We start from the raw sequence: 57,155 nt of genomic DNA, 5'->3' as shown, positions 1-57,155 counted from the left end.
GGACTGGTGGGCGATGATGCCCGGCAGGGTGAAGCGCGCGGCGGTCCAGGCGTTCACCGGCGGCAGGGTCCGGTCGACGACGGCGCGGACGAAGTCGTCGGCGAGGAACTGGTGGCTGCCCTCGTGCCCGGTCGGCACACCGTCGTACTCGGCGGGCAGACGGTCGGTGTCGTGCACCTCGGCGTAGCCGGAGACGAACGCGTCGCGCAGGGACGGGTCGACGTCGGCCAGGCGCGGGTCGTCGAGGGACATCGTCGCCTGGGTGTCGATCTTGTCGCTGATGTCGTGCGAGTCCTGCTTGTCCTGCCAGACGCTGGTCTTCGCGAGCTGCTCGAAGCTGGCCTCGGTGCCGAAGTAGCGGAAGCGCGACTCCCGGATGTGCGACGGGTAGCCGACGCGACGCATCTCGTTGATGCGCATGACCCCGCCGTTGTCGAGCTCGAACAGGGCGGTGGCGTTCGAGAAGTCGTTGTCGAACTGGCTGACGTCCTTGTCGAAGACGCCGTCGCCGCGGTCGTCCTTGACGCCGATGCAGCTGACGCTGACCGCGTGCCCGGGGATCGCACCGAGGACCCCGCCGACCGAGTGCGTCGGGTAGAGCATGGGCGGGTAGCTGGCGGTGCGCTTCCACTCGTCGCCACCGCTGTACTGGTACGCGGCGTAGAAGCCGAGGTCCATGTCGTGCACGTAGTCGCCCTCGGCGTAGAACACCCGGCCGAAGGCGCCGGCGGCGACCTGCTTGCGGGCGAACACCGTCGCGGGGTTGTAGTAGCTCGTCTCGCCCATCATGTAGGTCAGGCCGGTCTCGCGGACCGCCTGGATGATGTCGCGGATCTCGTCGACGGAGATCGCCATCGGCACGGCGGAGTACACGTGCTTGCCGGCGCGCAGGGCCTTGACCACGAGCGGACCGTGGGTCCAGCGCTGCGTGAAGATCGCGACGGCGTCGACGTCCGAGGCGAGGACGGCGTCGAAGTCGGGGAACGTGCCGTCGAGGTGCTGGGTCTCGACGAGTTCCGACGCGCGCTCGCCGACGAGGTCCGTGACGTAGACCCGGTCCACGTCGGGGTGGAGCTTGAACAGCTTGGCGAACTGGGGGGCGAACTGGCCCGCGCCGACCATTCCGACAGAGATCATCAGTGACCTTTCCAGGGGTGTGGGATGCGTCGCCGAGCGGGTCGCTCCGATGCGATCGAGCGCCATCCTGACACACGCTGTCTACACGTGACAACCCCTGTCGACGTCCCGGAAAGAGCCTCTTGCCAGCAGTGGTCCCCACGTGTAGATTCCCGGCTCACGGACTGCTGCACGTCAGTCCACCGCAGACGAAGGAGTCGCGATGGCAACCGAGAGCCCTGTGTCGTCACCCTTGACGACCGCCAGCACGAGACGGAGGAGTCGGTCCGCCGACCTCGCCCGTGCCCGCACCACCGCACCACGGCGCCGCCCCAGGAACGACCTGTGGCTCGCGCTCGTCTTCATCGCCCCGGCAGCCGTCGGGTTCGCGGTGTTCCTCGCCTGGCCGACCGTGCGGGGCATCTACCTGAGCTTCACGTCGTACAACCTGCTCACCGAGCCCGAGTTCACCGGCCTGCAGAACTACGCCCGCCTGGTGCAGGACTCGATCTTCTGGCACTCGATGGTGGTGACCGTCGAGTACGTGCTCATCAACATCGTCATCCAGACCGTCGTCGCGCTGTTCATCGCCGTGATGATGCACCGCCTGACCAAGTCGACCTTCGTGCGCGGCATCGTGCTCGCGCCGTACCTGGTGTCGAACGTCGTCGCCGCCCTGGTCTGGCTCTGGATCCTCGACACCCAGCTCGGCATCGGCAACGAGATGCTCGCCTCACTCGGGCTCGACCGCATCCCGTTCCTGCAGAGCGACGTCTGGGGCATCCCCTCGATCGCGCTCATCAACGTCTGGCGGCACGTCGGCTACACGGCACTGCTCATCTTCGCCGGCCTGCAGTCGCTGCCCGAGACCGTGTACGAGGCCGGACGCATCGACGGTGCGAGCGAGTGGAAGATGTTCTGGCGCATCACGGTGCCACTGCTCCGCCCGATCCTGTCCCTGGTGCTGATCATCACCGTGATCGGGTCGTTCCAGGTGTTCGACACCGTCGCCGTCACCACGCAGGGCGGCCCCGCGAACGCCACGAACGTCGTGCAGAACTACATCTACAACCTGGCGTTCGGCCGGTTCCAGTTCGGCTACGCGTCCGCGGTCTCGGTCGCGCTCCTCATCGTCCTCAGCATCATCACGATCATCCAGTACCGCCTCACCCGCTCGGGTGAGTCCGACCTGGACTGAACGGAAGCGCCATGACCACGACATTCACCCGCTCCGTCACCACGTCCCGCCCGCCGCGGATGGGCGCCGGCCACCGTCGTCGCCCGTCGCTCGGCCGGGTGCTCGCCTGGGTCGCGATGATCCTCGTCATCGTCGTCACCCTGTTCCCGTTCTACTGGATCCTGCGCACCGCGCTGTCGTCGAACACCGCGATCAACTCCGACCCCACCTCGCTGCTGCCCGTCGGGTTCAGCCTGGGCGGGTTCGAGCGGGTCTTCGGCCTGCAGTCCACCGAAGAGGCACTGGCGCAGGGCGGCTCCGGCGCCGCCCTGAACTTCTGGCGGTACCTGCTCAACTCGATCCTGGTGTCGACGCTCGTCACCGTCGGCCAGGTGTTCTTCTCGGCAGCGGCCGCCTACGCCTTCGCCCGGTTGCGCTGGCCCGGTCGCGACAAGGTGTTCGGGGTGTTCCTGGCCGGGCTGATGGTCCCCGCGATCTTCACGCTGCTGCCGAACTTCACGCTCATCAAGCAGCTCGGGCTCGTGGACAACCTGCTCGGCATCGCCCTGCCGACGATGTTCATGACCCCGTTCGCGGTGTTCTTCCTGCGGCAGTTCTTCCTCGGCATCTCGAAGGAGGTCGAAGAGGCGGCGCTCATCGACGGCGCCGGCAAGGTCCGCGTGTTCTTCCGGCTCGTCATCCCGATGGCGGCGGCCCCGATCGCCACCCTCGCCGTCTTGACGTACATCACGAGCTGGAACGACTACTTCTGGCCCCTCATGGTGTCGTACACCGACAGCTCGCGGGTGCTGACCGTCGCGCTCGGCGTCTTCAAGTCGCAGACCCCGCAGTCCGGCACCGACTGGGCCGGGCTCATGGCCGCGACCCTGGTGGCGGCGCTCCCGATGATCCTGCTGTTCGGCGTCTTCGCCAAGCGGATCGTCAACTCCATCGGCTTCTCCGGGATCAAGTGACCCGGATGTCGGACAGGACGAACACCATGACGAACCAACTGACCCGCCGCACGCTCTTCGCCGGCGGCGCCTCCGCCCTGGCCCTCGGCGCGCTCGCCGCCTGCTCGTCGCCAGGTCGCCGCACGACGAACCGATCGGGTGTGCGCACCGTGAGCTACTGGCTCTGGGACGCCAACCAGCAGCCCGCGTACCAGGCCGTCGCCGACGCGTTCCACCGCGCGAACCCGGACATCACCGTGAAGATCACCCAGCTCGGGTGGAACGACTACTGGACCAAGCTCACCGCGGGCTTCATCGCCGGCACCGCTCCCGACGTCTTCACCGACCACCTGACGAAGTTCCCGCAGTACGCCGACCTCGACGTGCTCTACAAGCTCGACGAACTCGACGCCACGAAGGGCATCCGGGACGACGACTACCAGTCCGGACTCGCCGAACTGTGGAAGGGCCAGGACGGCCACCGCTACGGCTCGCCGAAGGACTGGGACACCGTCGCGATGTTCTACGACCAGAAGGCGATGGCGAAGGCCGGGGTCTCCGCCGAGGAACTCGGGTCGCTCGAGTGGAACCCGGAGGACGGCGGCACGTTCGAACGGATGCTCGCGCGGCTGACCGTCGACTCGAAGGGCCGGCGCGGCGACGAGGACGGCTTCGACAAGGACGACGTCGCCGTCTACGGCATCTCGTCGAACGGCTCGGGCGGTGACGGCTTCGGCCAGACCCAGTGGTCACCGTTCACCGGATCGGTCGACTGGTTCTACACGAACGAGAACCCGTGGGGCGACAGGTTCCGCTACGACGAGCGGGTCGTGCAGGACACCCTCGCCTGGTACTACCGGCTGGCCGAGAAGGGCTACATGGCGAAGTACGGGGTGTTCTCCACCACGACCGGGCCCGAGGTCCAGCTCGGCGCCGGCAAGTGCGCGCTGTCGTTCAACGGCTCGTGGATGATCGGTTCGTACCTCGGCATGGAGGACCTCGACGTCGCGGTCGCCCCGACCCCGATCGGCCCGTCGGGTCACCGTGCGTCGATGTTCAACGGGCTCGGCGACTCGATCACGAAACAGGCGAAGGACCCCGAGGCCGCCGCGAAGTGGGTGGCGTTCCTGGGCAGCGACGAGGCCCAGCGGATCGTCGGTGAGAGCGGGATCGTGTTCCCCGCCCGTCCCGCCGGCACCGAGGCTGCCGTGGCGTCGTTCCGGAAGCGCGGGCTCGACGTCTCGGCGTTCACCCGGCAGGTCGAGGAGGACACCACGTTCCTGTTCCCGGTCACGAAGAACCCCGCCGACGTGCAGGCCCTGCTGCAGCCCGCCTTCGACGACGTCTACGCGAACGGCAAGCCGATCGCGACGCTGACCGGGGTCAACGAGCAGGTCAACAACCTGCTCGCCCTCACCTGATCGAAACCCGAAACCCGAAACCCGAAACCCGAAACCCGAACCCGACACCCCGCCCGTCGTCCGCATGCCGCACCGTCCGGTGCGGTGTGCGGACGACGCGTTGACCGTGCCGCCGACCACGACCCAGACTGCAGGGGATGACCTCCCTCACCTCCCTCGTCTACATGTCCGTCGCCGTCGACGACCTGACCGACGACCAGCTGGTCGCCATGCTGCGTGAGGCGCGGCTCCGCAACCACGCGCTCGGCGTCTCCGGGCTCCTGCTCGCCAAGGGCGGCCGTTTCATGCAGGTGCTCGAGGGTCCGGTCTGGAGCGTCGAGGACCGTTTCGCCGCGATCGAGCGCGACCCGCGGCACACCGGCGTGAAGTCGTTGTCGCGTGAGTCCATCAGCACGCGTCGGTTCGACGGCTGGTCGATGGCGTTCGGCAGCCCGACCGGGGACGAACTCCGTGACGAGCCCGGGTTCAGCACCTTCCTCAGCGAGCGCACCGGTCTGCCGACCGGGGTGGCGGGCACGCCCGCCGACTGGCTGCTCCGCTGGTTCCGTGGGCGCGACCTGCAGGACCTGCCCGAGGAGCGCATCACGCTCGGCCGGCACGCGGCCTGAGCCGCACCAACCTCGGACTGCCGGCACGCGGCCTGAGCCGCACCACCCCTCGGTCTGGAGGCACGGTGCGGGCCCGCCCCGTGCCTCCAGACTGTGAGACTGGTCCCGTGGAACGACGTGAGCAGATCCTGGTGGCCGCGGCGGAGGAGTTCGACCGCGTCGGCTTCGCCGGCGCGACGATCGCGGGCATCGCCCGCGCGGCGGGCGTCTCGCAGGGCACGCTGCACTTCCACTTCCCGACGAAGCTCGCCCTGGCGCTCGGCGTCATCGGCGAGCAGAACGCCCGCACCTTCGACGTCGTCAGCCACACCGACAGCTCGCCGGTCGCCGCGCTGATCGGGGCGTCGCACGGCATCGCCGACCTGCTCCGGACCGACCCGATCGTGCGGGCGGGGATCCGGCTGTCGCTGGAGCGCGGCGAGTTCCAGACCGCGACGCTGAGCTTCTACGAGCAGTGGATCGGCGGGATCGTCGACGTGTTCCGGTTGGCGGTCGCGAGCGGGGAACTCCGGACGGACCTGACCGCGGAGCAGCTCGGGTCGACGGTGGTGCCCTACTTCACCGGCGTGCAGCTCGTGTCCGACGTCCGGACGCGGCGCACCGACCTGATGCCGGCGGTGGCGACGATGTGGCGCGTGGTGATCGCGGCGACGGCGGACCCGAAGCACCGCGACCGGCTGCTCGCCGTCGTCGAGGACGCGTTCAACGAAGGCTGACTCGGCGCGGCGTTCGGCGTCGGTTCAGAGTTCGTGCAGCTCGCGGTCGCGGAACCACTTCAGCAGCCAGGCCGCACTGGTCCGGTCGAACGAGCGCGGGAAGTCCATCGTGCCGGAGAGGAAGGGACTGAAACCCGCTTCGGAGCGGATGTCCGAGTCGTCGAGCGCGCGGTAGGCCATCGACCAGCCGTCGAACCGTCGGCGCTCGATGTCCTCGCGCACCAGCGACTTGACCTCACCGTGCCGTCGGTCCTTCGCGATGACGTCGTACCGGTCCTGCACGCTCCACGCCGGCCCCTCGAGCAGCTGCATGAACCGGCCGCCCTTGGCGAGCAGGAGCCCGGAGACGCCGAGCGCTTCGTTGCGCAGCCGGGACTCCGCGAGCAGCACCGCCATGGCCTGGTCGTCGAAGGGGACGACGGCACGGCTCATGTAGACGATGGAGACGAGCACTCCTCCATCCTGCTGGGTGGAAGGCCGTTGCGCGAAGCGGATGTCCGCAACGCGCCCTGCCCATCGGCGCTGCGGATCAGCCCTGCGGCAGCTCGTGCGCGGTGACGTCCTCGTTGCGCTTCTTCCGCCACGGACGGGCCGGGGTGTTCGGGCCGTCCCACACCAGGATCGCGCCCCAGGCGGCGGCGATCAGCGGCACCGAGATGATCGCGCCGGTGATGCCGGCGAGGACGGTGCCGGCGGTCAGCCCGATCAGGATGACGAGGCCGTGCAGCTTGAGGGTGCGCCCCATCAGGACGGGCTGCAGCAGGTTGCCCTCGAGCTGGTTCACCAGCACCACGATGCCGATCACGATGAGCGCCTGCACCGGACCGAGGGCCACGAGCGCGACCAGGGCGGCGAGGATGCCGGCGGCGGTGGCACCGACGATCGGGATGAACGCGGTGATGAAGACGATGACGGCCAGCGGCAGGGCGAGCGGGACGCCGACGATGGCGATGCCGACTCCGATGCCGATCGCGTCGACCGCCGCGACCGTGGCGGTGCCGCGGACGTACCCGCCGAGGGTGGAGACGACCCGGTCGCCGACGCGACGTGCGCGGGCGTAGCGCTCACCGGTGAAGGGGCGGAGCAGGAACTCCCAGATGCTGGGACCGTCCTTCAGGAAGAAGAACAGCACGACGATCATCAGCACGAGCCCGGTCAGGAAGTTCGCGGTGGCCGAGGCGCCGGCGAGTGCACCGGATCCGAACTGGGCGCTCGTGACGAAGTCGGACGCCGACGCGACCGCGTCGTCGATCTGCTTGTCCGAGATCGAGAACGGCAGGTTCTTCGCGAACTCCTGCAGTTGCTGGAACCCGTCGACTGCCGACTTCTGCAGCTGCGCCCACTGGTTCTCGACCGCGACGACGATGAGCCAGCCGATCAGCCCCAGGATCGCGAGGACGCCGATGAGCACCGCGAGGGTGGCCAGCACGGACGGCACCCGGTGCTTGCGGAGCCACGACACCACCGGGTGCATGGCCGACGCGATGATGAGCGCGAGGAGCACGGGGATCGTGACGACGCTCAGGATGTTGCTCGCCCAGACGACGCCGGCGACGACCACCACGACGATGATGAGCTGCAGGCACCGGGTCGCGAAGTGCCCGGCGGAGTCGGACCACGCGGCCTGGACCCTGGACGGAGCGGCTGGGGTGGTCGGGCGCGGAGCGTCGCGGAAGAACGGCATGCCGGAGACGCTACCGACCGGACGGCCGACGCGCCGGTTCCGCCGGCTCGATCGTCCGCCCGGTGTCCTGTCCCCGCGTCGCCGGGGCGACCAGGAACGCGGCGACCAGCAGGACGAGGGGCACGAGCATCGCCGTCTGCAGGCCGAGGTGCTCCCCGACGAACCCGAGCAGCGGCGGCCCCACCAGGAACGCGATGTACCCGGCGGTGGCCACCACCGACACCCGGCGGTCGCCGTCGGTGGGGTGGTCGCCAGCGGCGGAGATCGACAGCGGGAACCCGAGGGCGATGCCGAGCCCCCAGACGCCGGCGGCCGCGGCGGTGACGACCGGGTTCGGTGACAGCACGACGAGCAGGACCCCCACCGCACCGACCGCGGCACAGACCCGGACGACCGGGGCGCGACCGAACCGGGCGACGAGCGGGGTGCCGGCCGCACGACCGATGAGCATGGCGAGGGCGAACCCGGTGAACACGAGGGACCCGACGGACTCGGGCGCGTCGTGGTCGGTGGTCATCAGCAGCGGGAGCCAGTCGCTCGCAGCACCCTCGGCGAAGGCCATCGCCAGGGTGATCACGGCGATCATGGCGAGCTGCACGGTGAGGACGGAGCGGCGAGCTCCCCGACGGGTGCCGCCGGCAACGGCAGGCGCATCGCTCGGTGTCTCACGAGGCACCGGCCGCAGGTTCAGCGCCGCGAACACCGCCAGCGCGGCCATCACCGCGGCGCCGACGAGCAGGTGCACCCGGACCGGGGTCCCCGCCGCCGTCATGGCGATGCCGACCACCCCACCCACCACGCTGCCGAGACTGAAGCACGCGTGCAGTACCGGCACGACCGGTCGTCCGATCTGCCGCTCGACCGCGGCGGCCTCGACGTTCAGCCCGATCTCGGCGACGCCCGCCCCGAAGCCGATCAGGAACAGCCCGACCCAGACCCCGGCGGCGACCTGCGCCGGGGCGAGCAGCGCGACGAGCACCATGCCGACGACGGGCAGCGTGCCCCCGAGCAGGATGAGCGGGCGGTTGCCGGTCCGTCGTACCAGCGCCCCGGCGCCGAGGATCCCGATCATCGACCCGATCGACAGCCCGAGCAGGACGAGGCCCATCGCCTCGATCGAGGCGCCGAGCTCGTCGCGGATCGCGGGCGTCCGGGTGATCCACGTCGCGATCCCGAACCCGGTCACCGTCGACGTGGCGAAGAGTGCGAGTCGATGCCGCCCGGCCATGCCCCCATCTGATCGGTCCCCGGGCGGCCCGTCAAGGGCGACCGCGTCCCGCGCTTAGGATCGGGCGCATGGCGACCGTCCTCCTCGTCCGTCACGGACGCACCACCGCGAACGCCACCGGCGTCCTGGCCGGACGCACCGCCGGCGTGCGACTCGACGCCGTCGGCCGCACCCAGGCCGAGCGGACCGCGGAGCGCATCGCCGCGGTGCCCGTCGTCGCCGTGGTGTCGAGTCCGCTCGAGCGCTGCCGACAGACCGCCCGCGCGATCCTGGACCGGCAGACGGACCGGCAGACGGACCGGCAGACGGACCGGCAGACCGGTGCACCCGCCTCGCTGATCGAGCGGGCCATCACCGAGGCCGACTACGGGCAGTGGCAGGGCCGGAAGCTCGCCGACCTGGCGAAGGAGCCCCTCTGGCGCACGGTGCAGGCGAACCCGAGCGCCGTCGTGTTCCCCGGCGGCGAGTCCATGCAGACGATGCAGTCCCGGGCCGTCGCAGCCGTACGGCGCATCGACGCCGAGGTCGAGGCGGAGCACGGACCCGGCGCCGTCTGGGTCGCGGTGAGCCACGGCGACATCATCAAGAGCGTCCTCGCCGACGCGTTCGGCATGCACCTGGACCTGTTCCAGCGCATCGGCGTCGGCCCGGCCTCGGTGTCCGTCGTGCGCTACGGCGAGCACCGCCCCGAGGTCGTCGCGACGAACACCGAGTCCGGTGACCTGTCCTGGCTGCGCACCGCCCCGGCACCCAGCGGGGACGCCGCGGTCGGCGGCGGCGCGGGCCATCCGGAACCCGATGCGCACACCGGCACCGGGCGTCCGGCGCCCGACGCGCCCGTGGGACCTGCCGGACCCTGAACGGCCGGAGCCGAGCGCTCCTACAATGCGGGTATGCCCACCATCGTCCACGGCTTCGACTGGCCGGACCGCCTCGTCGTCGGCACCATCGGCCGTCCGGGTGAGCGCGCCTTCTACATCCAGGCCCGCTCCGGTCGGCGCGTCACCAGCGTCGCGCTCGAGAAGGAGCAGACCGCCGTGCTCGCCGACAAGATCGACGAGCTCCTCGACGAGGTGGCGACCGTCGACGACAACCGCTTCAGCGTGCCGCCGTCGGTGCCCGTCGAACTCCGCGACCCGGAGCCGCTCGACCAGCCCGTCGAGGCCGAGTTCCGCGCCGGGGCCCTGAGCCTGGGCTTCGACCCGTCCACCGCGCAGGTCGTCATCGAGGCGTACCCGATCGACGACGAGGTCGAGATCGTGTCCGAGGAGAGCGAGGACGGCATCGAGATCGAGGCCGTCGTCGAGATCCCCGAGCCCGCCGAGCTGTTCCAGGTGAAGATCCCGGTCGGCACCGCCCGGGCCTTCGTCGAGCGCACGCGCGAGGTCGTCGCCGCCGGTCGTCCGCCCGGCGACGCATGAGCGACGGCTCGCTCTCCGTCCGGGCGCGCATCCGTGAGGCGTCCAACGCCACCTTCCTCGCGGAACTCGACGGTGCGACCGTCGTCTACAAGCCCATCGAGGGCGAGCGCCCGCTGTGGGACTTCCCGGACGGCACGCTCGCCGGCCGCGAGATCGCCGCGCACCTGGTCTCCGAGGCGTTCGGCTGGGGTGTCGTCCCACCCACGTGGATGGGCGACGGTCCGTTCGGGCCCGGCATGGTGCAGCGCTGGCAGGACGTCGATCCCGAGCAGGACGCCGTCGACCTGGTGGCGCCGGATCTCGCCGAGGCGGACGGTTCGCCCTGGCTGCCCGTGCTCGAGGCCATCGACGAACACGACCAGCCCGTGACGCTCGTGCACGAGGACTCCGAGGCCCTGCGCCGGATGGCCGTCTTCGACGTCGTCGTGAACAACGCCGACCGCAAGGGCGGGCACGTGCTCGCGATGCCCGACGGCCACCGCTTCGGCGTGGACCACGGGCTCACCTTCCACGTCGAGCACAAGCTCCGGACGGTCCTGTGGGGCTGGATCGGGGAGCCGCTCGGTCCGGACGAGCTCGAGGGCCTCGACCGGGTGTCCGAAGCCCTGCGCGGCGGTCTCGGCGACGAGCTCGCCGAGCACCTGACGGACGAGGAGATCGACACGCTCCGGGCGCGCTGCGCGGCCCTGCGCGCCGTCGGGATCTTCCCGCCGCCGCCCGGTCACGGCCCCGCCGTGCCCTGGCCGCTGTTCTAGACGCACCCAGGGACGGACTGGAGGCCCGTGGCGGTGTCGCCACGGGCCTCCAGTCCGTCCCTGGGTGGGCTTCAGAGCCCCCAGTCGTCGCGGAAGAGCGCGCCGCCGGCCCCGCGACGCGAGCCGAGGTACGAACCGACCACGGCGACTCCGAGGTCGTCGTTCTCCGGTGCCACGACGCTGCCGTCCACCCGCTTCGCCATCGCGTCGATGAACCGGGCGAGCCCCGGGTCCTCGCCGAGCCGGAAGAACGTCGTCTGGGCGCCGAGGCGTCCGGCGTTCTCGAGCTCCCGCACGGTGAGCGCGATCGTCACCGGGTCGGGCGGGTAATCGAACCAGACCTGCCCGTTCGGCTCGAGGTGCGACGTCGGCTCGCCGTCGGTGACGATGAGGAGCACCGGTTGGGCCGTGGGGTGCTTGCGGAAGTGCCGGTTGGCGAGCAGCAGGGCGTGGTGCAGGTTCGTGCCCTTGTCCCACATCGCGTCGAGACCGACGAGCTGTTCGACGTCCATCACCTCGGCCTCGCGACCGAAGGCGATGAGCTGCAGGTCGTCGCCGCGGAACCGGGTCGACACCAGGGTGTGCAGCGCCAGGGCGGTGCGCTTCATCGGCACCCAGCGGTCCTCCATCGCCATCGAGAACGACGTGTCGACGAGCAGCGCGACGCAGGCCTGGGTGCGGGCCTCGGTCTCCTGCACCTCGACGTCCTCGATGCTCAGGCGCACGCCGGCACCCTGCCGCCCGCTGGCCGCCGTCCGCACCACAGCGTTCGTGATCGTGCGGGGGATGTCCCACGGCTCGGTGTCGCCGAACGCCCACTGCCGTGACGCCCCCGAGGGCTCGCCCGCGGCGCCCGAGCGACGGAGGTCCCGCGCGCCCTGGCGACCGGACATCCGCTGGGCGACGTCCTTGAGCAGGCTCTTGCCGAGCTGCCGCATCGCCTTCGGGGTGAGCCGGAGCTGCCCGTCGGCACCGCGGCGCATCGCCCCGGAGTTCCGGAGCGCCTGCTCGAGGCGCTGCAGGGTCTTCGCGTCGACCGCAGCCTCGTCGCCGAGCTGCCGGGACAGCGCGTCGAGGTCCAGGTCGTCGAGCTCCGAGCCCGGTCCGGACTGGGCGAGCTGGTCGGCGAGGGCGTCGAGGTCCGCGATGTCCTGGAACACTCCGGTGCCGTCGCCCAGGCCGAGGCCCTGTTCGCCCTCCATGCGCTCGGATCCGCCCCAGTCCTCGCCGGGACGCAGTGCGCGCAGGGTACTGTCGAGTTGGGACAGCTGCCCCATCAGGTCGGGGGAGCCGAAGGCCTGCTGGGCGAGGGCATCGAGTTCGTCCCGCTGCTCCTGGGTCATCGAGTTGCGCATGCGCTGCGCCGCGGCCGCGCGGGCTGCCAGGTCGTCGAGCAGCTCGTCGACGTTCGCCGGGTCCGACGGGAAGTACTCGCCGTGCTGGTCCATGAAGTCGTCGAACTGCTGCTGGGTGTCCTCGCCGCGGGCGTGCGCCTCGAGCAGGGCGTTGAGGTCCTGCATCATCGCGCTGACCGCGGCCCGGTCCTGGTCGGTGGCACCCTCGAGCGCCTGCTTCATGCCGGCGAAGCGCTGGTCGAGCACCTCGCGGCCGAGCAGGTCCTTGATCTCGTCGTACTTCTGCCGCGCGGTCGGGCTCGTCCAGTCGTAGTCGCCGAGTTCCTGCACCGCGGCGGCGGGGGAGGGCGACAGGCTGTCGAGCTGCAGTTCGGCCAGGGCCCGGTCGCCGTCGTCGAGGTCGACGTTGCGGGCGAGCTCCCCGCGCTCGGCGAGCAGCGCCTGGTCGAGGAGCTCGCGCACCTGCTGCAGGGTGCCGTCGAGGTTGTTCTTGCTCGTCAGCTCGCGGCGGCGTTCGGCCACCCGTCGGGCCAGGTCGTCGAGACCGCGCTGCGTCCGGCCCCCGCGCCGCAGGAACTCCCGCATCGCGCGCTCGGGCGACGTGCCGCCCATCACGTCCTGCCCGATGGCGTCGAGCGCCTCGGCCAGGTCGACCGGGGCGGCGAGCGGGTCGGGGCCGTCGGTGTACCGGCCGTACCGGGTGTCGCGCGTCAGGCGCCGGTTCTGCCTAGCCATAGACGGCTTCGCCCCCGCCGGATTCCTTGCTGATGCGCCGGGCCAGGAACAGGCCCTCGAGGGCGAGCTCGATCGCGCCGGCGCGTTCGCCGTCGTTCGTGGCACCCATCCGGTCGCACACCTGGTCGTACAGCTCGGATTCGCCGATCGACGGGAGCCCTTCGAGGAACGCCCGGGCGCTGACCTGCTCGCCCGTGGTCACCATCGTGCCGCCGTCGAGCGCGTCCACGAGCACCGCGAAGTCGAGGCCCTTGAAGCGGGAGCGCACGGTCTCGGCGGTCGCGGTGCGGAGCAGGTGCTCGAGGACCTCGTCGGCCCGGTCCTCTTCGCCGTTCTCGAACTCGATCTTGCCGCCGAGGACGTCCACCGCGGTCTCGAGGTCGATCGGCCGGGCGACCGCCTCGTCCTCGCCCTGGCGAGCTGCGCGGTGCACCGCGGCGGCGGACACCGTCTCGGCACCGGCGATCGCGAACCGGGCGCTCACACCGCTGCGCTGGTCGACGGCGCTCGAACCACGCAGTGCCCGCGTGAACCGGGCGAGGATCTCGATCAGGGCGTCGGGGACCTCGGCCGTCAGCTGGGCCTCCTGCCGGATGACGGCGATCTCGTCGTCGAGCTCGATCGGGTAGTGCGTGCGGATCTCGGCGCCGAAGCGGTCCTTCAGCGGCGTGATGATCCGGCCGCGATTCGTGTAGTCCTCGGGGTTCGCGCTCGCCACGACGAGCACGTCGAGCGGCAGCCGCAGCACGTAGCCGCGGATCTGGACGTCGCGCTCCTCCATCACGTTGAGCATCGCGACCTGGATGCGTTCGGCCAGGTCGGGCAGCTCGTTGATCGCGACGATGCCACGGTGCCCGCGGGGGACGAGCCCGAAGTGGATGGTCTCCGGGTCGCCCAGGCTGCGGCCCTCGGCGACCTTCATCGGGTCGACGTCGCCGATCAGGTCGGCGACGCTCGTGTCCGGCGTCGCGAGCTTCTCGACGTAGCGGTCGTCGCGGTGCCGCCAGCTGATCGGCAGGGCGTCGCCGAGGTCGTCGGCGCGCCGGATGCTCGCGGTGGTGATCGGTTCGTACGGGTGCTCGCCGAGCTCGGAGCCGGTGATGACCGGCGTCCACTCATCGAGCAGGCCCTGCAGGGTGCGGAGCAGGCGGGTCTTGCCCTGGCCGCGCTCGCCGAGCAGGACGACGTCGTGCCCGGCGATGAGGGCGCGTTCGAGCTGGGGGATGACGGTGGTCTCGAAGCCGTGCAGGCCGGGCCACGGATCGGTGCCCTGGCGCAGGGCGGTGAGCAGGTTGTCGCGGATCTCGGCGCGGACCGTCTTCTGGACGTGACCAGAGGTGCGGAGCTCGCCGACCGTGCGGATGTCAGGTCGGGTCACGTTCTGGACGTTACGCCTTGTCGGACTGGAGGCTCGTGGCGGGGCCCGCCACGGGCCTCCCGTCCGTCCGCTTGTGGGTTTCCATCGCACTTGCGATCATTGAGATCCCGGCGACGGAGCCGGATTCGAAGTAGGGGGATCCGGCTCCGCCCCCGGTTGCTCGTTCCGCATCTGAACCACATCGGCGATCTCGGCGTACGGTCCCATCTCGTGAGCAGCGCGAACGCAACCATCAAGAGCCTGGTGCCCGCCAGGATGGACCGCTTGCCGTGGACCCGGTTCCACTGGAGCGTCGTCGTCGGACTCGGCGTGTCCTGGATCCTCGACGGTCTCGAGATCCAGATCGTCTCGAACGCGGGTTTCCAGGCGGACCTGAACCTGTCGACGCAGCAGGTGACGTCCCTCGGCACGATCTACCTGGTCGGCCAGGTCGTCGGTGCCCTGGTGTTCGGGCGCATGTCCGACCGGCTGGGTCGGCGCAAGCTGTTCATCCTGACGCTCGCGATCTACCTGATCGGTTCGGGCATCGCGGGCCTCGCGCAGGACTTCTGGTTCCTGGCGGCCTTCCGGTTCGTCGCGGGGCTGGGCATCGGCGGCGAGTACGCGGCGATCAACTCGGCGATCGACGAGCTCATCCCGGCGAAGTACCGCGGGCACGTCGACATCGCCATCAACGGCACGTACTGGGGCGGTGCCGCGCTCGGCGCGTTCGCGAACATCTACCTGCTCGACACGTCCTACTTCGCCGAGAACATCGGCTGGCGCATCGGGTTCTTCCTCGGCCCGGTGCTCGGCATCGCGATCATCTTCCTGCGACGCCACATCCCGGAGAGTCCGCGGTGGCTGATGACGCACGGGCGCGAGGAAGAGGCCGAGGCCACCGTCTCCCGCATCGAGGCGTCGGTGGAGAAGGCGACCGGCAAGCCCCTGCCGGAGGTCGACCAGTCGAAGGCGATGACCGTCACGCCGACCGACCGTGTCGGGTTCCTGGCCATCGCGCGCGTGCTGCTGAAGCAGTACCCGACCCGAACGCTCGTCGGCGCGACGATGATGATCACGCAGGCGTTCCTGTACAACGCGATCTTCTTCACCTACGCCCTGGTGCTCACGAACTTCTTCGGCCTGAAGACGGCGGAGACGGCGGTCTACTTCTTCCCGTTCGCGATCGGCAACCTGCTCGGCCCGATCATCCTGGGGCGCTTCTTCGACACCTGGGGTCGTCGGCAGATGATCTTCCTCACGTACCTGGTGTCCGGGCTCGTGCTCGCCACGTCGGCGTTCCTGTTCCGGGCCGACGCGATCTCGGCGACGGTGCAGGTCGCGTTCTGGTGCGTCTCGTTCTTCTTCGCCTCGGCCGGGGCGTCGAGCGCCTACCTGACCGTCAGCGAGATCTTCCCGCTCGAGCTGCGGTCGCAGGCGATCTCGTACTTCTTCGCCCTGGCGCAGATCTTCGGTGCGGTCGCACCGGCCATCTACGGTGCCTTCATCGGCGACGGCTCGTCGCGGGAGCCGCTGTTCTGGGGGTACTTGCTCGGATCCGCGGTGATGATCGGCGGCGGCGTGGTGGCCCTGATATTCGGGGTCGACGCCGCGCGGAAGGGGCTCGAGGACGTCACCCAACCGCTCTCGGTGCTCACCGGGGACGCGAAGTCCGACCGGCGGTGAGCCCTGCGGCGGCGGCCTGACATTCTGTATTCAGAGTGTTTAGCGCCGCCGTCGCAGCGCTGTCACTGTGCCTGCATGGCACTCCTCCACAGCGCGACACCGGCGACCACGATCCACGGCAGCGACCGCCCTCGCCTCGGGGGTGCCGTCCGTGCGTGAGCCTGGGCTGATGGAGCACACCCCCATCCGAGCCGGTGCCGGCGGCCTCGATCCCCACGGCCTGCGTCGCAGCCTGCTGCGCGACGCAGTGTTCCTGCGACTGCTCGACAACGTCCTGCGGGGGGAGTACCGCCGCGGACAGCGGCTGCGGCTCGACACCCTGGCATCGGACATGCGGGTGTCGCGCACACCGGTGCGCGAAGCCCTCGTGACCCTCGAGTCCCTGCAGCTGGCCAGCGTGCAGCGCTACGTCGGTGTCGTGATCTCGCAGTGGTCGGTCGACCAGATGATCGAGCGACTGCGGATCGCCCAGGCTCTGCTCGTCGATCCGCCGTCGAACTCCGTCGGGTACCACGACCGGTTCGACAAGGTGTGGCTGCGGGAGTGCTGGACCGAGGCCGGTGCCTTCGTCGAACTCGGCGCCTGGTACCTGCGGCGCCGCGGGTCGTCGGTCAGTGGCGACTGGTTGCTGTCGCAGCGCATCGTGCTCGACATGTTCTTCACCGACGACGTCGCCCTGGCGAACGGGATCGATGCCGTGGTCGACCGGCGACGACGGGTCGAGATCGTCGAGCGGGCCGTGGCTGCTGCTGAGCGAGACGCCCTCGACGACTGTGCCGCGGCGCTCCTCGACCTGTCGTCCGCCCTGATCGCCCTGCCCGACCGCTTCCGGGTGGTCGTGTCCGCCTGAACCGACCTCGGCTGCGGATCCGCTCAGGTCCGCGCCGACCGCCGTGGATCCGCAGGTCGCGGCACTGAGCAGCGAGTGTCACCGGTGTCCCTCGCACTGGATCGTCAGGCAACGTCGTGGCAGCCTTGACCGGTTGCCGTCCCCGGCGTGTCCACCGACGACAGGAGTGCCCGTGAACGACGTCCGCGATCGATCCCACCGCTTGAACCGAGCGTCCGGGATCGCACGGCACGGACGTCTGCGGCGCTCGAGCCCCTTCGCGACCGCTGCCAAGACGGTCTCCGCCGTCGTCGCAGTGGCCCTGGTGAGTTCGGTCTCGGTCACGGCGATCGCGGCGAAGCAGGTCACGGACGACCTCGGTGACGGCGTCGAGATCCAGGGCCAGCCCGCACCGCAGGCGAAGGGCGGCGCGAAGCCGATCAGCGCCTTCAAGGGCGGGTTCAACATGCTCGTGGTCGGCACCGACAACGACCCCGAGCAGAGCGCAGCCTTCGGGGAGCGCGATGCGACCCTCAACGACGTCAACATCCTGCTGCACGTCTCGGCCGACCACACCAACGCGACCGCGGTGAGCATCCCGCGCGACCTCGTCACGCCGATCCCGGCCTGCAAGAAGACCGACGGCACGGGCACGGCTCCGGCGATGGCGGCGCAGCCGATCAACACCTCGTTCGGCGAGGGCGGCCTGAACTGCGTCACCCAGACCGTCGCCGGGTTGACCGGGCTCGACATCCAGTACTCGGCCGCGGTGTCGTTCAAGGGCGTCATCGAGATGTCGAACGCGATCGGCGGCGTGCCGGTCTGCGTCGCCCAGCCGATCACCGACTCGTACACCGGGCTGAACCTGCCGGCCGGCACCTCGACCCTGCAGGGCGACGAGGCCCTGGCGTTCCTGCGCACCCGGCACGGGGTCGGCGACGGATCCGACCTCGGCCGGATCTCGAGCCAGCAGGTGTTCCTGTCCTCGCTGCTCCGCACCGTGAAGTCGAACGACACCCTCGGTTCGCCGGCCCGCCTGTACAAGCTGGCCCGGGCCGCGGCGTCCAACATGCAGCTCTCCCAGAGCCTGAACGACATCGGGACGATGGTGCAGATGGGCCTGGCGCTGCGCGACCTGCCGTTGGCGCAGGTGAACTTCGTGCAGTACCCGGGCACCACGGGCGGCACCGGTGTCTACGAGGGCAAGGTCGAGCCGACGACGTACCTGGCCGACCGGCTGTTCGCGAAGATCAAGGCCGATCAGTCGTTCTCCCTCGGGGCGGACAGCACGGGCATCGGGTCGGAGACGAACCCGACGCAGACCAGTCCGACGCAGCCGACCGCTGCACCGTCGTCGCCGGCCGCTGCGCCGGAGCCCGCGACCCCCGCGACACCGGCAGCGCCTTCGTCTGCTGCGCCGCGCACCCCCTCGGCGACGCCCGAGACCATCGACGGGCTCGAGGGCCAGTCCGCCGACCAGCAGACCTGCTCCAAGGCGTTCGGGTACTGAGGCGCGGGCGGGCGGTCGCTTGCTTGGCGCCTCCCGCCCCTGCCGCCTGCCCCCTTCCGCGAAAGCGACAGTCTGCCGCCGAACCTTCGCGGCACTCTGTCGCCCTGGCGCCAGTGACGGCCGAGCTCGGCGGCGCAGTGTCGCTTTCGTGGGCCCAACCGTTGCCGCGCGTGCGTGCGTGCGCCGGGACGTCAGCAGTGCACCCGCCCCGCCCCGGAACACAGAAACGGGGGCGCGGTGGTGGGCCGCGCCCCCAGGGGAAGTCGCTCCCCGCCGGGCGCCACGCGATCGGGCGCGCCGGGCCCGCACGGGGAACGACGTCGGGTGCTGTGTCGCGACGACGGGGACGAGCCCCGGAACGTGATTGCCGCGTCCCGATGATGCTATGCAGTGGGGTACGCCCCGACAACCCCAATGTGTCCCCACTTCGGGGGACCGAGTGCGACGCGTCGTGCCACGCGCGGGTGTGCGTCGGGTCGAGAGTGGCGCGGTCCTCCTGTATGGTGGTCGCAGCGCTCGCGAGAGTGCTTGGAGACGTCGCATAGTCCGGCCGAGTGCACCACCCTGCTAAGGTGGAGTCCCCTTTGAGGGGACCGAGGGTTCAAATCCCTCCGTCTCCGCGCGACGATGAACCCCGGTCCGATCGGACCGGGGTTTCGTCGTTCTCGGGCCCGAAGCGCCCGCGTCAGACCGTCGCGATGCTCCCCGTCGTCGTGGTCCCCACGCCCGAGCGACCACGACGGACGGCGCCCATGGCCACGAGCGTCAGCACCACGGCCGCCAGGGTGATCCCCGACCCCGCCCAGATCGGCGACGTGTACCCGAGGCCGGCGGCGATGGTCAGGCCGCCGATCCAGGCCCCGAGCGCGTTGCCGAGGTTGAACGCGGCGATGTTCGCCCCGCTCGCCAGGGTCGGTGCGTGGTCGGCGTACTGCATCACCCGCGTCTGCAGAGCCGGGACGGTCGCGAACCCGAACGCCCCCATCAGCACGAGGGCGATCACGGTGAGCACCGGCGAGGTCGCGACGAGGGCGAATGCCGCGAGCACCACGGTCAGCACGACGAGCACCACGAGCAACGTGCGGTCGATCGAGCGGGCCGCGAGCTTGCCGCCGGCGAAGTTGCCGACGAACAGTCCGATGCCGAACACGATGAGCAGCCACGGCACCGCCGACGACGGGAACCCGGACACCGAGGTCAGCGTGTACGCGATGTAGGTGAATGCGCCGAACATCCCGCCGTAGCCGAGCACGGTCATGCCGAGTGACAGCCAGACCTGACCGGACCGGAAGGCGCCGAGCTCGCGGGAGAGCGACGGGACCTCGGTGGAGCGGACCGCGGGGACGAGGACGAGCACGCCGATCAGGGCGACGATGCCGATGGCCGCGATCGCCCAGAACGTTGCTCGCCAGCCGGCGGCCTGGCCGAGGAAGGTGCCGAACGGCACGCCGAGCACGTTCGACGCGGTGAGCCCGGTGAACATCAGGGCGACGGCCGAGGCGCGCTTGGACCGCTCGACCATGTTCGCGGCGACGACCGAGCCGATGCCGAAGAATGCTCCGTGGCACAGGGCGGCGATGACGCGGCCGGTCATCATCACGCCGTAGGTCGGGGCGATCGCGGACAGGGTGTTGCCGACGATGAACAGCACGAGCAGCCCGAGCAGGACGGGCTTGCGGGGGAGTCGCGTGGTCGCGGCGGTGAGCCCGAGGGCCCCGGCGATGACCGCCAGGGCGTATCCGGTGACGAGCCAGCCGGCGGTGGTCTCGGTGACGCCGTAGTCGGCCGCCACCTCGGGCAGCAGGCCGGTGATGACGAACTCGGTCAGGCCGATGCCGAAACCGCCGAGTGCGAGGGCGATGAGTCCCGCGGGCATGGATGTCCTTCCGTCGTGCAGCTGTGCCGCGTACGCTGGTTGTTGCAGACGCGGGATATCGATAGTTGCACACGCGGGGTATCCGCGCAAGCAACTGTCGCCGTCTGCACCGACCGAAGGAGCCCCGATGTCCGTCGACGACACCTCCACCGCCGTCCGTGCCCACGGCTGGCGCACCCTGGCAGCGCTGCACGGCCTGATCGAGACGCGCCTGGAGCGGGCCCTCCGGCAGGTGGACCTGTCCGTCGTGGAGTTCACGGTGCTCGATGCCCTGCGCCGCCAGGACGGCTTCCACATGCGCATGCAGCAGCTCGCCCGCGCGGCCGCCCTCAGCCCGAGTGCGACCACCCGACTGGTGAACCGGCTCGAGGAGCGTGCCCTGCTGACCCGTGTCCTGTGCGCCGACGACCGTCGCGGGCTCTACACGGAGCTCACGCACGCCGGGCAGGTCCTGCTCGAGCGTGCGACACCGATCCACGCCGAGGCGCTCGAGGGAGCCCTCGCCGAGGCGCACGACGTCCCCGAGCTCGCCGACCTGGCCGAGTCCGTCGAGCGACTCGAGGGCGCGCGCGTCTGACCTCGGGACACCTCGCACCCGGCCTGGAGGCCCGGCGCACCTCCGCCCCGCCGGCGTCGGCCCCGGGGTGGTCACCACTCAGGCGCGCGGCGGCCCCGTCGTCGACCGCACGACGAGCGTCGGCGGCACGAGTGTCCGGATGGGATCCGCCGCGGTCCCCGCAGCCGCGCCGATCCGCTCGACTAACCGCGCAGCCGCCAGGCGCCCGACCTCGTCGTTGTGCGGGTCGACCGTCGTCAGGCGCAGCAAGGGGGAGGCGGCGAGCGGGGTCTCGTCGTTGCCGATCACCGAGACGTCCTGCGGTACGCGGAGTCCGGCTTCCTGCACGGCGGCGATCGCGCCCATCGCCATGACGTCGTTCGCGGCGAACACCGCGGTCAGGTCGGGGTGCTCCCGCAGGGCGAGCTGCATGCCCTCGTAGCCGGTCGTCTCCGAGGTCGGGCCGGAGCCGTAGACCAGCGGCTCGATGCCGGACGCGACCAGCTGCGCGACGGTGGCGTCGCGGCGGAGCGCAGCCGGGCCTCCCGAGCCGGTGACGTGGGCGATGCGGCGGTGACCCAGGTCGATCAGGTGATCCGCTGCCAACCGTCCGCCGGCGGCTTCGTCGGAGGCGACCACGTCGAGTCCGCCGGGGACGTCCTCGCGTGCGCCGGCGACCACGACCGGGGTGTCGGCGGGGACGACGACGTCGGGGAAGCCCTCGGCGGCGAGCACCACGCCGTCGACCCGCAGGGAGACCAGGTCGTCGAACGGGGATGAGTCGAGGTGGGCGTTGGCGCGGGTGTCGGCGAGGGTGAGGCGGAGGCCGTGCGGGGCGAGGGCCTCGCGGATGCCGTCGAGCATCGGGACGTACCAGGGGTTCCGGAAGTCGTCGACGATGACCCCGATGGTGCGGGTCCGGGTGCCGGCGAGGATGGCGGCGGCGCGGTTCGGGCGGTAGCCGAGCTCCGCGACGGCGGCGAGCACCGCGGAGCGGCGGGCGGGGGAGACCCCGGGATCGTCGCGCAGCACCATCGACACCAGGGACTTCGAGACGCCTGCGCGTGCGGCGACGTCGATGATCGTCGGCGGGCGAGGGGTCACGCTGGGCCTTTCCGGCACGGTGCTTGACAGGACATGGGCTGGTGCGGCTACAGTCTACCGACACGTTCTGGAACGTTCCAGAATCGGGATCCAGCGACCTTCTCGAAGGAGAGAACATGAGCGACAGCATCGGCGTCGCCGTCATCGGCGCGGGCATGGCGGGCAAGGCCCACATGGCTGCGTGGCGGAACGCACCCTCCCTCTTCACCTCGACGCTGCCGCCGGTCCGGCTCGTCTCGGTCGGCGACGTCTACGAGCCCCTCGCCGCCGAGGCCGCACGGCGCTTCGGCTACGAGCGGCACGACACCGACTGGCGGGCCATCGCGGCAGCGGACGACATCGACGTGGTGAGCGTCGTCGTCGCGAACACCCTGCACCGCGAGATCGTCGAGGGGCTGCTCGCCGCCGGCAAGCACGTGCTCTGCGAGAAGCCGCTGTCCGACTCGCTCGACGACGCCCGCGCGATGGCGTCCGCCGCTGCCGAGGCCGAGCGGCGCGGAGTCCTCGGGCGCATCGGCTTCACGTACCGCCGGGCTCCCGGGCTCGCTGCCATCAGGGAGCTCGTCGAGGACGGCACGCTCGGCCGGGTCCTGCACGTCTCCGGCCGGTACTGGACCGACTACGGCGCCTCGCCCGACGTCCCGTTCTCGTGGCGCTTCGCGGGGGAGCCGGGGTCCGGCGCGCTCGCCGACGTCGGCTCGCACCTGTCCTACGTCGCCGAGTTCCTGGCCGGCCCGGTCCGGAGCGTCAGCGGTGGGACGTTCACCACGTCGATCACCGAGCGACCCGTCGCCGCCGGACACGCCCTGCGGGGGCAGGCTGTCCCGCTCACCGGTGAGACCGCGGCCGTCGGCAACGACGACTACGCCACGTTCAGCGCACGGTTCGGTGACGGCACGGTCGTCGGGTCGCTCGAGGCCTCCCGCGTCGCGGCCGGGCACCCGAACGGCCTCGTCATCGAGGTGTTCTGCGAGCGCGGCGCCGCCCGCTGGGATCAGGAGCGCGCCTCCGAGATCGGCCTCGCGCTGCGGTCCGACGGCTCGCGCACGGGCGGGTACCGCCAGGTCGTGCTCGGCCCGGACCACCCCTACGTGGCGGGTGGCATGGCGATGGACGCCCCGGGCGTCGGCTGGGGGCAGAACCAGATGTTCGAGTACCAGGCGCGGGCGTTCCTCGACGAGATCGCCGGGCTGACCGGCGCCGTGCCCGACGCCCTGCCCGCGAACGCCACGTTCGACGACGGCGTGCACAACATGGAGGTCCTCGACGCGGTGGCACGGTCCGCCGCGGCCGGGGGAGCCACCGAGATGATCAAGGAAGCAGTGACGGCATGAAGCTCGGTCTCTACAACGCGATCCTGCACGACCGGCCCCTCGCCGACGCACTCCGCGTCATCGCGGCCAACGGCCTCACCGGCATCGAGCTGAACACCGGCGGGTTCCTGCCCCCGGTGCACGTGCCCGACATCGACGCGATCCTGCGGGACGACGGCGCGCGTGACGCGTTCCTCGCGCAGTTCGTGGGGACCGGCGTCGAGATCGCCGGGCTCAACTGCAACGGCAACCCGCTGCACCCCGACCCGGCGATCGGCCCCGCGCACGCCGAGGACGTCCGGCGGAGCATCCGCCTGGCGGCCCGCCTCGGGCAGGACCGCGTCGTCACGATGTCCGGACTGCCGGCGGGGGAGCCGGGCGGGACGCGGCCGAACTGGATCGTGAACGCCTGGAACTCGGCCGCGCTCGACGTCCTCGAGCACCAGTGGAGCGTCGCGGTGCCGTTCTGGCAGGAGATCGACGCCCTGGCCCGGGAGCACGGCGTCAAGGTCGCACTCGAGCTGCACCCGCAGAACCTCGTGTTCAACCCGGCGTCGATCCGGGAGCTCGTCGAGCGCGGCGGGCTGACCAACGTGGGGGTCGAGCTCGACGCCTCGCACCTGTTCTGGCAGCAGATGGACCCGGTGGCGGTCGCCCACGACCTCGGCCCGCTCGTGTTCCACGCCGCCGCGAAGGACGTCCGGATCAACCCGCACGCCGCGATCAACGGGGTGCTCGACAACTCGTTCCGCCGGTTGTCGCCGGACGAATCACGAACGAACCTCGGCGGCGACGAGTGGGCGAACGAGTGGCCGAAACCGTCGGCGTGGGACTTCGTCGCGCTCGGCAAGGGCCACGACGAGGCGTACTGGACGACGTTCCTCGAGGCCCTGCGTGCGATCGATCCGGACATGTGGGTGAACATCGAGCACGAGGACACCGAGCTCGGGCGCGAGAAAGGAGTCGCGGTCGCCGCACGCGTGCTGCGCGCCGCGGACGCGGCGCTGGCGCCCCGGTCCTGACGGTCCGTCAGCCGACCCGGACACTGCCTGGAGGCCCGTGAACCGTTCCGCGCACCGGGTGACGGATCGGCGTGTGGCGGGCCGTGCCTCCCGGCCCCACCACACGCGGATCGGCCACCGGTGCGCGGAACGACCAGTCCGTGCACCCGTACCGGGTGCTGTCACCGGCCCGATGTAGCATGCACGACACCTGTCCCCGACGATGGAGCCCTGCGTGCCGGAGCCGACCCACCCCGCCTTCCCGCTCGAACACGTGCGGGCGGTGGGCGACGACATCGTGGCCTCCGTCGCGACGGTGATCGACGGCAAGGCGGAAGCCATCCGCACGGCCCTGACGGTGATGCTCGCCGAGGGGCACCTGCTCGTCGAGGACGTCCCCGGCGTCGGCAAGACCGTGCTCGCCAAGGCGCTCGGCGCCTCGGTCGGCGGGTCCGTGAACCGCATCCAGTTCACCTCGGACATGCTGCCGTCCGACGTCACGGGCGTGAACATCTTCGACCAGTCGTCGGGCACCTTCCGGTTCTCGCCCGGCCCGGTGTTCGCGAACGTGGTCATCGGCGACGAGATCAACCGCACCAGCCCGAAGACCCAGTCGGCCCTGCTCGAGGCGATGGCGGAGTCGCAGGTCACCGTCGACGGTGTGACGCGTCCGCTCGACCGGCCGTTCATGATCGTCGCGACGCAGAACCCGATCGACATGGAGGGCACGTACCCGCTGCCCGAGGCGCAGCGGGACCGCTTCATGGCCCGCATCGCGATGGGCTACCCGAGCGTCGACGCCGAACGGCAGATGCTCGCGAACCGCGGCGGCAGCGACCCGCTGTCGCGCCTGCGGCCGATCGTCGACGTCACCACGCTGCGGGCGATCATCGAGACCGTCGCCGGGGTGCACATCGCCCCCGACGTCGAGGCGTACATCATCGCGATCGTCCGGTCGACGCGCACCCACCCCGACCTCGTGCTCGGTGCGAGCCCCCGCGCGACGCTGCACCTGGCGCAGGCGGCCCGTGCGCACGCAGCTCTGCTCGGCCGCCCGTTCGTCACCCCCGACGACGTCGCGACGCTCGCCCCGATCGTGCTCGCGCACCGGCTCGTGCCGGTCGCCCGTGGGCTCGGCGGCACCGGCGAGGACACCGTGCGCGAGATCGTCGTCCGCATCGTCTCCGACACCGCCATCCCGTTCACGGCCACCCCCGTCCGCTCCTGATGGCCGGTCCATCGGCACCGCCGTCGCTGCTGCGACGCGTCGGTGCCGCACGGTCCACGGCGGCACGGTTCGGCCGCCGCGGGCTGTCACTGGCACGCCGCACCCCGTTCCCGCGCCCGACGATCCGGGGCTGGACGGTCATCGCCGTCGGCATCGGCCTGGTCGGCGGCGGTCTGGTCGGCACCACGAGCGTCGCCGTCACGGCCGGCCTGCTGCTGCTCGTCCTGGTCGTGCTCGGCATCGTGATGGCGTTCGTCGTCGCCACCCCGCTCCGCGGCAGCCGCAGCACCGCACGGGCGATCGTCCAGGTGGGCGAGGTCTACCGGGAACGCATCACCCTCGGCAGCACCAGCCTGCCGATCGGCCCGCGGGCGACGCTGCTCGTGCGTGAACAACTCGAGGACGCCTTCGCCAGCCTGGCCGAGGCGGAGACCTACGCCGAGGTCGGGCCGAACCTGCCGCCGGCCGTGCTCGACGTCGAGGCGCTCGCGATGCACCGCGGCCGCTCGCTGGTCGGCCCCGTGACGATCCGGGTCGAGGACCCGTTCGGTCTGCTCCGCATCGACCGTCCCGTCGTCCCGGCCGAAGAGGTCGTCGTCGTCCCGGCCTCGGCACCCCTCGGGGCGATCGACGCCGGGGCACTCGCCGGTGCGGTCTCGGCCGACGAGGGCCGGGTCGGACAGGGTGGTTCCGCCGACGACAGCGAACTCCGCCCGTACCGCCCGGGCGACCCGATCCGCCGGGTGCACTGGGCCCAGAGCGCTCGGCGCGGGGAACTCCACGTCCGCCAGACCACCCAGGCCCAGCCGCCCGAGGCCGTGATCGCCCTCGACGTCCGGCGCGAGTCCTACCAGCGGCTCGGTCGAGAGGACCTCGCCGAGCTCTCCGACCTGGGCGGCGACCAGGCCTTCGAGCACGCCGTCGTGGTGGCCGCCAGCGTCGCCCGCGCGCTCGCCGCCCGGACCTCCCGTGTCGTGCTCGTGTTCGACGGTCCCGAAGGCGCGACCCGGCACGCGGGCGACGTCGGCGGGCTCACCGACGTGCTCGTCGGGCTCGCCGACGTCCGGCTCCGCTCCGACGCCCGCGAAGTCACCGACGTCCTGCCCGAGGTCCGCGGCCGCGACGTGCACGGCATGACCGCCGTCGTGACGGGCACCTGCACCGCGGACGAAGCCGCCGAACTCGTCAGCGCGACCAGCGGTTCGAGCCGCGGCATCCTGGCCACGATCGTGCCGCCGGACCCCGCCGTGCGGGGCATCCTCGACCGCGGCGGCTGGCGGACCCTCGTGGTGCCGGTCGTCGGCGCGACGCCGTCCGGAGCCGCACGGTGACCGGGGTGCGCGCACCGGCGCGTGGCCGTGCCCACGTGCGCGAGATCCTCGATCGCGACGACGACCTGCGTGACGTCCCGAGCGCCTGGGTCGTGGCCCTCGCGCCGGTGCCCGTGCTCCTCGCCGCGCTCGCCATCCGGCCGCTCGTGCAGGGGATCGCCTGGTGGGCATCGGGTGTCGTCGTCGTCGCCGTGCTCGTCGCCGTGATGCTCGCGGTGCGCCGCCAGACGCCCGGCATCCGCTTCGTCGTCCTGGTCGGCACGGTCATCGCCTGCTCGTGCGCCGCCGCACTGGTCAACGACATCCAACCGCTCGGGTGGCTCGACGCCGACGGGGCCCTCGGGGAGACGCTCGCGGCGATCCGCCTGAACCCCGCACCACTGCCGCAGACCGACGCGATCCGGCTCGTCGTCACCGCGTCGATCGGCTGGGTGGCGGCGGTCTCGCTGTTCCTCGCCGCCATCGCGCGGATCCCGTCGCTCGCCGCTGCGCCGGCCCTCGTCATCCTGATCGTGCCGGGTGTCATCACCGGGCAGCCCGCCGGCACCCCGCTCGTCATCGCCACGGCGGTGGCGTTCCTCGCCCTGCTCTGGCTGTCCGTGCGTCCGGTGCAGCGCGCACTGCCGGCCGCGGTCGTCGGGGCGATCGGGCTCGTCGTGGCCATCGGGCTGCCGACGATCGTGCCGCTCAACGCCAGCTGGTTGTCCGGCGTGACCGGTGCGATCCAGTCGCCGATCCAGCCTGGACGGCCCGGCACCCTGCTCGAACTCGGCAACGACCTGCGCCGTCCGAGCGAGCTCGAGGTGTTCCGGTACCGCTCGTCGGACGGGCAGCCCGAGTACCTCAAGCTCGCCGACCTCGACGAGTTCGGCACGGGGGACTGGGTGCCGACCGTGACGAACGCAGCCGAGGCCGACACCGCCGACGAACAGCAGTGGGCCGAGGGCGTCAACCCGCGCCTGGCGAGCCGCGGCGACGTGACCGTCCGGATCACCGGGCTGTCCAGCACCTACCTGCCGGTCCCGTCGGGTGCGGTGTCGATCGAGTCGCAGTCCACCAACCTCGACCTGTCGCAGTGGCGGTGGATGGGGAACTCGAGCACCGTCCGGTCGACCGGAGCCGCGACTGCCCGCGGGGCGATGTACGAGGTCTACGGGGCTTCGACGTTCGCCAACGACTACCTCGACGCGGTCGCCGCCTCGGGGGTGCTCGCCCGCTCCGACGGCCGTGGCTTCCGGGAGCCCAGCCGCCAGCAGCTGCGCACCGACCTCGCCCTGCCCGACGACCTGCCGGCAAACATCTCGACCACCGCGACCCGCGTCGCAGCAGCCGCGACCGACGACTACGGGCGGGCGCGGGCACTCGAGCAGTGGTTCCGCAGCGACCTGTTCACGTACTCCGAGACCGCTCCCGTCGAGCAGGGCTACGACGGCGACAGCATGGACGTCGTCTCGACGTTCCTGAAGGTCCGCGACGGGTACTGCGTGCACTTCTCGTCCGCGATGGCCGTGATGGCCCGGACGCTCGGCATCCCCTCGCGCATCGCGGTCGGGTACCGGGCCGGGTCGCCGCAGCCCGACGGCGAGTACGCGGTGTCGAACCGGCAGCTGCACTCCTGGCCCGAGCTGTACATCCAGGGCGCCGGGTGGGTCGCCTTCGAGCCGACGCCCGACTCCGACGAGGCCGCTCCGTCCGAGGAACCCTCGGCCTCGCCGACCGCGGCGGCACCGGAGACCCCGCTGCCGGCACCCGAGCAGACCACCCCGGCGGACGAGTCAGCTTCACCGACCCCGTCGGCGTCCCCGGTTCCGGGTGCGACGGGGGCGTCCGGCACCGGCGGCGGCGGAGGACCGGCCGGGCTGCTCGTGGGCCTGCTGCTCGTGCTCGCGGTCCTCGTCGCTCCGGGCCTCGTGCGTGCTGTTCGCCGCCGGTCGAGGCTGTCGGCGATCGCTGCCGGTCGGTCACCCGCCGTGCAGGCGTGGCGGGAGTTGCTCGACGACGTCGCCGACCACGGGTACGCCCCGGGCCTCGCGCCGCCGGGTGACGCCGCCGCCGTGGCCCGGACCGCCCGAGCCGTGCTCGGTCGCCTGCGTCCCGGGTTGCCGGAGTCGGTCGTGCCGCACCTGGAGGCCGCGGTCGACGCGGTCGATCGCGAGCGCTTCGCCGCCGATGGGGCCGCATCGGTGGACACTCCGGCGTTGGAGCGGCACGTCCGCGACGCTCGGGAGGCGCTCGACGCCTCGGTCCCCACGGTGCGCGTCGTGCGGTCGCGCCTGTTGCCGCCGAGCCTGCTGCCGTCGTCCGCTTGGTCCCACGACGGGCCGAAGCCCCGCCATCGGGATCGTCGCACGGCCTGACGCGGGCGCGAGGGTGCGCCGAGTGGTGCGAGGTTCCGTACTCCGTGCGACCGGCGCGGCCTCGCACGGACTACGGAACCTCGCACCGTTCGAGCGCCGCGGGGCGCCGCGAGTCAGCGCCGGCGGATGACCGCCTCGACCAGGGTCGCGATGAGCTCGCCCGGATCGACCCCGGGCAGCGCCGGCGCGTCGAACACCAGGCCGACGTTCGCCCCGATGAGCACGGTCGCGAACTCCTCCGGGGTCATGCCGACCTCGACCTCGGGGTGGGCACCGAGCCACAGCCGCACCAGCTCGAGCACCCCGTCCTGCAGGATCCGGCGCTGCCGGATGAACTCGGGCAGCAGCTCCGGGTGCCGCACCGCGTACCCGCGGAACGCCGAGAGCAGCGCGAACTGCTCGCTCTGGTCGTTCTGCCCGAACGCGGCGCGCAGGACGTCCCCGACGTCGACCGCGGCGATGTCCGCGTGCACGAGTTCCTGCAGTGAGCCGAGCACGACGTTCGTGGACCGCTGCATGACCTGGGCGAGCAGGTCTTCCTTGGACGAGAAGTTCGAGTAGACCGCACCCTTGCTGAACCCCGCGCGTGCGGCGACGTCGTCGAGCCGTGCGCCGTACACACCCTGTTCGGCGAAGACCGCGGCTCCGGCGGCGAGCAGGCGTTCCCGGACCTCGGCGCGCGGGATGCGCTGGGTGGGGGAAGCGTCGTCGCTCATCGGTTGCTGCTCCGACCTGTGGTGGTGGTCGTCGGGGAGAGCATCGTGGTGGAGACCTGCCGCGCCGCGCGTCTGATCCCGCGCGGCATCAGCGAAGCCCCCATCCCCACGTCTGCTCGGAACCGGCGCGTTCGGGTCGCGTCGGTGCTGTGCGGACAGCGTTCACCGGGACCATCCCCGGCAGAACTGCCAGGACGATACCCGGCGGTACTGATCGTAGCGTCGCGGGGCCGCGGAGGACAGCCCCTCAGTCCTCGTGCTCTTCTCGGACACTGCCGGCACCGGTCCGACGGCCCGGGCGCCGGAGCAACCGGAGCGCGTCCGGTCGCAGGCTCCGACCCCGCCGGAGCAGCGAACCGAGGGTCGACTTCGGCTGCCAGTCACGGCCGTTCGGCAGCCCCCAGCCCCGCCGGACCGCTCCCCAGCGCAGCCCGAGCGACAGGGTGATCGCGAGCAGGATGCCGAGCGACGGCGACCCAAGCGCCGAGGCGATCACCATCACGGCCGACGCGGCGACGGCCACGGTGGCGTACAGCGCGTTCCCGCCGAACACCGCCGGCACCCGCCGCAGCAGCAGGTCGCGCATGGCCCCGCCGCCGACCGCGGTGATGGTCCCCATGATGATCGCGGCGGGCCAGTCGAGCCCGGCGTCGTAGGTCCGCTGCACGCCGACCACGGCCCAGAACCCGATGACGGCGGCGTCGAGCACGGTGAACAGCCGGTCCCAGGTGAGCTCGGAGAACGACACGAGGAACGCGATGAGCGCCCCGGCGACGGCGACCGGCACGTACAGCGGGTCGACGAGCGCGACGGGTGGTCCGTTCTGCAGCAGGGTGTCGCGGAGCATCCCGCCGCCGAGTCCGGAGACGAACCCGACGACCAGGAACCCGAACAGGTCGAAGTCCATCGCGCGGGCGATGGAGCCGCCGAGCAGGGCGGACGCGAAGACCCCGGCGAGGTCGAGCACGTTCGTGACCGACGCCAGGCCGTCGACGGACAGCAGGTTCATGAGAACCATCAAACATCACGTCGCGCGACTGGCGGGCCGTTCGGCGGTTAGGTTAGCCTCACCTTCGTCATGCTCGCCACTCTCGTCATCGGTCTCCGTGAAGGCCTCGAAGCCACGCTCATCGTCGGCATCATCGCCGCGTTCCTGCGTCGCAACCGCGTCCCGCTCACCCCGATGTGGTCGGGCGTCGGGCTCGCGGTGCTGCTCAGCATCGCCGTCGGCTTCGGGTTGCAGGCCGTCGAGCAGGCGCTGCCGCAGGCCCAGCAGGAGGGCATGGAGGCGGTCATCGGCATCGTCGCCGTCGTCTTCGTCACGGGCATGATCGTCTGGATGCGCACGCACGCGCGCACCCTGACCGCCGATCTCGAGGCCAGTGCGACCGCTGCCCTCGGCCGCGGCACTGCCTGGGCCCTCGCCGGCATGGCGTTCCTCGCCGTCCTGAAGGAGGGCTTCGAGACCTCGGTGTTCCTCCTCGCCACGTTCCAGGCGTCGTCGGACACCGGCCTCGCCGCCCTCGGTGCCGTGATCGGCATCGCGGCCGCGGTCGTCGTCGGCTTCGGCATCTACACCGGTGGCGTCCGCCTCAACCTGTCGCGGTTCTTCACCGGCACCGGGGTCTTCCTGGTGTTCGTCGCGGGTGGCCTGGTGCTGACCGTCCTCCGCCGCGCCCACGAGGCCGGCTGGATCGTCATCGGCCAGCAGCGCACCGTCGACCTGTCGTGGCTCGCCCCGAACGGTTCGGTGCAGGGTGCCCTGGTCACCGGCGTGCTCGGCATCCCGCCGGACCCGCGGGTCATCGAGGTGCTCGGCTGGTTCCTCTACGTCGTCCCGGTACTGGCCCTGACGCTCTGGCCGCGCGCCTGGCGTCCGTCGCCGGACCGCGTGCCCCGGGTGCGCGCCGTCGTCGCCGGCGCACTCGCCGTGGCGGCAGCGGCACTCGCGATCGCCGTGCCGACAGGCGGGGCCGACCTGCCCCGCACCACCGCGGTCAGCGGCGACGCCAGCTCCGTCTCGGCCAGCGTCGACGGTGCGTCCGGCGTCCTCCGCGTGGCCGGCACCGGAACCGGCCAGGAGGCTCGACTCACCCTGCCGACGTCGGCCCACCGCCGCGTCACCCGCGCGGGCGTGGCCGCCGACCGGTGGCGCGTCGTGCAGGACGGAAACCCTGAGCAGGGGAGCGGTGCCGACCGTCCGTCGACGCTGACGCTCGACGACCTCGTCACCCTGTTCGGCCGCCTGCCCGTCGGGGTCTCCCCGTCGACGAACCCCGGCCCCTTCGCGGCGCGCTGGGCCGTGCGCGACACGGTGACCCTGTGGACCGTCCGTGGTGGGGTCCTGGACGCGACCCGCGACGAACGCGAGGTGCTGACGCTGAGCGGTGGGGGCCTCCCGTCCGCGCGCACCACGACCCTCGACCGCACCGTCTGGTCCGTCCCCGACGCCCGCGTCGAGCAGTCGGCCGCCTCGGTGGCCGCAGCGGACTCGCGATCAGCCGACCTGCTGCTCTGGAAGGCCTGGCTGCCGATCGCCCTCGGCATCGCGGCCGCCGCGCAGGCGCTGCTGGCCCTCCGTGGCCGCCGTCGCCGGCGACTCCCCACCATCCCCACCCCCGAACCCGTCCCCGCTCGTGGCCCTCCGGCCGCGGACCCTGCAAGGAGCACCGACCATGTCCTTCGGTAAGCCCGTCCGACCCCTGATCACCCTGGGCGCCCTCGGCGCCGTCACCGCCCTCGCACTCACCGGGTGCGCCGGTGGGTCCACCGGAGCCGACGGCTCCGGCTCCGGCGACGCGAAGGTCTCCCGCGTCACCATCACGCTCACCAACGACGGGCAGGACGCCTGTGCGGTGTCCTCGACGAAGGTCCCCGCGGGCCCCGTCACCTTCACGGTGAAGAACGAGTCGTCGACCGCGATCACCGAGGTCGAGCTGCTGCAGGACCAGCGGATCCTCGGCGAGAAGGAGAACCTGGCGCCCGGCCTCGACGCCGTCCGCTTCACCGCCACGCTGACCGGCGGGAAGTACCAGGTGTACTGCCCCGGCGCCGAGACCGAGCTGACGGACTTCACCGTCACCGGCAAGGCCGCGTCGACCGCGAACAGCAGCGCCTCGACCCTGCTCCGCGACGGGACGAAGGGCTACGCGACCTACGTCGACGGCCAGGTCACCGACATGGTCGCCGCGGTCGAGCAGATGCAGAAGCACATCGACGCTGGCGACCTCGACGCGGCGAAGACCGACTACGCGAACGCCCGTCCGTTCTACGAGCACGTCGAGAGCGACGTCGACGGCTTCGTCAAGAAGGGCTTCAAGGCCACCGACAACGCCGGCAACCTCGACTACCTGATCGACATGCGCGCCTCGAACCTCGACCCGGCCGTCGGCTGGAGCGGGTTCCACGCCGTCGAGAAGGACCTGTTCCAGGCCGGGAAGATCACCGCGTCGACCAAGCGGACCGCCGCGGACCTGACCGAGGACGTGCAGCTGCTCGCGAAGCTCGCGCCGACGCTCGACTACAAGCCGGAGGACCTGGCGAACGGTGCCGCGGGTCTGCTCGAAGAGGTGCAGTCGAACAAGATCACCGGCGAGGAAGAGGCGTACAGCCACATCGACCTCGTCGACCTCGCCGCCAACGTCGAGGGTGCCCGTCAGGCCTTCGCGTACCTCAAGCCGGGGCTGACCAAGCTCGACCCGACCCTGACGAAGCAGATCGCGAAGCAGTTCGACGCCACGAACACGCTGATGGACGGCTACCGCAACGCCGACGACCTGGGCGGTTTCGCCTCGTGGGACGCCGCCACCAAGAAGTCCGACGCGAACACGATCTCGCAGCAGATCCAGGCGCTGCAGGACCCGCTGTCCCGCCTGGCCGAGAAGGTCGCGACCGCGTGACCGAGCCGGACGAGGCACCGCGGGCGAACGTCTCCCGCCGTGGTCTGTTCGGCGCCGGCCTGGCCGTGGCCGGTGCCGGGGTCGGCGCGGCGGCGGGCATCGGCGGCGCCACCGCGGCGACCGGCGTGAACCCGTTCACGGCGGCGGCGAACGGCGACGAGTCGATCGACCTGTCGCAGAGCCAGCCGTTCTACGCCACCGCGGCACGGCAGCCGCAGGGCGGGATCCGCACCACCCCGCAGCGGTACTGCGTCTACATGACGTTCGACCTGTCGACGACCGTCACGACCGAGCTGCAGGTGCTCCTCGCCCGCTGGTCGGCCGCGATCGCCCAGCTGCAGGCCGGCAAGACCGTCGGCAGCGTCGAACCCGCACACGGCAACGGGGTCGGTGCCGACACCGGCGAGGCGCTCGACCTCGGGCCGGCGTCCCTGACCGTCACGGTGGGCCTGGGACCCGGCGTCTTCGACGAGCGCTTCGGGCTCGCCGACCGCCGTCCGGCCTCGCTCGCCGACATCCCGACGCTGCCGAGCGACAACCTGCAGGAGGGCCTGACCGGTGGGGACCTGTCCCTGCAGGCCTGCGCCGACGACCCCCAGGTGGCGTACCACGCGGTGCGCGACCTGGCGCGGATGGCCCGCGGCACCGCGACCGTCCGCTGGACCGTGCTCGGTTTCGGCCGAGCATCGGCGGGGCGGAACCAGAGCACGCCCCGCAACCTGATGGGGTTCAAGGACGGCACCCGGAACATCACGACCGACGCCGACCACGACCGGTTCGTCTGGCTCGACCGCGACGCCGGGTGGATGGCTGGCGGCAGCTACCAGGTGGTGCGGAAGATCCGGATGAACATCGAGACCTGGGACGCCGACGTCGTCAGCGACCAGCAGCGGGTGTTCGGGCGGACGAAGATCCAGGGCGCTCCGCTCTCCGGCGGACAGGAGCACACCACTCCGGACTTCCACGCGAAGGACGACGACGGTGCGACGAAGATCGACGCGACGTCGCACATCGCCCTCGCCGCGCACGAGGCGAACGGCGGCGTGAAGATCCTGCGCCGGCCGTACAACTACACCGACGGGCTCAACGAGTACGGCCAGCTCGACGCCGGGCTGCTGTTCATCGCCTACGTGAACGACCCGGACCACTTCACGCGGCTGCAGCGGAAGCTCGGCGCCTCGGACCGGCTGAACGAGTACGTCTCGCACATCGGCTCCGCGGTGTTCGCCGTGCCGCCGGCACCCCGCAAGGGGTCGTACATCGGCGAGCAGCTGTTCCGCTGAGCTGCGTCGCTGACCCGAAGGGGTGGGCGCCCTCCGCCGTTTCCCTGGAGGCGGAGGACGCCCGCGTCGCGGAGTCTCGCCGAACGGAACCACCGTCGACTTGCTGAAAGCGACCCGGCACGACGCGTCGCGGTGCGACAACCCCGAGAGTACCCCGCGGATCCGCGGATCCGCAGTGATCGACCGGGATGGGACAGCAACCGTGACCGCCGGATCGCGCGAGGTGTGCGCCGGACGTGCTCCGGGCCTCCTGACCGACGCGAACGGGCCGCCTCACCAGGGTGAGACGGCCCGTTCGCGTGTGTGCCCGCAGGCTGTGGGTCAGTCCGTCAGGACCGACGCGGCACGTCGTGCGCGGGTGCGGCGGAGGACCACGAGTGCCGTGATCCCGGCGAGCAGGAGCAGGCCGGCCGCGATCGCCGGAGCGGTCAGGTCCGCACCCGTGTAGGCGAGGTCGCCACCGGCGCGCGGGTCGTCGTCGGTCCCGCCGACGCCACCGATGCCGGCGTCGTCACCGTCACCCGCGCCGGGGCCGGGGATGACCCCGCCACCCGGGTTCGGGGTCGGAGCCGGGGTCGGGTCGACCGGGTCCGTGGGGTCGGTCGGGTCCGTCGGGTCGGTCGGGTCGGTCGGGTCGACCGCTGCGGCGACCGGGATCGTCACGGCGAGGGTGACGGTCTGGCCACCCGGCAGGGTGACGACGAGCGGCGCGTCCGTCGTGGCGACCGGCTCGGCCACCGCGGCGAGGGAGACGGAACCGGCGGTGCGGGCGGCGGCGCGTGCGGCCGGCGCCTCGATCTCGGGCACCGTGACGGTCAGGGTCGCGCGACCCTGCTCGTCGTTCTTGTCCGTGATCGTCGGGTCGATCGCCGACGATGCGAGCTCCTTGCCGTCCGCGGTGACCGAGACGGAGCCGGCCTTCGCCGGGTCCTCGCTGCTGAACACGAGCGACGACAGGTCGAGCTCGATCTCGTCACCGGGCTGGAAGCCACCGGCCGGGGTCGGCGTGACCGTGACGCCGACGGCGCGCTGGTCGACCGGGGGCGTGACCTTCGGGTTGGCGAGGAAGTAGTCCACCTGGGCCTGCAGGTCGACCTGGCCGGAGTCGGCGACGTTCGTGCCGGTCGCGAAGGCGGCGAAGTTGTCGCCACCGGTCGACAGGAACGAGTTGACGGTCACCTTGAGGGTGTCGGTCAGCGCGATCGCCTTGCCGTCGAGGGTCATCGCGGTGATGCGCTCGCCGCGGCCCTTCGACGGGTCGTAGGTGTACGCGAAACCGTCCGAGACGCCGAGCTTCAGGAACGGACGCTCGAGGCCGTCCGGCTGCCACTGCTGCTCGAGGGCGTTCTTGATCTGCTGGCCGGTCATGTCCTTGGTCACCAGGGTGTTGGCGAACGGCTGGACGAGCGCGGCCTCCTTGTAGGTGACGGTGCCGTCCGGGTCGCCGGCGCCGCTGGACGCGTAGACCATGTCGGTGCGGAGCCCGCCCGGGTTCATGAAGGCGATCTTCGAGCCGTTCCGCTCGGTGGCGCTGCGCTGGACCTCGGCGATGTAGTTGCCCAGGACGGACTCGCCGCCGCGGTTCTCGGCCTTGCGGTCGGACTGCACGGCGCGACGCAGGTCACCCGTGATCTCGCCGAGCTTCTCGCCGCCCTTGACGTCGGCGACGGCCTTCGCGGCGGTCACGATGTCGCTCACCTCGGTCACCGAGGTGGTGTCGGCGGGGACACGCTTGTCCTCGTTGACGGACGTGACCGACGACGTGATTCCGGTGAGCTGCTTGTCGGCGTCCACCGTGAGCTGCAGGTGCCCGAGGTTCACCCCGTAGGAACCGGCCTGGATCACCGGACGCTCCGTGCCGTCGGGGCCGGCGATGGAGTGGTTGTACGTCGCGTGGGTGTGCGCCGACACGATGGCCGAGACCTTCGACGAGACGCCCGAGGTGATCTTGCCGAAGGCACCGGTGCCGGTGGCGTCGGTGAGCGCGCTCGTGGTGGCGCCCTCGTGCACGAGCAGGACGAGCACGTCGGCCTCGCCGTTGTCGTCCTTGCCGTCGGTGAGCTGCTCGGCGTACCGGTTGACCTGGCTGACGATCGGGGCCATCGCGAGGCCCTTCACGCCGCCGGGGCTGACGAGCCCGGGGATGAGGTCCTCGGTGGTGGCACCGATGAAGCCGACCTTGACGCCGCCCTTCTCCACGATGGAGTACGGCGTGAAGGCGGGGTCGGTGGTGCCGGCCTTGACGATGTTCGCCGAGACGTACGGCCAGTCGGCGCGGTCCTCGATGCGGCCGGTCAGGTCGTCCTGGCCCTTGTCGAGCTCGTGGTTGCCGATCGCGCTGACGTCGAGGTCCATGGCGTTCAGGGCGTCGATCGTGGGGGAGTCCTGCTGGATGAGCGAGGTGAAGGTCGAGGCGCCCACGTTGTCGCCGACGCTGGCGAAGATCGTGTTCGGGTTGGCCTCGCGGTAGGACTGCACGACGCTGGCGAGCTTCGCGGCGCCGGCGGCCTTGTCGGCGGCGGTGCCCTCGGACTCGATGCGACCGTGGAAGTCGTTGACGTCGATGATGTCGATCGTCGTGTCGCCCTCGGCGGCGACGGCTGCGGACGGGACGGACAGTGCGACCAGGACTCCGGCGGTGGCGAGAGCCGCGCCGGCGCCGAGGCGTCGTCGGGTCGTCGCACCGGCGGTTCCGGTGGTGTGGGAAGTGTTCATCGCCGTCGAACCTACGAAGACGCACAGGCGACTCGCCAGACCCCGTCGCAAGTCGTCACACGACGTTCACACGGCCGTCCCCCTGGGCCCGCCCGACCCGGTTCAGTCGCGGCCGAGGGCGCCCTTCACCCGCTCGGTGACCTCGGTGGCCATCGCCTTGGCGGAGTCCTTCACGACGTCGAACTCGACCGGGTCACCCTTCAGCAGGCTCTTCGCCGTGTTGATCGCGTACTCCTTCGTGATGTGCGGGGGCAACGGCGGGACGCTCCGGCTGACGTACGCGTCGATGAGGGTCACCCCCTGGTGGGCGAACGCCCGCTCGACCGCCGCCTCGACCTCGGAGTCCTCGTGCACCGCGATGCCCTGGAACCCGAGCAGCGTCGCGTACCCGGCGTAGTCGATCGACTCGACGTCCTGCGAGCCGCGCCACATCGGGTTGCCGTCCTCGGTGCGCATCTCCCACGACACCTGGCCGAGGTCGTCGTTGTGCATGACCACGATGACGAGCTGCTGGTTCGGCCAGGCCGCCAGGTACTTCTTCACGGTGATCAGCTCGTTCATGCCGAGCATCTGGAAGGCCCCGTCGCCGATCGTGCACACCGCCGGGCGGTCCGGGAACGCGAACTTCGCCGTCACCGCGTACGGCATGGCCGCGAGCATCGTCGCGAGGCGGCCGGACATGTCGCCGCGCATGCCCTCGCGCAGCCGGATGTGGTGGCCGTACCAGTCGGCGGTCGTGCCGGCGTCCGCGGTGACCGTGACGCCGTCGGGCAGCCGGTCGTTCACGGCCTGGATCACCCGGCGCGGGTTCACGCCGTCGTCGTAGGCGACCTCGGACTGCGCGCGCATCTCCGACTCCCATTCGCGCATCTCGTCGGCGACGGTCTGCTGGAAGGACTTGTCGGTCTTCTGCTCGAGCAGCGGGAGCACGGCGTCGAGCGTCGAGCCGACGTCGCCCCACAGGTTCAGCTCGGTCGGGTACCGCAGGCCGAGCTGCTCCGGCTTGATGTCGACCTGGATGCCCCGGGCCTGCCCCGTCTTCGGCATGTACTCGCCGTACGGGTAGTTCGTGCCGAGCAGCACGAGGGTGTCGCAGTCGCGGATCTGGTGCAGCGACGGCAGCGACCCGAGCAGCCCGAGCTGCTGCGAGTGGTACGGCACGTCGGACGGGATCACGTCCTTGCCGCGGAGTGCCGTGATGATCCCCGCACCCGCCTTCTCGGCCGCTGCGAGCACCTGGGCCGTCGCACCGCGCGCGCCCGCACCGACCAGGAACGTCACCTTCGACCCGGCGTTGATGATCTCCGCCATCTTCCGCACCTCGTCGGCGGGCGGCGTGATCCGGGTGGACGCGGGGACGTCGCTCGACCGCGAGGCCCAGTGCTCCAGCGGCGGTGCGTCGTACGCCATCGCCTGCACGTCGTGGGGCAGCACGACGACGGCCGGCTGCTTGCGCAGCGACGCGGTGCGGAACGCGGTGTCGAGCACCACACCGACGGCCTCGGGCGTGGCCACCGTCTGCACGTAGCAGGCGACGTCGGCGAACACGCGCTCCAGGTTCGACTCCTGCTGCGTGAACGACCCCATCGCCGCGAGCCCCTGCTGGCCGACGATCGCCACCACCGGCTGGTTGTCCATCTGCGCGTCGTACAGCCCGTTGAGCAGGTGGAAGGCACCGGGACTCGACGTCGCGACGCAGACCCCGACCTCGCCGGTGAACTTCGCGTGCGCGGTCGCCATCAGCGCCGCGATCTCCTCGTGCGTCGGGCGGACGTACTCCAGGCCGTCGCCCGTCGACGCCGCCTTGCCGAGCGCGCCGTCGAAGGCGCCGATCCCGTCGCCGGGGTACCCGAACACGCGGGAGACCCCCCACGCCTTGATGCGGTCGATGACGAAGTCGCTCACGGTCGTGCTCATGGCACCAGCGTGCGCGGGCGCGCACGGGTCCGTTCACAGGCACCGGACTGGAGGCCCGGATCACGTGACCGACGTCGGTCACGTGATCCGGGCCTCCAGACCAGGGCCCTGTGCTCGTTGCCGGTGGGTGCTCGCTACTGCTCCTGCGCGATCAGCGGACGCAGCGTGCGGTGCGCGATGCGCAGCCCCTCGAGCACCCGGTCGTCGGTGCCGCCCCAGAGCGGGTCCTCGTGCTCGACGCTCAGCGTGCCGTCGAAGCCCGCCTCGTAGAGGCGGTCGACGACGCGCGGCCAGTCCACGACACCGCGTCCCGGCACCCGGAACCGCCACCAGCCCATGTCCCACGGGTCGTCGCCCTTGTCGACCTTGCCGAAGAACCCGTACTCGTTGCGCCGCTCGGGGAACAGCTCGAGGTCCTTCGCCTGGGCGTGCACGATGTGCTCGGCGAACGGCAGGATCGTCTCGACCGGGTCGATGCCGATCCACGTCAGGTGCGACGGGTCCCAGTTCAGGCCGAAGCCCAGACCGGTCACCCAACCCCAGAGCTCGGGGGAGTACGCGATGTTGCCGGGGTACCCGTCGGGGTGCCAGCCCTCCATCACGCAGTTCTCGATGACGAGCCGGACGCCGCGCTCGCCGGCGTAGTCGACGAGCTCGGGCAGGACGCGGTTCCCCTCGGCCATGTTCTCGCGGACGGACTTCGTGGTGTCGCGCCCGATGAAGGTGCCGACGTACGGGATGCCGAGCGTCTGCGCGGTGTCGATCGCGTGCTTGAGGTGGGTCCGCACCGCGGCACGGTGCTCCGGGTCCCGGTGCAGGTTGTTCTCGTAGTACGCGAGCGCCGAGATCTCGAGGCCGGTGCGGTCGAGCAGGGCGCGGGTGGCCAGGGCGTCCTCGTCGGTGAACGTGGCGACCGGCAGGTGCGCCGCCTCGAAGTCGCGACCGCCGGTGCCGGGCCAGACGGCGACCTCGAGCCGCTCGTAGCCCTGCTGCTGGGCGAACCCGGCGATCCGGTCGAGTGACCAACCGGGCAGGCAGGCGGTCAGCATGCCGAGCTTCACCGGATCTCCCGCCAGGTCGTCTCGGCCGCGCTGCCGATCACGGCCTCGATGATGTCGGCGGAGCGGGCGCCGTCCGCGAACGTCGGCAGTCCGTCGGGGGCCACCCCGGTGCGGACCGCGGTGTAGGTGTCGGCGACGAAGGCCGCGAAGGCGTCGAGGTACCCCTGCGGGTGCCCGGCCGGCACGATCGCCAGCCGGCGCTGGTCCGGGTACCCCTGCGACGGGTCGCGGACCACGATCTGGGCGCCGCGTTCGTTGCCGAACCAGGCCGACTCGGGCTGCTCCTGGTCGAACGCCGCGCTGCCGCGGGTGCCGTCGACCTCGAACCACAGGCGGTTCTTGCGGCCCGAGGCGACCTGCGAGATCACGACGTTGCCGATGCGGCCCGTGGCCGTGCGGAAGGTGGCGACGGCGGTGTCCTCGGTGGTGACCTCGGCGCGCTCGGCCGCATCGGCCACCGGGTCCGGGTCGGGGGAGCCGGAGAACGACGGACCGGACGCCGCCGGCCGCGTCGGGTAGACGATGTCGGTCGCGGCGGACACCGAGGCGAAGCGCTCACCCGTGACGAACTCGACCAGGTCGCACCAGTGCGAGCCGATGTCGGCGAACGCGCGGGACAGCCCGCTCGAGGTCGGGTCGACCCGCCAGCTCGAGGCGTCCTCGTCGAGCATCCAGTCCTGCAGGTAGTGGCCGTGCACCGCGAGCAGCCGGCCGAGCTCCCCGTCGGCGATGCGCGCCCGGATCTCGCGGACCATCGGGTGGTACCGGTACACGAACGGCACGGTGGCCACGACACCGGCTTCGGCAGCGGCGGCGACGAGCTCGGCGGCCTGCGCGGGGTCGATCGCCAGGGGCTTCTCGCACACCACGTTGATGCCGGCCGCGATCACCGCGAGCGCCTGCGGGTGGTGCTGGTCGTTCGGGGTGCAGATGTGCACGACGTCGGGGGCGTCGGCGATGACCTCGTCGAGGGAGGCGTAGCCACGGGGCAGGTCGAGCTGCGCCGCCACCTGCTCGGACCGGGCGGCGTTCCGGCCGAGCACACCGAGGACCTCGGCGCCGGAGGCCCGGGCCGCCCGGGCGTGGACGCCGGCGATCATGCCCGTCCCGACCACGGCGACACGGAGGCGTCGCCCTTCGTACCCACTGCTCATGGTGCTCCCTCGCGCCGGACTGACACCACCGTAGCGGCCCGGTCATCCACCGGGGCCGATGAGTACCGTCTGCTGCATGTCGAGCCTCCAGACCAGCCTGCTCATCCTCGGAGCCAGCGGCGACCTGTCCAAGCGCCTGCTCCTGCCCGGCCTCGCCACCCTGCTCCAGGTGAAGGACGACTGGGACATTCAGCTCGTCGGGGCCGGTGTCGAGGACCTGTCCGACGCCGACTGGAAGGCGCAGGTGCGCGAGTCCTTCGAGAACGCGCAGGCGTCGAAGAACGAGGAGGACGAGGGCGCCTCGGGTGACACAGCGCTGCCGGAGCGACTGCAGGCCGTGGTCGACGCCTCGACCTACCGGAAGGCCGACGTCACCGACCCGGACGACCTGCGGGCACTGCTCGCCGCGTGCGAGCACGACCCCGCGATCTACTTCGCGCTGCCGCCGGCGGTCACCGAGAAGAGCTGCGAGCAGCTCGCCCACCTCGACCTGCCCGCCGGCACCCGCCTGGCGCTCGAGAAGCCGTTCGGCACCGACGCCGACAGTGCCTCGCACCTGAACGACCTGCTGCACTCGTTCATCCCCGAGGAACGCATCCACCGGGTCGACCACTTCCTCGGCCGCTCCACCGTCCTCAACCTGCTCGGGCTGCGCTTCGCCAACCGCATCATCGAACCGCTGCTCTCGTCGCAGCACGTCGAGCGCGTCGACATCGTCTACGACGAGACCCTCGGTCTCGAGGGTCGGGCGCGCTACTACGACAAGGCCGGGGCGCTCACCGACATGATCCAGAGCCACCTGCTGCAGGTGATGGCCGTCGTCGCGATGGAGGCCCCCGCCTCGATCAAGGCCGACGACCTGCGCACCCAGAAGGAGCTCGTGCTGCGGGCCGTCCGGCCGTGGGGCGGCGACGTCGTCACCGCGGGCAAGCGCGCCCGGTACACCGCCGGCACCGTCGGGGACCGCCAGCTGCCGTCGTACGTCGACGAGGACGGCGTGGACCCGTCGCTCGGCACCGAGACCCTCGCCCAGCTCACCCTGGAGATCGCGAACTGGCGCTGGGCAGGCGTCCCGTTCACCCTGCGGTCCGGCAAGGCGCTCGCCGCGCAGCGCCGCGAGATCGTCATCACGTTCAAGGACTCCCCGCACGTGCCCGAGGGGCTCACCGGCACCGAGTTGCCCGACCGGCTGCGCATCTGGATCGCCCCGGACGAGATGCAGCTCGAGCTCAACGTCAACGGCGCCGGTGACCCGTACACGATCGACCACACGAGCCTCGAGGTGACGTTCAACCCCGGGCGCCTGAGTGCCTACGGCGAGGTGCTGGCCGGCGTGCTCGAGGGCGACGCCACGCTGTCGGTGCGCGGCGACAGCGCCGTGCAGGGCTGGAAGGTGGTCGGGCCGTTCCTCGACGCGTGGAAGGCCGGCAAGACACCCCTCGACGAGTACGCCGCCGGGTCCGTCGGCCCGGACGGCTGGGACAACATCGAGGCCTGAGCCCGAGTGGCGGCGTAGCGTCGGGCGACGTGAACACCACCGACGACGTCCTGCAGACCGTTCCCGAACCCGCCGGCGCCGACATCCGTGTCGACGACGTCCCCTACGACCACGAGGGCTCCGAACTGCTCGGTGTGCTCGCGAAGGACGCCGCGATCGCGGGCCGTCGTCCGGCCGTCCTCGTCGTGCACGACTGGCACGGCGTGAACGAGCACGTCGAGGCCCGGGTGACGATGCTCGCCCGGCTCGGCTACGTCGCGTTCGGCGCGGACATCTACGGAGCCGGCGTCCGCCCCGGTGACGACACGGCGGCCCAGGTCGCCGGCGGTTTCTACCAGGACCTGCCCCTGCTGCGGGCCCGCGCCACCGCCGGGCTCGAGCGACTGCTCGCCGACCCGGACGTCGACCCCGCCCGCGTCGTCGTGATGGGGTACTGCTTCGGTGGCTCGACCGCACTCGAGCTCGCGCGGACCGGTGCCGGCCTGGTCGGTGCCGTGGCGTTCCACGGTGGCCTCATCGCGCACGACCCATCGGACGCCGCGGACATCCGGGCGAAGCTGCTCGTCCTCACCGGGGGCGCCGACCCCGTCGTGCCGGACGAGGCCGTGCACGCGTGGCAGGACGAGATGCGGGCGGCGCCGGACGTCGACTGGCAGGTCGTGACGTACTCGGGCGCGATGCACGCGTTCGCCGTGCCGGGCACCGACGCCCCGGACCACGGCGCGCAGTACCAGGAGCGTGCCGACCGCCGGTCGTGGCAGGCGCTCCGGGTGTTCCTGGCCGAGGTGTTCGACGAGGAGCCCGCGGCGCTGTGACGGTGCGGCCGTCGGAGACCGTTCGCGACACGCCGAGCACGGGGGCCGGAGCGCCTCGATTGGCGCCCGGGCCGCACCTGTTGTAGAGTCTTCCACGGCCGCAAGGCCACGCGCTCGTAGCTCAATGGATAGAGCATCTGACTACGGATCAGAAGGTTGGGGGTTCGAGTCCCTTCGAGCGCACAGGCAAGCAGAACGACGAAGGGCCCCGGTGGATTCCACTGGGGCCCTTCGTCGTTCCGGCGTTCCGGCCGGCGTGCGCGCACGGGTCCGTCCGTCGCGCGTCAGCTCCGTGCGACTTCGTGAGCAGGAACGGTCGAGTCCCCGAGACGGACTCGACCGTTCCTGCTCACGAAGTGGCCGGCGTGTACGGCTGGGCCGCCGAGATGACCTCGGATGCACCGGCGATGCCGAACGACGTGAAGAGCGGTGCCCACAGCGCCTTGAGCTGCGCCACGAGCTCGTCGTCGGTCAGCTGCGTCGAACCGTCCACCATGCCCAGCGTCGTGTTGAGGAGCAGCAGGACGGACGGCTGGACCGCGGCCGCGTCGACGTCCGCCGCCGCGACCCCGGCGCTGACGAGCTCGCCCCGCGTCATCTCGAACCAGTCGAAACCGCGCGGCACCGGCACGCCGGCCTTGCCGAGTTCGTGCAGGAGCCGGACCGCGCCGCCCGCGACCGAGCCCCGGCGGACGTCCATCCCGGTGGTCAGGAGGAACACCGTCAGTCGCTCGATGCCCGGCTGCGCGGGGAGTGCGTCGAAGAGTTCACGCCAGCGCTGCTGCTGCAGTTCGATGACCGCCGTCGCCAGGTCCTTCTTCGACGGGAACAGGTGGTACCCGATCGCCGACTTCGGCTTCCCCATCGCCTCGGCGACACGGGAGAACGTGGTCGCCTCGTAGCCGAAGGCCGCGAACTGCTGCCCTGCGGCGTCGATGATGGCTCGACGAGACGCCTCCATGGCGAGCTGCCGCTGGTTCATCTGTCGCGGTGTCCTTCCTCGCCCGGAGCTGAGCGATCAGTGAACACCACATCTTAGGGCCGCTCATGATGACGGCCCGTCCCCTGCCCGCGTCAGGCGGCGCAGAACGTGTGCCAGGCCACGTCGATCCCCTTCCGGTGCAGCGAGTCGAGCCCGACGTCGAGGTGCTTCCGCTCCGCGTCCACCAGGTGTGCGCACCGGTGGTCCTGGGCGACGGTCTGGGCCTGGCCGAGCGCGGTCACCAGGTCCGTGTCGATGGCATCGAGCTGGGGCCGGATGGTCGTCAGGTCCGGGGCCGTCGTGGGTGCGGTCCACGGGTTGTGCGTCCAGTGGTTGATGAGGCCGCGCTGGACGACCTTGCTCGCCGCGATCTGCGCGCGGATGACCCGGGTCACCAGCACGGGGTCGACGCCCTGCTGCTCTGCCAGGGTCACCGCTTCGTCGACGACGGCCTGTTCGCGCACCGGGTCGGCGACCGGCTTGCCGCTGAGCCACTTCGACTCCGCCACCGGGTCGGCGAGCTCGAGCCGTCGGAGGATGAGCGTGCCGATGGTGTCGAGCTCCGCCGTCGACGCCGTGGGACGGGAACCGTCGTGGGAGATGGTCATCGTGGAACCCGTCGGTTCGGCGGACGTGGGCAGGGGATCGGCGTTCGCCGCTGAAGTCGGCAGAGCGATGCCCGCCGCGAGCAGCCCGAAGGCCAGGGCCGTCGCGGCGGTCCGGCGGGTGCGGTGCCGGGCGGTGGTCGGGGTGGTGGAGTGTGCGGTGTTCACGGGGTTTCCTTCCCGAACCGGCGCCGGACGCGTCGGGTCAGATCGTCGATGATCGGTTTGATGACCTCGTCGTAGAACGGGTAGACGCCGAAGTGGTCGGCGCCCTCGTCGCAGTAGCAGTCCATCGAGATCGCCTCCTCGAAGTTCGAGAAGACGTAGGTGGCACGGTGCGGGAACACGGCGTGCGGCTCGTCGTCACGCGGGGTCGTGGTGGTCACGGCGGTGCTCGATCCCGGTCGGCAGTCCGTCAGCCGGCCAGCCGAGCCGCGGGGACGCCGGGGTCGCGCCCGGAGTCCACCACCGCGTCGATCTCGGTGGACCCGTTGCCCGACCCGACCGTGCGGTTCTGGATCTGGTTGAGCGACCAGTTGCCCGGCAGCGGCTCGAGCTGGTTGCCCGACCAGGCCGGCGACATCCCGGCGACGAACGAGAAGTGCGCGAGTCCGGCGCTGCTCACGGCGGTGCACGTGGCGCGGGAGCCGTAGACGCCCGCCTTGTACAGGTTCCCGCGGTCCCGCAGGCCGGCGGCGACGCCACGGAAGTACGGGACCACGAGCGACTCGTCCTGCGCCGAGGTCGCGTCGAAGTCGGCGGCGAAGTAGACGGTGGTCTGCTTCGGGATCCCGAGCTTCCGGGCCGCGTCGTGGGCGCGGTGCGCGTCGCGGACGCCCTGTTCCTCCGTGAACCACGAGGCAGCGAACCCGCCCTCCTCGAAGATCGGCCACAGCCCGAGCCCGGCGCTCGCCATCACGCGGAGTTCCTCGGGGGTCAGGGCCTTGTCGAGTGCCCCGGAGCGCTGGTGGTTCGTGAGGTACCGGCCGACGCTGGTGGCACCGGACGCACGGACGGCGGCCGCGCGGGCGTCGTCGAGGCGTACGGCGGTGTCGGCACCGGTCGTGGCGCGGTCCGGGTCACCCGTGCTCGCGGCCAGGGCGGCCCAGGTGCCGGCGTCGCACGTCCCGGTCTGCTCGGCGGGCGGGAACGCCTGGAACTGCTGGAACGCACGGACCACCGCGGCGTCCGCCGCCGAGTAGGCACTGCTGAACACGACGCGCTCGCCGTTCAGCACCAGGAGCGCCTTGACGAGCAGCACCCAGGCGCCGGTGGCCCCGACCCCGACGACGCTCGGGCCCGCGGCACGGAGCGCAGCAGCCGTCCCCGGGCCCCAGGCGCCGTCGACCGTGACGCCCACCGCGACCTGCACCGCGCGGATCGCCGCCGAGTACGTGCTCGTGTCGACGAGTCCGCTCGTGCTGCCGTACGCGCCGCCGGTCGCCTCGGCGTAGGTGCGGTTGAGGTACTGCTGCACCGCGCGCACCGCTCGGGACCCGCCGGAGGCGAGTCGCACGGGGTCGACGGTGAGGAGTGCTCCGAACAGGTGGGCCGACAGCGGGAGCGCGCCGGGCTCGGCACCCAGGTCGGACCGGAGCGCCTGCACGGCCGCGACGGTGGCCGCGTCGTACTCACCGGTGAGCGAGACGGTCGATGCGCCCTTGCAGACCAGTCCGGCCTGGACCAGCCGGCGCCAGGTCGCGGCGTCGTCGCCCGTCTCGGCCCCGACGTCGCCGTGCTGCTCGAGCTTCCGCCGGGTCGTCGGCCCGAACGTCGCGACGACGGGGGAGATGCCGAGCAGCGACTGGGTGGCCTGCACGATCCCGAGCACGGTGCCGCTGCCGGTCAGCCCGTCCTCGTCCACGTGCACCCACCCGTGCAGGTGCCCGAAGGTCGTGTTGAGCCAGCGCTGCACAGCGAGCACGCCCGAGTCGGCGGAGCCGGACGAGCCGGAGGAACCGGTCGACCCGGTGGAGCCGGACGCGCCGGAGGTGGTGGCGGCGTCGGCCGGGGCCGCGAGCGCGGTCGTGACGAGCGGGACGGTGGCGGTGATGCCGATGAGCGCAGTTCGGCGCGAGATGTGCACGGGGGTGCCCCTTCAGTTGCCTCGAGCGTCCGCTGGCCGTCGATCGCGCTGTGCGATGCTGATGGCCGCGGCATGGTCCGAGCAACTTCGTCCCTCAACTTGGGACGGTCCTGCAATTCGGCAGACGATCGTCTGATGAAGCGCTCAGTCCTCCCGTTCGGGCCGTCCGGCTCAGCGACCGAAGGCCGCCAACCGGTCCTGCAGCGCACGCTCCAGGTAGGGCTCGAGCGACGACGCCCACGTCGCGGTGATGTGTGTGCTGTCCCGGTAGACCAGGACGCCCCCGACGACCGCGGGGCACGTGGTGTCGGTGCAGTAGTAGCGGCTCAGGTCGATCGACGCGGCCTTGCCCCCGGCCGCCCGGAACGCGGCGACGGCCTCGACCGACGAGTCCGTCGTGCCGAGTGCTTCGGCGCGCGACCGGTCGCAGGCGTCCGTCGTCGGCCCGGACATCGTGCTCAGGCAGGCGACGACGTCGGGGCGGGGCACCGGGTTGTCGCGGACGGCGATGACGGGCAGCTCGTCACCGGCCGCCTGCTCCCACGCGTCGACCAGGCCGTTGCGGGTGGCCTTGTCGCGGGCCGGTCCGGGCGGCAGGCTGACCGGCATCTGCGTGGTGGAGTGGGTGACGACCAGGGCGTCGGCGTCGCGGTGCTCGCGGACGTAGTCGATGGCGGCGTGCTTCCACGAGTTGCAGCCCCGCATCGACGAGGGACTCAGCGAGTCCTGCTGCGCGGTGGTGAGGTAACACCCGCCGGCACCGGCCAGGTCGATCCGCCAGCCGTTGTCGTCGGCGATCTTCTCGTACGCACCGATCAGTGCGTTGCTGTGCGAGTCGCCGATGACGATGAGGTGCTTCGACCAGCCGGTGGCCTTGCCGAGGACGCAGGGCCGGAACGTGCCGCTCCAGCACTCGGCGCGGTTGTCGTCGTCGTCCTTGGCCACGGCCGGAGCGGGCACACGGACGTCGGCGAGCTCGGGGTCGACGCAGGGGTCGGCGAAGCCGATGCGTGCGGCGGCACCGAAGCAGGACTCGTCGTCGTCCTCCTGCTCGGCGGTGACCTGCTTCGTGACCGTGGTCGCGTTGACCTCCTGCACGTAGACGGCGGTCAGGGTGGCTGCCCCGAGCGTGACGACGGTGAAGCTGCAGATGACGGCGAGCGAGACGACGCCCCGGGGCTGCAGGTCCCGCAGCCACGTCGAGAACCGGACCGGTTCCTCGAACCAGATGGTCGTCACGGTGGCCAGACCGATCGCGACGAGCAGCACCGCCGAGCTCGTCGCCCAGTCGAGCGGACGGCCGAGCATGATCGGCAGGATGACGACGAGCGGCCAGTGCCAGAGGTAGAGCGCGTACGAGATCCGACCGAAGAAGGCGACGGGCCGCAGTGCACCGACGTCCTCGAACTCGGTCCCCGCACCGAAGAGCAGCACCAGTGCCGCACCGGCGACCGGCAGCAGCGCCGCGATCCCGGGGAACGCCGTCTCCGGGGTGATGACGACGAGGGACAGTGCGAGGGCCACGACGCCGATGCCGGTGGCGACCAGGCGGACCCGTCGGGCGACCTCGGTGCGGACCTCGGGCAGGTGCACGGTGGCGACGAGACCGCCGAGTGCGAACTCCCACGCGCGGGTGCCGGTGGAGAAGTAGGCGACGCCGGGGTCGGTGGACGTCTGCACGATGCTCCACACGAGGGACAGCACGACGACGCTGCCGAGCAGCAGCCGCGCGGTCGCCAGCGGCGTGAACCGACGGCGTGCGAGTGCCCCGACGCCGAGCAGCAGGAGCGGCAGGAGGATGTAGAACTGCTCCTCGACCGACAGCGACCAGAAGTGCTGGAACGGTGAGGGGGCGTCGGCCGACGCCAGGTAGTCGACGGCGTTCGCCGCGAGCTCCCAGTTCTGCAGGTACACCGTCGAGGCGATCAGCTCGCGCCCGTACTGCCCCCACAGCGCGCTCGGCACGGCGACGAGCACCGCGACGCCGGTGACCACGATGGTGAGGAACGCGGCCGGCAACAGGCGTTTGGCCCGGCGCGACCAGAACCGTCCGAGCCGGATCGTGCCCGTCGCGAGCTGTTCCCGCAGCAGGAGCCCGGTGATCAGGAAGCCGGAGATCACGAAGAAGACGTCGACGCCGACGAACCCGCCGTGCAGGGCGCCCGGCCACAGGTGGTACACGACGACCGCGAGGACGGCGAACGCGCGGAGGCCCTGGATGTCCCACCGCGTGGTGTCGCGCGCTCGGTGCGCGGGGCCCCGCTCGCCCGGCGTTGCTGTACTCACTGCGTCGATCCTAGGAGACGTGGACGGCTCCGCCGGGCGTTCTCGACGCGGACGCTACGATCCTTCTCCAGAGGGGGGCCGATGGATCTGCGCTGGTTGGCGGCGTCCGACGACGAGTTCGCGGCCGAGGCGGCGCGACGACCGCGGATGCGCCGCCCGCGACAGGCCCCGTGGTGGTGGAACGCGCTGCTCCTGGCGATCGAGGTCCCGCTCGCATGGCTCGCGTCCGCGCTCGTGATCTGGGGCACCGGGCTCGTCCACAACGGCGCGGGTGTCGGTGACGTCGTCCGCTGGGCGGCCTGGTTCGTGGTGCTCGTCGCCGGCGTGGTCGGGCTCGTCGTGCTCCTGGTCCGGGGCGAACGACCTCGGCCCCTGCGTCCGGACGAGGCTCGGGCAGTGCTGACGGGGGAGGCCAGTGGGTACCCGGCGCGTCCGGTCCGTCCGAAGCCGCTCGACTCGATGATCACCCCGCGCTACTCCGGCATCCGCGTCCACCCCCGGTTCGGCACCGCCCCCGTGCACGTCGACGGCGTCCCGGACGTCGAGTTCGGCTGCGTCCTGCGGCGCTGGATGGTCTCGCGGGACTGGACGTACCTGACCGTCCGGCTGCCCGGCACGTTGCCGCACCTGCTCCTCGACGCCACGGCGAACGACGGTCGTCGCAGCGACCTCCCGGTGGTGCTCCGCCACCGGCAGCGGATGTCCCTGGAGGGTGACTTCGACCGGCACTTCCGGGTCTGGGCGCCGGAGGACTACGGCCAGGACGCGCTGTACGTCCTCACCCCTGACGTGATGGCGGCGCTCGTCGACCACGCGGCCGGTTGGAACGTCGAGATGGTCGACGACCGGCTGGTCTTCTCGGCGCCGGGGACTGCGGACTGGTCGCGCCCTGCGCCGTGGATGCAGGTCGAGGCAGTCCTGGGCGAGGTCGTGCCCCGTGTCGTGCGCGCCGCCTCCCGGTACCAGGACGACCGCTCGCTGCTCGAGGACGGGCACGCCGACGCGATCGCCGCCGCGGGGCGTCGCCTGGTGCTCCGCGACCGGCGGAAGAGCCGTCTGCGAGCGACGTGGGCGGGGCCGTGTGGATGGGCGTCGTCTGCGTGTCCTACAGCGGACCGTTGGCCGTCGCGGTGGTCGGTTCGCTCTCGGTCCTCGACCATTGACCGTCGGCGCACGCCTGCGACGTGGCCCCGGTACGGACGGGAGGCCCGTGGCGGTGTCGCCACGGGCCTCCATTCCGTCAGGTGGTGCGTCGACTACGCGACGGTCGCGCGCGCCTCGGCCAGCGACGGGTAGTCGGTGTAGCCCTCGGCGGTCGCGCCGTAGAAGAGCTCCGGACGCGGCTCGTTGAGCTCGGCGTCGTGCTCCCAGCGGTGCGCGAGGTCCGGGTTGGCGATCGCGGCGCGGCCCACGGCGACGGCGTCGGCGTGGTCGCCGTCGACGATCGCGATGGCCTCGTCGCGGGTGGTGAGCGACGAGAAGCCCGAGTTCACGATGAACGGCGCGCCCGCGGTACGGCGGACGTGCTGCACCAGGTCGCCGGTCGGCTCGGCGTGCAGGACGTCGACGAAGGCGAGGCCGAGCGGCGCGAGGCCCTCGGCGACGGCGGTGTAGGTGGCGCGGACGTCGGCGGCGTCGTCCTCGATGACGCCCTGGATCCCGTGCTCGGGCGACAGGCGGATGCCGGTGCGGTCGGCGCCGATGGCCTCGGCGATGGCCGTGGTGACCTCGATCGCGAAGCGTGCGCGGTTCTCGGGGGAGCCGCCGTACTGGTCGGTGCGGGTGTTCGACACGGGCGACATGAACTCGTGCACCAGGTAGCCGTTGGCGCCGTGGACCTCGACACCGTCGAGTCCGGCGGCGATCGCGTTGCGGGCGGCCTGCACGAAGCCCTGCACGGCCTCCTGCACCTCGGCGGTGGTCAGCTCGTGCGGGACGGGCATGTCGGCCTTCGAGCCGTCGGCCAGGTGCGTCTGCCCGGGGGCGGCGATGGCGGACGGGGCGACGATGCGCGGGGTCTGCGAGATGTCGGTGTGCGAGACACGGCCACCGTGCATGAGCTGCATGACGATCGTGCCGCCGGCGGCGTGCACGGCGTCGGTCACGCGGCGCCAGCCGGCGATCTGGTCGTCGGTCTCGATGCCGGGCTGCCCGGGGTAGGAGCGGCCCTCCTGCACGGGCCAGGTGCCCTCGGTGATGATCATGCCGAGGCCGGCGCGCTGCCGGTAGTGCTCGACGAGCAGGTCGTTCGGGACGCCGTGCTCGCCGGCGCGGGTGCGCGTGAGCGGGGCCATGACGACGCGGTTCGACAGGGACAGGGCGCCGATGGAGGCGGGTTCGAAGAGCTTCACGTCAAGGCGAACGACGAGTTGTCCCATGCAATTCCACCTCGGAGCACTTCTTCAGGCAGCGCGGTCAGTCGCGCGGGCACACCAGCGTCGACGAGCGCACCTGGCCCTCGGGCCGGATCACCTGGTGCTGGGAGAGGGGCTTGCCGCACAGGGGGCAGCCCCGGTCGATCGTCCGGTCGTCGATGCCCTCGGGGCGACCGGCGCCGATCTGCGAGGGGCCCATCTTGTTGATGAGCGTCGTGTTCCACCGTTCGTACCACTGGCCGAAGCGTCCCACGGTGCATCCTTTCGTTCGTGCACGAACCATTATGGCACTGATGGCCGTGGATCACACCTGGTCGACGCGCTCCAGCAGCTCCGTCAGCTCGTCCTTCAGGGACTCGAGTCGGGCGAGTGGCCACCCGAGCCGGTCGGCGACGGCGAGCGGGACCGCCTGGGCCCGGTCGCGCAGGGCGTGCCCGGCGGTCGTCAGGGACACCTCGAGTTGGCGTTCGTCGGCGGCGCTGCGGGTGCGGCGGACGTAGCCGGAGGCCTCCAATCGCTTGAGCAGTGGGCTCAGCGTGGCGGAGTCGAGTCGCAGCTCGCCGGCGATCTCGCGCACCGACCGGGGGTCCCGCTCCCACAGGGCGAGCATGACGAGGTACTGCGGGTGGGTCAGGCCCATCGGTTCGAGCAGGTCGCGGTACAGCCCGATGACGCTGCGGCTCGTCGCCGCGAGTGCGAAGCAGAGCTGCCGGTCGAGCGCGAGCGGATCCGGGGCGGTCTGGGTCATGCGATCAGGGTACTTCGTTCGTGCACGAAGTGGCGTGCTCGCGACCCGGGGCGGTGGGCGCAACGGCCTGGAGGCCCGGTGCCGGTCTCGTGGACCGGCACCGGGCCTCCAGGGTGGTTGCGCTGGTGCGTCGACTACGCGCGGTGCGCGGGCGGGTGGCCCGAGTCGTGCGCGTTCGCGTCCGGCTCCACGGGGAGCGCGTGGGTGCCGGTGTGCGTGTCCTCGTGGCCGGCGACCGGGTGGGTGCGCTCGAGCTTCGCGCCCTCCACGTCGACGTCCGGCACGATGCGGTCGAGCCACTTCGGGAACCACCAGGCGCTCTTGCCGAGCAGGTGCATCGCGGACGGGATGAGCAGCATCCGGACGACGAAGGCGTCGATCAGCACACCGAACGCCAGCCCGAAGCCGATCGGCTTGATGGTGGACGAGTCCGAGAAGATGAAGCCCGCGAACACGGAGATCATGATGATCGCCGCCGCCGTGACCACCGCGCGACCCGCGTGCAGACCGCGCTGGACGGCCACCTTCGCGCTCGCGCCGTGGGCGTAGGCCTCACGCATGCCGGACACCAGGAACAGCTGGTAGTCCATCGCCAGACCGAACAGGATGCCGATCTCGATGATGGGCAGGAAGCTCAGGATCGGTGCCGGGTCGTGCACACCGAAGACCGAGCCGAGCCAGCCGAACTGGTAGATCGCGGTCAGACCACCGAACGACGCCAGCACGGACAGGATGAACCCGGCGGTGGCGGTGATCGGCACGAGGAACGACCGGAACACGATGATCAGGATGATCAGCGACAGCCCGACGACCACCACGAGGTAGAGCGGCAGCACGTTCGAGAGCTTCTCGGACACGTCGATGTTCGCCGACGCGTTGCCGGCGACGCCGAGGGTGACCTTGCCGTCGTCGGTGGAGACGGTCTGCTCGCGCAGGTCCTTCACGACGTTCTCGGTCGAGACGCTGTCCGGGCCGCCGGCGGGCTTCACCTGGAACGCGACGATGTCGCGGTCCTTCGAGGCGCCGATGGGCAGCACGGCCTCCACGTCGTCGTTCTTCGCGATCGCCTGGCCGATGGTGACCTCGGTCGCGGTGACGTCGCTCTTGCTGATCGACTCCGGCAGGGTCGCCACGACGAGCAGCGGGCCGTTCTGCCCGGCGCCGAACTCCTTCTCGAGCGTCTTGTAGGCCTTGTACTGGCTCGACTCGACGGCCTCGGACGAACCGCTCGGCAGGCCGAGGCGCATCTGGGTCGCGGGCAGGGCGATGGTGCCGAGCACCGCGACGCCGAGGACGAGCGTGATGACCGCGCGCCAGCTCGACATCGGCTTGTTCGGGATCCGCGTGGAGTCGGTGTTGCCGATCTTCGCGCGCTCCTTCTTCCGCAGGATCCGCATGCCGATGAGCGACAGCAGGGCCGGGGTGAACGAGGTCGCGATGAGGATCGCGAAGAGCACCGCGACCGCGCCGACCGTGCCCATCAGGCCGAGGAACGGGATGCCGGTGATGTTCAGCGCGAGCAGCGCGACGATGACCGTCGCACCGGCGAACACCACGGCGTTGCCCGAGGTGCCGTTCGCGAGCCCGATGGACTCGTGCACCTGCATGCCCTGCTTCAGCTGGGTCCGGTGCCGGTTCAGGATGAACAGCGAGTAGTCGATGCCGACCGCCAGGCCCAGCATCACCCCCAGGACCGGCGTGACCGAGATGAACTCGACGACGCTCGAGAACGACAGGGCGGTGAGCGAGGCGACGCCGACGCCGAGCACGGCGCTGACGAGCGGGACCGCGGCGCCGATGACCGTGCGGAGCATCAGGAGCAGCACGATCGCGGCGATGATGACACCGCCGATCTCACCCGGGCCGAGGATCGACGGCACACCCTGCGCGATGTCGTTCGAGACGTACACGTTGACGCCCTGGATGTCGGCCGACTCGGCGTCGTCCGCGATGGCGGTCTTCGTGTCCGCGGGGACCTCGTAGGTCGACTTCGTGAACTGCACGGTGCCGATCGCGGCGCTGCCGTTGTCCGACACGAAGCGGATGTCCTTCGACAGGTCGAGCAGGTCCGAGCCCTGTTCGAGCTCCTGCTCGTTGTCGTCGAGCTTCTGCTTGTTCGTGTCGATCGTCTTCTGGGCGTCGGCGATCTGCTGCTCACCGGCGTCGATCTGGGCCTGCTGGGCGTCGATCTGCGCCTGCGCCTGCTGGAGCTGGGCGGCCGCTGCCTGCGCCTGTGCGGCGGGGACGGCTGCGCCACCGGCCGCCTGTGCCTGGGCCTTCTGCGCGTCGAGCTGCGCCTGGGCGTCCTCGATCTTCTGCTTGCCGGACTCGAGCTGCGCCTTCTGGGCGTCGAGCTGGTCCTGGCCGCTCTCGATCTTCGCGCGACCGGACTCGATCTGGTCACGGCCGTCGACGATCTTCTGCCGCTGGTCGTCGAGCTGCTGCTGGGTGTCGAAGCCGCTCGTCGTGCCCTTGACGCCGTCGAGCTTCTCGAGGCTGGTCAGGAAGTCGTCGATCTCGGACTGCTGCGACGACGAGAACGCCTTGCCGTCCTTCGTCTCGAAGACGATCGTGCCGTTGCCGCCGTTCGCCGACGGGAACTTGTCGGCGAGCTGGTCCTGCACCTGACTGGTCTTGGTGTTCGGGATCGTGATCGACGACGAGATGGTGCCGGCGAAGAGCGTGTACGTGACGCCCGCCACGGCCATGATCACGACCCAGGTGATGATCACGAGCCAGTGGCGTCGTGCGGAGAACCGTCCGAGACGGTAGAGGAGACCGGCCATGCGGTTGCCTGCGGTCCTTTCGTGTCAGGTGCTGGTGGTGCGGGGTGCGCCGGTGGACCCCTGGGGGATGAGGAGGTGGAGCGGTGTCAGCCGTCGGCCATGTAGCCGCTGCGGACGCTGTGCACGAGTCGTGCGAGCAGGTCGTCCCACGCGTCGAGCGCCGGTTGGTCGAGCTCGGGGCCGGACGTCGCCAGCCAGTGCTCCGCGATGACGACGATGCCGCTCATGAGCGACTCGACGAGCAGTGCGGCATCGAGGGGGTCGGCGGCCGGGTAGCGCCGGGCGACCTCGTGCCGGAGCCGTTCGGTCACCCGCGAGAACGCCGTCTGGGTCAGGACCGCGGCCTTCGGGTCGTCCTTGCCGGGGTCGCCGAGGATCCGGTACATGCTGGCGATCGCGGGAGCCAGGTCGGCACCGCGGGCGGCGGACTCGAGCTCGTCGAACATCGAGGCCCGGCTGCCGTCGCCCACCGGGGTGCGGGCCATGTCGGCGAGGAACCGGTCGATGATGACGGACAGCTCCTGCTCGCACACGGCCAGCAGGACCTCGTCGAGCGAGGCGAAGTGGTTGAACACGGTGCGCCGGGCGATGTCGGCCCGGGCAGCGAGGTCGTCCACGCTGAAGTCGCGGCCGCCGCGCTCGTCGATCAGGTCGCGAGCGGCCTGCAGGATCGCCGCACGGTGCTTCGCCTTGAGGGCAGCACGGCGGTCGGTCGCGATGGTCACGAGATCGAACACTAGGTGCATCGATGCACTCGGTGCAACGAGGTTGAGTGCATCCCCAGGTTCGTCCCCCGGTGCAGAACGTCTGTGCTGCACCGCTGTTCAGTCGGAGGTGCCGGGTGCCAGACTGGCCGGACGAACCGCTGCGTCACCGCCCGCGGATCCGCCACCGTACGAAGGAGTACCGATG

General features: G+C 71.3%; 48 protein-coding genes and 2 tRNA genes (2 of these 50 cut by a window edge). 26 read left to right on the top strand and 24 right to left on the bottom strand.

The window, feature by feature from the left end; all coding sequences use genetic code 11:
- On the bottom strand, nt 1-1,137 hold the 5' portion of the coding sequence (locus DEJ21_RS12045; RefSeq protein WP_375342400.1) for a Gfo/Idh/MocA family protein. The gene continues 129 nt to the left of window position 1, outside the view; only the first 1,137 of its 1,266 coding nucleotides appear in the window; the start codon lies at nt 1,135-1,137; its stop codon lies beyond the left edge, outside the window.
- Between the two features lie 202 nt (nt 1,138-1,339).
- Between DEJ21_RS12045 and DEJ21_RS12040 the strand changes: the two genes are divergently transcribed.
- From DEJ21_RS12040 to DEJ21_RS12020, 5 genes are all read left to right on the top strand, one after another.
- Nucleotides 1,340-2,314: a carbohydrate ABC transporter permease gene (locus DEJ21_RS12040; RefSeq protein ID WP_258375033.1), complete on the top strand. Its 975-nt coding sequence runs from the start codon at nt 1,340-1,342 to the stop codon at nt 2,312-2,314.
- A gap of 11 nt (nt 2,315-2,325) precedes the next feature.
- Nucleotides 2,326-3,267, top strand: coding sequence for a carbohydrate ABC transporter permease (locus tag DEJ21_RS12035; RefSeq protein WP_181435860.1), 942 nt, complete (start codon nt 2,326-2,328; stop codon nt 3,265-3,267).
- A 26-nt stretch (nt 3,268-3,293) separates the two neighbouring features.
- A complete protein-coding gene (locus DEJ21_RS12030; RefSeq protein ID WP_220036574.1) occupies nt 3,294-4,667 on the top strand; it encodes a sugar ABC transporter substrate-binding protein in 1,374 nt (457 codons plus the stop codon).
- A gap of 137 nt (nt 4,668-4,804) precedes the next feature.
- Nucleotides 4,805-5,275: a BLUF domain-containing protein gene (locus DEJ21_RS12025; RefSeq protein WP_111224718.1), complete on the top strand. Its 471-nt coding sequence runs from the start codon at nt 4,805-4,807 to the stop codon at nt 5,273-5,275.
- Between the two features lie 107 nt (nt 5,276-5,382).
- Nucleotides 5,383-5,991 carry a ScbR family autoregulator-binding transcription factor gene (locus tag DEJ21_RS12020; protein WP_146247762.1) on the top strand — a complete coding sequence of 203 codons (609 nt, stop codon included), beginning with the start codon at nt 5,383-5,385 and terminating at the stop codon, nt 5,989-5,991.
- Nucleotides 5,992-6,015: 24 nt separating this feature from the next.
- Here the strand turns inward: DEJ21_RS12020 and DEJ21_RS12015 are convergent, their stop codons facing one another.
- From DEJ21_RS12015 to DEJ21_RS12005, 3 genes are all read right to left on the bottom strand, one after another.
- The gene (locus DEJ21_RS12015; protein WP_111224716.1) at nt 6,016-6,444 is read right to left on the bottom strand and encodes a BLUF domain-containing protein; all 429 of its coding nucleotides are present in this window, start codon (nt 6,442-6,444) and stop codon (nt 6,016-6,018) included.
- Nucleotides 6,445-6,520: 76 nt separating this feature from the next.
- Entirely contained in the window at nt 6,521-7,675 is a 1,155-nt protein-coding gene (locus DEJ21_RS12010; protein ID WP_111047677.1) for an AI-2E family transporter, read from the bottom strand.
- A 10-nt stretch (nt 7,676-7,685) separates the two neighbouring features.
- Nucleotides 7,686-8,903 (bottom strand): MFS transporter, encoded by a 1,218-nt coding sequence (locus DEJ21_RS12005; protein ID WP_111224715.1) that lies wholly within the window; start codon nt 8,901-8,903, stop codon nt 7,686-7,688.
- A gap of 68 nt (nt 8,904-8,971) precedes the next feature.
- On the opposite strand from DEJ21_RS12005, the gene DEJ21_RS12000 reads away from it, so the two are divergent.
- From DEJ21_RS12000 to DEJ21_RS11990, 3 genes are read left to right on the top strand one after another with little or no spacing between them, the layout of a single operon-like run.
- Nucleotides 8,972-9,763 carry an MSMEG_4193 family putative phosphomutase gene (locus DEJ21_RS12000; RefSeq protein WP_111224714.1) on the top strand — a complete coding sequence of 264 codons (792 nt, stop codon included), beginning with the start codon at nt 8,972-8,974 and terminating at the stop codon, nt 9,761-9,763.
- A gap of 33 nt (nt 9,764-9,796) precedes the next feature.
- A complete protein-coding gene (locus DEJ21_RS11995) occupies nt 9,797-10,324 on the top strand; it encodes a DUF3090 domain-containing protein (protein ID WP_071406497.1) in 528 nt (175 codons plus the stop codon).
- Nucleotides 10,321-11,079 (top strand): SCO1664 family protein, encoded by a 759-nt coding sequence (locus DEJ21_RS11990; RefSeq protein WP_111224713.1) that lies wholly within the window; start codon nt 10,321-10,323, stop codon nt 11,077-11,079. Before DEJ21_RS11995 ends, DEJ21_RS11990 begins: the two co-directional genes overlap by 4 nt.
- Before the next feature lie 71 nt (nt 11,080-11,150).
- On the opposite strand, the gene DEJ21_RS11985 is transcribed toward DEJ21_RS11990, so the two are convergent.
- Both DEJ21_RS11985 and DEJ21_RS11980 read right to left on the bottom strand, forming a co-directional pair.
- A complete protein-coding gene (locus DEJ21_RS11985) occupies nt 11,151-13,169 on the bottom strand; it encodes a VWA domain-containing protein (protein ID WP_111224712.1) in 2,019 nt (672 codons plus the stop codon).
- Nucleotides 13,162-14,547: an AAA family ATPase gene (locus tag DEJ21_RS11980; RefSeq protein ID WP_111224711.1), complete on the bottom strand. Its 1,386-nt coding sequence runs from the start codon at nt 14,545-14,547 to the stop codon at nt 13,162-13,164. Before DEJ21_RS11980 ends, DEJ21_RS11985 begins: the two co-directional genes overlap by 8 nt.
- Nucleotides 14,548-14,757: 210 nt before the next feature.
- Between DEJ21_RS11980 and DEJ21_RS11975 the strand changes: the two genes are divergently transcribed.
- From DEJ21_RS11975 to DEJ21_RS11960, 4 genes are all read left to right on the top strand, one after another.
- Nucleotides 14,758-16,212, top strand: coding sequence for an MFS transporter (locus DEJ21_RS11975; RefSeq protein WP_372444921.1), 1,455 nt, complete (start codon nt 14,758-14,760; stop codon nt 16,210-16,212).
- A gap of 169 nt (nt 16,213-16,381) precedes the next feature.
- A complete protein-coding gene (locus tag DEJ21_RS11970) occupies nt 16,382-17,062 on the top strand; it encodes a GntR family transcriptional regulator (RefSeq protein WP_111029874.1) in 681 nt (226 codons plus the stop codon).
- Nucleotides 17,063-17,264: 202 nt separating this feature from the next.
- Nucleotides 17,265-18,551, top strand: a complete 1,287-nt coding sequence (locus DEJ21_RS11965) for an LCP family protein (RefSeq protein WP_258375031.1) — start codon at nt 17,265-17,267, stop codon at nt 18,549-18,551.
- Nucleotides 18,552-19,081: 530 nt separating this feature from the next.
- Nucleotides 19,082-19,171 (top strand) — tRNA-Ser (locus DEJ21_RS11960).
- A 65-nt stretch (nt 19,172-19,236) separates the two neighbouring features.
- On the opposite strand, the gene DEJ21_RS11955 is transcribed toward DEJ21_RS11960, so the two are convergent.
- Nucleotides 19,237-20,427: an MFS transporter gene (locus tag DEJ21_RS11955; protein ID WP_111224710.1), complete on the bottom strand. Its 1,191-nt coding sequence runs from the start codon at nt 20,425-20,427 to the stop codon at nt 19,237-19,239.
- Nucleotides 20,428-20,554: 127 nt separating this feature from the next.
- Between DEJ21_RS11955 and DEJ21_RS11950 the strand changes: the two genes are divergently transcribed.
- Nucleotides 20,555-21,004 (top strand): MarR family winged helix-turn-helix transcriptional regulator, encoded by a 450-nt coding sequence (locus DEJ21_RS11950; protein WP_111224709.1) that lies wholly within the window; start codon nt 20,555-20,557, stop codon nt 21,002-21,004.
- Nucleotides 21,005-21,082: 78 nt separating this feature from the next.
- Here DEJ21_RS11950 and DEJ21_RS11945 read toward each other — a convergent pair whose 3' ends face one another.
- On the bottom strand, nt 21,083-22,087 hold the full coding sequence (locus tag DEJ21_RS11945) for a LacI family DNA-binding transcriptional regulator (RefSeq protein WP_111224708.1): 1,005 nt from the start codon (nt 22,085-22,087) through the stop codon (nt 21,083-21,085).
- A gap of 116 nt (nt 22,088-22,203) precedes the next feature.
- On the opposite strand from DEJ21_RS11945, the gene DEJ21_RS11940 reads away from it, so the two are divergent.
- The 5 genes from DEJ21_RS11940 to DEJ21_RS11920 all read left to right on the top strand — a co-directional run bounded on the left by DEJ21_RS11940 (nt 22,204) and on the right by DEJ21_RS11920 (nt 29,317).
- Complete coding sequence (locus DEJ21_RS11940) at nt 22,204-23,421, top strand: Gfo/Idh/MocA family protein (RefSeq protein ID WP_111224707.1); 1,218 nt, start codon at nt 22,204-22,206, stop codon at nt 23,419-23,421.
- Nucleotides 23,418-24,422, top strand: a complete 1,005-nt coding sequence (locus DEJ21_RS11935) for a sugar phosphate isomerase/epimerase (RefSeq protein ID WP_111224706.1) — start codon at nt 23,418-23,420, stop codon at nt 24,420-24,422. The genes DEJ21_RS11940 and DEJ21_RS11935 overlap by 4 nt, the downstream gene beginning before the upstream one ends.
- Before the next feature lie 202 nt (nt 24,423-24,624).
- Nucleotides 24,625-25,629 (top strand): MoxR family ATPase, encoded by a 1,005-nt coding sequence (locus tag DEJ21_RS11930; protein WP_071406487.1) that lies wholly within the window; start codon nt 24,625-24,627, stop codon nt 25,627-25,629.
- Nucleotides 25,629-26,960 (top strand): DUF58 domain-containing protein, encoded by a 1,332-nt coding sequence (locus tag DEJ21_RS11925; protein ID WP_111224705.1) that lies wholly within the window; start codon nt 25,629-25,631, stop codon nt 26,958-26,960. Before DEJ21_RS11930 ends, DEJ21_RS11925 begins: the two co-directional genes overlap by 1 nt.
- 5 nt (nt 26,961-26,965) lie before the next feature.
- Nucleotides 26,966-29,317 (top strand): DUF3488 and transglutaminase-like domain-containing protein, encoded by a 2,352-nt coding sequence (locus DEJ21_RS11920; RefSeq protein ID WP_146247761.1) that lies wholly within the window; start codon nt 26,966-26,968, stop codon nt 29,315-29,317.
- Between the two features lie 113 nt (nt 29,318-29,430).
- On the opposite strand, the gene DEJ21_RS11915 is transcribed toward DEJ21_RS11920, so the two are convergent.
- Nucleotides 29,431-30,033: a TetR/AcrR family transcriptional regulator gene (locus DEJ21_RS11915; protein ID WP_111095761.1), complete on the bottom strand. Its 603-nt coding sequence runs from the start codon at nt 30,031-30,033 to the stop codon at nt 29,431-29,433.
- 247 nt (nt 30,034-30,280) lie between these two features.
- Nucleotides 30,281-31,042, bottom strand: coding sequence for a trimeric intracellular cation channel family protein (locus DEJ21_RS11910; protein WP_071406483.1), 762 nt, complete (start codon nt 31,040-31,042; stop codon nt 30,281-30,283).
- A 69-nt stretch (nt 31,043-31,111) separates the two neighbouring features.
- On the opposite strand from DEJ21_RS11910, the gene efeU reads away from it, so the two are divergent.
- The 3 genes from efeU to efeB are packed head-to-tail and all read left to right on the top strand — an operon-like array spanning nt 31,112 to nt 35,215.
- Nucleotides 31,112-32,722 carry an iron uptake transporter permease EfeU gene (gene efeU, locus DEJ21_RS11905; RefSeq protein WP_111224703.1) on the top strand — a complete coding sequence of 537 codons (1,611 nt, stop codon included), beginning with the start codon at nt 31,112-31,114 and terminating at the stop codon, nt 32,720-32,722.
- Nucleotides 32,709-33,932, top strand: coding sequence for an iron uptake system protein EfeO (gene efeO, locus DEJ21_RS11900; RefSeq protein WP_111224702.1), 1,224 nt, complete (start codon nt 32,709-32,711; stop codon nt 33,930-33,932). Before efeU ends, efeO begins: the two co-directional genes overlap by 14 nt.
- Nucleotides 33,929-35,215 carry an iron uptake transporter deferrochelatase/peroxidase subunit gene (efeB, locus tag DEJ21_RS11895; protein ID WP_111224701.1) on the top strand — a complete coding sequence of 429 codons (1,287 nt, stop codon included), beginning with the start codon at nt 33,929-33,931 and terminating at the stop codon, nt 35,213-35,215. The genes efeO and efeB overlap by 4 nt, the downstream gene beginning before the upstream one ends.
- A gap of 321 nt (nt 35,216-35,536) precedes the next feature.
- On the opposite strand, the gene DEJ21_RS11890 is transcribed toward efeB, so the two are convergent.
- The 4 genes from DEJ21_RS11890 to DEJ21_RS11875 all read right to left on the bottom strand — a co-directional run bounded on the left by DEJ21_RS11890 (nt 35,537) and on the right by DEJ21_RS11875 (nt 42,062).
- Nucleotides 35,537-37,930, bottom strand: coding sequence for a bifunctional UDP-sugar hydrolase/5'-nucleotidase (locus tag DEJ21_RS11890; RefSeq protein WP_111224700.1), 2,394 nt, complete (start codon nt 37,928-37,930; stop codon nt 35,537-35,539).
- A 102-nt stretch (nt 37,931-38,032) separates the two neighbouring features.
- Nucleotides 38,033-39,847 (bottom strand): thiamine pyrophosphate-requiring protein, encoded by a 1,815-nt coding sequence (locus DEJ21_RS11885; protein ID WP_111224699.1) that lies wholly within the window; start codon nt 39,845-39,847, stop codon nt 38,033-38,035.
- 134 nt (nt 39,848-39,981) lie between these two features.
- A complete protein-coding gene (locus DEJ21_RS11880; protein WP_111055161.1) occupies nt 39,982-40,908 on the bottom strand; it encodes a sugar phosphate isomerase/epimerase in 927 nt (308 codons plus the stop codon).
- Nucleotides 40,905-42,062 carry a Gfo/Idh/MocA family protein gene (locus tag DEJ21_RS11875; RefSeq protein ID WP_035808774.1) on the bottom strand — a complete coding sequence of 386 codons (1,158 nt, stop codon included), beginning with the start codon at nt 42,060-42,062 and terminating at the stop codon, nt 40,905-40,907. Before DEJ21_RS11875 ends, DEJ21_RS11880 begins: the two co-directional genes overlap by 4 nt.
- A 76-nt stretch (nt 42,063-42,138) precedes the next feature.
- Here DEJ21_RS11875 and DEJ21_RS11870 point away from each other — a divergent pair, with 76 nt between their 5' ends.
- From DEJ21_RS11870 to DEJ21_RS11860, 3 genes are all read left to right on the top strand, one after another.
- Nucleotides 42,139-43,560, top strand: coding sequence for a glucose-6-phosphate dehydrogenase (locus DEJ21_RS11870; protein WP_111224698.1), 1,422 nt, complete (start codon nt 42,139-42,141; stop codon nt 43,558-43,560).
- A gap of 29 nt (nt 43,561-43,589) precedes the next feature.
- Nucleotides 43,590-44,375: a dienelactone hydrolase family protein gene (locus DEJ21_RS11865; protein WP_111224697.1), complete on the top strand. Its 786-nt coding sequence runs from the start codon at nt 43,590-43,592 to the stop codon at nt 44,373-44,375.
- Nucleotides 44,376-44,485: 110 nt separating this feature from the next.
- Nucleotides 44,486-44,558: transfer RNA gene (locus tag DEJ21_RS11860), tRNA-Arg, on the top strand.
- Nucleotides 44,559-44,724: 166 nt separating this feature from the next.
- Here DEJ21_RS11860 and DEJ21_RS11855 read toward each other — a convergent pair.
- The 5 genes from DEJ21_RS11855 to DEJ21_RS11830 all read right to left on the bottom strand — a co-directional run bounded on the left by DEJ21_RS11855 (nt 44,725) and on the right by DEJ21_RS11830 (nt 50,334).
- A complete protein-coding gene (locus tag DEJ21_RS11855; protein ID WP_111224696.1) occupies nt 44,725-45,357 on the bottom strand; it encodes a TetR/AcrR family transcriptional regulator in 633 nt (210 codons plus the stop codon).
- A 92-nt stretch (nt 45,358-45,449) separates the two neighbouring features.
- Nucleotides 45,450-46,130: a gamma subclass chorismate mutase AroQ gene (aroQ, locus tag DEJ21_RS11850; RefSeq protein WP_258375030.1), complete on the bottom strand. Its 681-nt coding sequence runs from the start codon at nt 46,128-46,130 to the stop codon at nt 45,450-45,452.
- On the bottom strand, nt 46,127-46,348 hold the full coding sequence (locus DEJ21_RS11845) for a hypothetical protein (protein ID WP_071406470.1): 222 nt from the start codon (nt 46,346-46,348) through the stop codon (nt 46,127-46,129). The genes aroQ and DEJ21_RS11845 overlap by 4 nt, the downstream gene beginning before the upstream one ends.
- Nucleotides 46,349-46,377: 29 nt before the next feature.
- Nucleotides 46,378-48,048, bottom strand: a complete 1,671-nt coding sequence (locus DEJ21_RS11840; RefSeq protein ID WP_181435859.1) for a glycoside hydrolase domain-containing protein — start codon at nt 48,046-48,048, stop codon at nt 46,378-46,380.
- A gap of 171 nt (nt 48,049-48,219) precedes the next feature.
- On the bottom strand, nt 48,220-50,334 hold the full coding sequence (locus DEJ21_RS11830; protein WP_181435858.1) for an acyltransferase family protein: 2,115 nt from the start codon (nt 50,332-50,334) through the stop codon (nt 48,220-48,222).
- Nucleotides 50,335-50,415: 81 nt separating this feature from the next.
- On the opposite strand from DEJ21_RS11830, the gene DEJ21_RS11825 reads away from it, so the two are divergent.
- On the top strand, nt 50,416-51,630 hold the full coding sequence (locus tag DEJ21_RS11825; protein WP_111224692.1) for a hypothetical protein: 1,215 nt from the start codon (nt 50,416-50,418) through the stop codon (nt 51,628-51,630).
- On the opposite strand, the gene DEJ21_RS11820 is transcribed toward DEJ21_RS11825, so the two are convergent.
- The 5 genes from DEJ21_RS11820 to DEJ21_RS11800 form a co-directional block, all read right to left on the bottom strand.
- Complete coding sequence (locus DEJ21_RS11820; RefSeq protein ID WP_111224691.1) at nt 51,591-52,712, bottom strand: alkene reductase; 1,122 nt, start codon at nt 52,710-52,712, stop codon at nt 51,591-51,593. The genes DEJ21_RS11825 and DEJ21_RS11820 overlap by 40 nt on opposite strands.
- A gap of 37 nt (nt 52,713-52,749) precedes the next feature.
- A complete protein-coding gene (locus DEJ21_RS11815) occupies nt 52,750-52,962 on the bottom strand; it encodes a hypothetical protein (RefSeq protein ID WP_027466129.1) in 213 nt (70 codons plus the stop codon).
- Between the two features lie 51 nt (nt 52,963-53,013).
- Nucleotides 53,014-53,457: a MarR family winged helix-turn-helix transcriptional regulator gene (locus DEJ21_RS11810; RefSeq protein WP_017888357.1), complete on the bottom strand. Its 444-nt coding sequence runs from the start codon at nt 53,455-53,457 to the stop codon at nt 53,014-53,016.
- A 134-nt stretch (nt 53,458-53,591) separates the two neighbouring features.
- Nucleotides 53,592-56,243 carry an MMPL family transporter gene (locus DEJ21_RS11805; RefSeq protein WP_111224690.1) on the bottom strand — a complete coding sequence of 884 codons (2,652 nt, stop codon included), beginning with the start codon at nt 56,241-56,243 and terminating at the stop codon, nt 53,592-53,594.
- An 86-nt stretch (nt 56,244-56,329) separates the two neighbouring features.
- The gene (locus tag DEJ21_RS11800) at nt 56,330-56,968 is read right to left on the bottom strand and encodes a TetR/AcrR family transcriptional regulator (RefSeq protein ID WP_163342754.1); all 639 of its coding nucleotides are present in this window, start codon (nt 56,966-56,968) and stop codon (nt 56,330-56,332) included.
- 184 nt (nt 56,969-57,152) lie between these two features.
- On the opposite strand from DEJ21_RS11800, the gene DEJ21_RS11795 reads away from it, so the two are divergent.
- A protein-coding gene (locus DEJ21_RS11795) for a mannitol dehydrogenase family protein (RefSeq protein WP_111224689.1) crosses the window boundary here: on the top strand, nt 57,153-57,155 show its 5' end (the start). Its footprint extends 1,479 nt past the window's final position; 3 of the gene's 1,482 nt are visible here — the first part of the coding sequence; its start codon is at nt 57,153-57,155; its stop codon lies beyond the right edge, outside the window.

Origin of the sequence: Curtobacterium sp. MCSS17_006 (genome assembly GCF_003234215.1) — a bacterium.
GTDB lineage: Bacteria > Actinomycetota > Actinomycetes > Actinomycetales > Microbacteriaceae > Curtobacterium > Curtobacterium flaccumfaciens.
The sequence above is the reverse complement of the archived record's forward strand: the minus strand, read 5'-3'. Positions and strand labels throughout refer to the sequence as shown.

What these genes read in the sequence shown, in the direction of transcription:
- DEJ21_RS12040 (WP_258375033.1), top strand. Translation starts at nt 1,340, where the DNA reads ATGGCAACCGAGAGCCCTGTGTCGTCACCCTTGACGACCGCCAGCACG.
- DEJ21_RS12035 (WP_181435860.1), top strand. Translation starts at nt 2,326, where the DNA reads ATGACCACGACATTCACCCGCTCCGTCACCACGTCCCGCCCGCCGCGG.
- DEJ21_RS12030 (WP_220036574.1), top strand. Translation starts at nt 3,294, where the DNA reads ATGACGAACCAACTGACCCGCCGCACGCTCTTCGCCGGCGGCGCCTCC.
- DEJ21_RS12025 (WP_111224718.1), top strand. Translation starts at nt 4,805, where the DNA reads ATGACCTCCCTCACCTCCCTCGTCTACATGTCCGTCGCCGTCGACGAC.
- DEJ21_RS12010 (WP_111047677.1), bottom strand. Translation starts at nt 7,675, where the DNA reads ATGCCGTTCTTCCGCGACGCTCCGCGCCCGACCACCCCAGCCGCTCCG.
- DEJ21_RS12005 (WP_111224715.1), bottom strand. Translation starts at nt 8,903, where the DNA reads ATGGCCGGGCGGCATCGACTCGCACTCTTCGCCACGTCGACGGTGACC.
- DEJ21_RS12000 (WP_111224714.1), top strand. Translation starts at nt 8,972, where the DNA reads ATGGCGACCGTCCTCCTCGTCCGTCACGGACGCACCACCGCGAACGCC.
- DEJ21_RS11995 (WP_071406497.1), top strand. Translation starts at nt 9,797, where the DNA reads ATGCCCACCATCGTCCACGGCTTCGACTGGCCGGACCGCCTCGTCGTC.
- DEJ21_RS11990 (WP_111224713.1), top strand. Translation starts at nt 10,321, where the DNA reads ATGAGCGACGGCTCGCTCTCCGTCCGGGCGCGCATCCGTGAGGCGTCC.
- DEJ21_RS11985 (WP_111224712.1), bottom strand. Translation starts at nt 13,169, where the DNA reads ATGGCTAGGCAGAACCGGCGCCTGACGCGCGACACCCGGTACGGCCGG.
- DEJ21_RS11970 (WP_111029874.1), top strand. Translation starts at nt 16,382, where the DNA reads ATGGAGCACACCCCCATCCGAGCCGGTGCCGGCGGCCTCGATCCCCAC.
- DEJ21_RS11955 (WP_111224710.1), bottom strand. Translation starts at nt 20,427, where the DNA reads ATGCCCGCGGGACTCATCGCCCTCGCACTCGGCGGTTTCGGCATCGGC.
- DEJ21_RS11950 (WP_111224709.1), top strand. Translation starts at nt 20,555, where the DNA reads ATGTCCGTCGACGACACCTCCACCGCCGTCCGTGCCCACGGCTGGCGC.
- DEJ21_RS11940 (WP_111224707.1), top strand. Translation starts at nt 22,204, where the DNA reads ATGAGCGACAGCATCGGCGTCGCCGTCATCGGCGCGGGCATGGCGGGC.
- DEJ21_RS11935 (WP_111224706.1), top strand. Translation starts at nt 23,418, where the DNA reads ATGAAGCTCGGTCTCTACAACGCGATCCTGCACGACCGGCCCCTCGCC.
- DEJ21_RS11930 (WP_071406487.1), top strand. Translation starts at nt 24,625, where the DNA reads ATGGAGCCCTGCGTGCCGGAGCCGACCCACCCCGCCTTCCCGCTCGAA.
- DEJ21_RS11925 (WP_111224705.1), top strand. Translation starts at nt 25,629, where the DNA reads ATGGCCGGTCCATCGGCACCGCCGTCGCTGCTGCGACGCGTCGGTGCC.
- DEJ21_RS11915 (WP_111095761.1), bottom strand. Translation starts at nt 30,033, where the DNA reads ATGAGCGACGACGCTTCCCCCACCCAGCGCATCCCGCGCGCCGAGGTC.
- DEJ21_RS11910 (WP_071406483.1), bottom strand. Translation starts at nt 31,042, where the DNA reads ATGAACCTGCTGTCCGTCGACGGCCTGGCGTCGGTCACGAACGTGCTC.
- efeU (WP_111224703.1), top strand. Translation starts at nt 31,112, where the DNA reads ATGCTCGCCACTCTCGTCATCGGTCTCCGTGAAGGCCTCGAAGCCACG.
- efeO (WP_111224702.1), top strand. Translation starts at nt 32,709, where the DNA reads ATGTCCTTCGGTAAGCCCGTCCGACCCCTGATCACCCTGGGCGCCCTC.
- DEJ21_RS11890 (WP_111224700.1), bottom strand. Translation starts at nt 37,930, where the DNA reads ATGAACACTTCCCACACCACCGGAACCGCCGGTGCGACGACCCGACGA.
- DEJ21_RS11885 (WP_111224699.1), bottom strand. Translation starts at nt 39,847, where the DNA reads ATGAGCACGACCGTGAGCGACTTCGTCATCGACCGCATCAAGGCGTGG.
- DEJ21_RS11875 (WP_035808774.1), bottom strand. Translation starts at nt 42,062, where the DNA reads ATGAGCAGTGGGTACGAAGGGCGACGCCTCCGTGTCGCCGTGGTCGGG.
- DEJ21_RS11870 (WP_111224698.1), top strand. Translation starts at nt 42,139, where the DNA reads ATGTCGAGCCTCCAGACCAGCCTGCTCATCCTCGGAGCCAGCGGCGAC.
- DEJ21_RS11855 (WP_111224696.1), bottom strand. Translation starts at nt 45,357, where the DNA reads ATGAACCAGCGGCAGCTCGCCATGGAGGCGTCTCGTCGAGCCATCATC.
- DEJ21_RS11825 (WP_111224692.1), top strand. Translation starts at nt 50,416, where the DNA reads ATGGATCTGCGCTGGTTGGCGGCGTCCGACGACGAGTTCGCGGCCGAG.
- DEJ21_RS11820 (WP_111224691.1), bottom strand. Translation starts at nt 52,712, where the DNA reads ATGGGACAACTCGTCGTTCGCCTTGACGTGAAGCTCTTCGAACCCGCC.
- DEJ21_RS11810 (WP_017888357.1), bottom strand. Translation starts at nt 53,457, where the DNA reads ATGACCCAGACCGCCCCGGATCCGCTCGCGCTCGACCGGCAGCTCTGC.
- DEJ21_RS11805 (WP_111224690.1), bottom strand. Translation starts at nt 56,243, where the DNA reads ATGGCCGGTCTCCTCTACCGTCTCGGACGGTTCTCCGCACGACGCCAC.